Genomic DNA, 56478 nt, shown 5'->3' with positions numbered 1-56478 from the left:
GGTAAGCCCGAGAAAGAAATGCAGTCGGCAAACCTTTCGGGGCCCCTTAAGGGGCTTCGTCCGTATCAGGCCCTTTTAGGGCCTACTCAAGCCTCCGGCTTAGCCGGAGGTTTTGACTGCTTTGAGGGGTCTTAGCCTTCGATGGGGGTGGACAGGTTGGTCTTGAGGGCGGAGATCTGGTCGGCAGTGAGGCCGATGCCGGTCAGGTAATCCTCAGCGGCCTTCTGCAGGTCCACCTTGGACAGGTCGGCGCCCTTTTCCAGGCCCGCCAGGTCACGGAGCATACCCACAGCCACCTCGGAGATCAGCTTATACTGCTCGGAGTTCTTCTCCACATGGTAGTAGTTCTCATAGGACACCATGTAGTCGGCCACGATCTCCTCCTGGGAAGCGCCCATCAGGGCCTCCAGCAGGATGGCGGTAAAGCCGGCCCGGTCCTTGCCCTCGGTGCAGTGGAAGGCATAGGGGCCCTCGTGGGAAATCATGAACTCCAGACCGGTCTTGAGCTTGGCCTGGAAGTCGGCGGCCTTGTAGTCCACGCCCATGTTGAGGGCGACCACATTGCCTCCCTCATAGAGACCCTTGTAGTAGGGAGAATCAAAGCCCTCGGCGGCAAAATAGCCCTGGATGACCTCGTCATCGTCAGCCAGATTGACCACAGTCTTGACGCCGGCCTTTTCAATCAGGTCGTCGGCATAGGCGGCCCGGCCGATCTCAGGATTCACAGGGCTGCTGGTGCGGTAAAGCACGCCCTTGGCAATATCGCCCACGGTGATGGCACGGAAGTTGGCAAAGACCTCGTCGGAGGCGTAGTCGCTCCGCTCGTTGGTGCGCTCAAGCTGATGGGCCTGATACTGACCCAGGTAACCGGCCTTCTCGGCCAGCGTAAAGGTGACAATGTCGCCCTCCTCCACGCCGTAGGTACCGGCAAAGTTGCCCATGTTGATGGCAACCACAAGGATGTCGCTCTCCTTGTTGTCACGCACCACGCACTCGCCGGTGTTTACATCGCTGTAGGCGGTGCAGAAGGGGATCTCCAGGCTCTGACCGTTTACAGTCACGTCCAGCACGTCACCCAGCTCCAGGCCCGCGGTATAGAGCACCTCAGGCTTGATATCCAGGTCCAGGTTGCCGTATTTCTCGATGGCGGCCACGCTGCCTACCACAGGCGCCCGGCTCACATCATAGGTGTTGGCGAAGATCGCGCCGTTGACCACCCACACGTCGGAGAAGTCGGGCTTGCCGTCCTTGTTGGGGCAGACCAGGTAATCGCCGTAGCCGTGCTCGGAGACGGGATCGTTCACATGGAGCACATCGCCCCAGGCGGTGTTGACGGTGAGGCGCACGTCCTTGGGAACAAAGCAGGCAAAGTTGGTGTCGGGCTCAGCCTTGGTCTTCAGGTCGATAAAGGTATCCTTGGAGTTGGTGAAGTCCTCCGCCTTGAGGGCGGTGCCGTCAGCCTTGGTGTAGGTCTCCAGTACCTTGCTCAGCTTGGTGACCCACTGCTCGCCCACGGTGCCCTTGAGGACCACGCTCTCCCCGTCATCGGTGGCGGTGTAGTCCACATTCTCCAGGTCGTTGTGGAAGGTGGTATCCTTGGAGACCATCATGCCCTGGATGGTATACTCCGCCTTGCCGGTGAGGAAGAAGTCCTCGGCATGGGCCTTGATATAGTCCTCAGCGGGAGTCTCAAAGGTGAGCTGGCCAAAGTTCATCAGGATCTGGGCCAGCTCGGAGCGCTGGGCAGTCCCGGTGGGATTGAGTTTGTTCTGGCTGCCGGAGAGGATACCCAGCGCCACAGCCCGCTCCATACCGTCCTTGGCCCAGTCGGCCACGGAGGCGGCATCCGCATAAGTGCTCAGGTCGGCATTGTCGGCCTGAGCGCCCTGGGCGTCGGCGTAATCGGCAAAGACCTTGCCCAGCTCCTGCCGGGTCATGGCCCGTTCGCCGCCGAAGGCGCCCTGGCCCACGCCGGTGGTCAGGCCCTCATCTTCAGCCCAGGCGGCAGCGTCGGCGTACCACTGATCGGAGACATCGTTGAAGGAAGCGGCCTCGGCCACGGCAGGACGACCTGCCATGTTGTACAGGGTCTGATACACCATACCCCGGGTCACGGTGAGAGAGGGTCCAAAGGCGTTGTTACCGGTGCCGTTCATGATCCCCTTTTCAGAGACATAGGAGACGGCAGGGGCATACCAGGCGTCAGAAGCCACGTCAGTAAAGACGGGGGCAGTTCCTTCCGCGGCCATGGCAGGGGCAGAGACGCCCAGCGTCAACGCGGCAGCCAGAGTCAGGGAGAGGAGTTTTTTGCGTTCCTTCATTTCAAACATTCCACCTTTCCACATTTGTATCCCACCACTGTCGGGATACTTCTTCCATGTGCCATAGTAGCAAAACCGGTTTAACAATACAAGCACATTCTTGCGGTATCTTCCCTCTTCATTGATAAATACGTTCCATCAGCGTCTTTGGAGAAGCTAACTGAAAAAATGACGACAAATATGAAGAACGTACAGTTGCGATGTCAGACTATCTATTTTACTCTAAAAGTGTAAGATAGAGAAAGAAAACTTGGCCAATTTGCACGAACAAACAGGAGTGGATATCGGTGGTGAAAAAAGAGATGGATGATTACAAACAAAAAGGAACCGTTTGGCTCAGAGAGTATAAAAATGAGATTGCAATCACAGTTCTAATCATTGTGATTCTGATCCTATCCCCTATGCTCTCACCGTTTTTTCTCTCCGGCAGCAACTTGCTGAACCTGCTGCGGCAGACCGCCTATACCGCAATTGCCGCCATTGGAATGTACTTCGTGATCCTCATCGGCGGGATCGATCTCTCCATTGGCGCCACCATTCAGATCATCGGTATGGTCTCCATCACTATGCTGATCAACGGTGTGCCGGTATGGCTGACCATTCTGACTGTACTGGGCATCGGTGTGGCAGTTGGGCTCGTGAACGGACTCTTCGTTACCTACGGCAGACTACAGCCCTTCGTGGTAACACTGGTGACCAAGCAGATTATGCAGGGCATCGTGCTATGCGTCACCGGTGGTGCCAGTGTATCCGGAACAGTGCCCGAGTCTTTTATGCGAATCGGAACAGGCTACATCTGGATCTTCCCGGTCCCCGTGGTGGTGCTCTTTCTCATCAGCGTGGCCTCAATTTTTGCAATGAGCCGCACCACCTATGGCCGGCGTCTGCGGGTGACCGGCTCCAACCAGGTTGCCGCCTATAATTCCGGCGTAAACGTGCGGATGGTGAAGCTTTCAGCTTATGTACTGTGTGCTGTGTTTGCCACCATTTCGGGGCTGCTTTCTGTGGCCCGCACCGGAGCCTTCCAGCCCACTACCACCCATGGCGGCGCCACCGGAATGGAACTGGATGCCATTGCTGCCGTTGTGGTAGGCGGCGCCGCCCTCACCGGCAGTAAGGGTACCGTAGCCGGTACCCTGCTGGGTGCTCTGCTATACGGCATTTTGTCCAACTTGTTCCCGCTGATCGGCATCAGTTCGTATATGCAGCAGCTGATCCAGGGTCTAATCATCCTGGTGGCGGTGCTCATTTCAGTAAAGGGAAGCATTGGTGTCAAGCCCAAACTGCGGCGGAACAGGAGTAGCTATGAGTACCATACTTGAATTGAAAGGCATTACCAAACGATTTGCCAATTCTACGGTTCTGGATCACATTGACCTGGCATTTGAGCAGGGTGAACTCCATGCTCTAGTGGGAGAAAACGGCGCGGGCAAGTCCACCATGATCAAAATCATTTCCGGGGTCTATCAGGCCGACGACGGAGAACTCTGGCTCAACGGCAAGCGAGTCTCCTATTCCATGCCCAGCGAGGCCCAGCGGGCGGGAATCAGCACCCTCTTCCAGGAGATTCAGGAGATTCCGGAGATGACCGTGGCCGAGAACATCTTTCTGGGCCGCGAACACCGATACGGTGGCATTCCCATAGTCAACCGCAAGCAGATGGTGCGGGCGGCAAAGGAACTGATCGACCGGCTGGGGCTCCACCTCAGCGCCACCGCCAAAATGCGGGATTTGCCGGTATCCTCTCGAAAAATGGTGGAGATTGCCCGGGCGGTCAACCAGAACGCATCTGTGGTTATCATGGACGAGCCCACAGCAAACCTGAACGTGGAAGAGATGGACGCGCTCTTCCGGATGATCGACGAGTTAAAAAAGCAGCACACCACCATTATCTACATCTCTCACCGCATGAACGAGGTATTCTCCCTCTCCGACCGCATCTCGGTCCTGCGGGACGGCAAGCTGATCGCCACTCTGGACAGCGCCGACTGCAACGAGAAAAACCTCATTCCTCTAATGATCGGGCGGGAGCTGACCGACCTCTATCCCCAGCGGGAACATCGCATCGGGGAGGTGGTGCTGGACGTCAAGGACTTCAGCCTGGGCAATCACTTCCAAAACGTATCCTTCCAGCTCCACGCCGGCGAGGTGCTGGGATTCGCCGGTCTGGATTCCTCCGGCGCAAATGCGGTCACCAAAACCCTCTTCGGACTGTGCGGGACACCCAGCGGCAGCGTACAGTGCGGCGGCGTGAAGTTGGAAAGTTTCAAGCCGGCCAAGAGCATCAAAAACAACATCGCCTTCCTGCCGGAAGACCGGAAAACTCAGGGGCTGTTTCTCAATCAGAATCTGGTCAGCAACATCACCATCAGCTCCCTGGGCCACCTGTTCAGCAGGCATTCCGTCCTGAAGCGGGGGGATGAAGTGGCTGCCAGCCGGAATGTTGTGGACCGTCTGCACGTCAAGGCAGCGGGACTGCATACCCGGCCGGAAGAGCTCAGCGGCGGCAATCAACAGAAGGTACTGCTGGGCCGGTGGATGATCGACGCCTATAAAGTGCTCATCATGGAGGAGCCCACCCGCGGCGTGGACGTGGGCGCCAAGTCCGAGATCTACGCCCAGATCAACCAGCTGGCGGAGAAAGGTCTGGCCGTGATCATGTACTCCACGGAGATGCCGGAGCTGTTGGGTATGTGCGACCGTATCCTGGTGTTTTCCGCCGGAGAGCTGACGGCCTGCCTCTCCCAGGAGGAGGCCACCCAGGAGCGTATCCTGGAGTATGCGTTAGTGAGGCGATGAGCATGAAAAAAATTGAAGTGTCCAAGCTGCTGCCCGTTATCATGCTGATCGTACTGATCGTCATCGGGTCACAGCTGTCTGAAAGCTTCTTTACCCTGAGCAACCTATCCAACATTGTACAGTACGCGGTGGAATCGGCCTTCATCGGAATTGGCATGACCTTTGTATTGCTGATCGGCGGCATCGATCTGTCGGTGGGTTCCGTGCTGGCTTTTGCCAGCGTGGTCAGCGCCAAGATTGCGCTGGAGAGCATGAGCATTCCCCTGATCCTGATCGTGGTGATCCTGATCGGTCTGGGCTGCGGTGCGGTCAACGGTCTGCTGGTAACCCGCTTCCGGATCGAGCCCTTCATGGCCACACTTGCCATGATGATGATTATGCGGGCCTGTACCTTCCTCTTCACCGGCGGCGGTCCGCTCACCGGCTCGGTACAGGATTCCTTCAAACAGATTATTAAAGGCGACTTTTTAGGGGTGCAAAACGGCATCTGGTATGTGCTGATCGCATTTGTGGCCGCTTTTCTCATTCTGGACCGGACGCGGTTTGGCCGGCATATCTACGCGGTGGGCGGCGGAGAGGAAACCGCCAAGCTCTTCGGTGTACAGACCGACCGGGTCAAGCTGTGCGCATACATGATCAGCGGCCTGCTGGCCGCTCTGTCCGGCCTGTTTATCGCCGCCCGCATCGGCATCGGCGAGCCCAGATCCGGCCAGTCCTACGAGATGACCGCCATTACCATCTGCGTGGTGGGCGGCATCAGTATGCTGGGCGGCAAGGGTAACATTCTGGGTACCTTTGTAGGCACCATGGTGGTGTGCATGATCAGCAATCTGATGAATCTGATGAACATCGACACCAACGCCCAACCTATTGTCACCGGCATCATCATTCTTGTCACCACCCTGATCGTCTCCAGAGAGGTGGGCAAATCCAGAAAGCACCTGGTCAAAGAGATTTAGACCGGAGTATCCGGTTTAAATAAATGCTCAATGCACATATGGAAAGGAGAAGTTATGAAAAAGATTGCTGCTCTCATTCTGGCACTGTCCCTGGCACTTGGTCTCGCCGCCTGCTCCAGCCCCGCCGGCAGCGGCGGTGAATCCAGTTCCCCCTCCGCCAACGACGGAGAAAAGACCACCTACAAGATTGGCTTTTCCCAGTGCGTCATGAACCATCCCTTCCGCATTGCCATGGTACCCCGCCATGGTCTTTGTCCCCCTGATCGGCGATCCCATCCTGTTTGCCGAAGGCAGTCTGGTTGGTTACGCCTCCGACAAGACCTGGTTCGACGATACCCGGGGCATCCGTCAGGAGCTGGGCAGCGTCGTACGGGATTTTGCCTCCAAGCATCCCGGCGCCAAGTTGGGCCTGAGCGGTGCAAAATACTGCGCCCTGGAATTCTATGAGCAGATCATGGACAACATTGGCACCGCCAAGCCGGAAAAGACCATGCTTATCGAAAGCCTGAAGTCCATCAAAAGTGAACGTGAGATCCGCAATATGAAGGTGGCCGGCGAACTGGCCGACCGGGGTATTTGGAAGATCAAGGAACTGCTGGAGTCTGAAAGCGGCCTGACGGAGCGGGAAGTGGTGCGCCAGGCCATGGCTGAGATGTTCCGTCTGGGCGCTGATACCAAGTCCTTTGACATCATGGTGCAGTCCGGTGTCAACGCGGAGAAGTGGTTCCTGGCCTATCCCACCGATAAGGTCATCCAGAAGGGAGAAACCATCCTGATCGACATCGGGTGCCGCTTCAACGACTACTCTTCCGACATGGCGCGCGGCGTGGGCTACGGCGACATGAGCCCCGCCCAGGAGAAGCTGCTCAACACCTGCCTGAAGGCCTGGGAAGAGGGCATGGCCGCCCTGCGTCCCGGCATGACCGGCAAGGAGGCCGACGTGGCCGCCAACCGGGTTATGGCGGAGGCCGGATATGTCCACTTCGCCGGTGAAGGCCGGGGCTGCGCCCACTCTACCGGTATGGACCCCGAGGAAGAGATCCCCACCATCGGCCCCAACAGCGACGATGTGCTCCAGGAGAATCAGACCTTCTGCTTCGAGATTACTCTGATGGAGCCCGGCGTGGGCGGTACTCGAGTGGAGGACACGGTGGTCCTGCGCAAGGATGGTCCTGAGAGTCTGACCAATTTCCCCAGAATGAATCGCTGGTAAATCACACACAGGAAAAGCAAAGCCAATCGTCCCAGGCGTCCCCGCGCCTGGGCCTTGGCTTTCTTTTCCATGTGCAAGGGCATGGCCCATATGCTATAATGCGAAAAAGGGCCTGCAGTGCCTGTTCTACAGAAAAAGGGGGAGTTGGATGAGGCGCGAAGTTCTCAGCGGAAGAAATCTTACCTTCCATAACCGCGCTGGATGTATCATCTCCAACGTATCCCTGCATCTCTATCAGGGTGAGATCTTGGGGATCGTCGGCATCAACGGCCCCGGAAAAACCATTTTGGCACAGCTTTTAGCCGGTATTCTTCAACCGGACAGCGGTAAAATCGTCCTGGGTGAGGTGGGGCAGGGAGAACAGGCCTCTTCGGAACTGCTGCGGGCCCGGGTCGGCTATGTAGGGGAAGAGCCGGAACTGCTGGAAAACCTAACCGTGGCCGAAAACCTAATGATCGGCATTCAGGCTGAGCCCTGGCTCTACGCCAGCCGGAAGCGACTTTATCAAAAAGCCAAGGTTCTGTTGGAAAAACACGGCTTTGAAGCAGACCCCAAGGCTCGGGTCTCCGCACTTACTTACACCCAGTGCAAAGAAGTACAGCTGGCCCGGCAGTTGGTTACCCGTCCCAATATTCTGGTATTGGATGACCTGGCCGAGTCCTTTTCCAGCACAGGACAGCGGCGATTGGCTGATATTCTGCGTACCCTCGCCCAGGCAGGCAGCGCTATCATCTACACCTCCCATCGCTATGAAGATCTCCTTCCTGTTGTGGACCGCCTTCTTGTCCTCCGTGCCGGCATGGTGGTGGCAGAATCGCAGCGGGAACAATTTTGTCCCGACCGGATACGACGGCTGCTGTACGGCGGCGATCCCCTCGCCACATCTCTTCCGGTTGCCGACCGAGCCATTTCTCACCAGACAGGTGAGGAGGTGCTGCGGCTGTCTGAAGTCAGGGCGGCCTCATTAAAACCGGTATCGTTCTCTGTCCGCCGCGGAGAGATCGTAGGTATTGCGGGGCTGGTGGGCAGCGGAAAATCCATTTTAGTCCAATGTATTGGCGGGCATCGTCCTATTGAGGGCGGGAGGCTATACATTCAGGGGCGCCGTTGTGTGCTGAACTCCCCCCGGGATGCCGTTAAGCACGGCATTGGACTGTGCCTGGAGCGGCACAGCGATATGCTGCAGGAAAATGCATCCATTATGTCCAATATATCTTTGAGCGTAATCAATCGAGTGGGTACTTTCGGCATACTCAGCCGAAAAAAAGAGCGTCTGCTGGCCGCAGAGTACTGTACACTGCTGGAGATCCCCCATAAGCCGGATGAACGCCTTGCTGTGCTGAGTGATTCAGACGCGGCGAAGGTGGCCCTTGCACGCTGCATGGCAGCTTCTCCCCTGGTTCTTGTCCTGGATGAGCCCAACCGGGAACTAGACCCCGGCGGTGTGCAGCGGTTGTGTGCCCTATTGCATCGTCTGCGAAACACCTGCGGAATTGTGGTTAGTTTTTCAAAAATGGACGATCTTGCTGCCTGCTGTGACCGAATCCTGATCCTGCACGAAGGAACCGTGATCGGTGAAACACGACGAAATGATCTGTCCTATGCTGATATGCTGCGTATGATCGAGAAGGGAGGTGAGCAGCCGGAATGATTGATGTAGTCATTATTGATGATGAGGTTTGGGTCGCAAAGATGATAACGCAGATTATTGACTGGGGCGCATACGGTTTTCGCATCGCCGGAATCTTTCACGATGGTGAAGAAGGTTTGGATGGCATTCGTCGCCTCCACCCCCGGCTGGTGCTGACAGATATTCGTATGCCCGGCTTAACTGGACTGGACCTGATTCAAACCCTGTCAGAAGAAAGTCCAGACATTATGTTTGTCATTATCAGTGGCTACAATGATTTTGAATACGCAAAAGCAGCCCTTACCTATGGTGCAATTGGTTATCTGCTGAAGCCTATCGATGAGACGGAATTGAAAAAAGTCGTGATCAAGGCGAAAAAGCAGATTGTTTCAGAGGAACTGAAGCAGCGCTCTGAATTACAGATGCGGGATACCATGGGCCATACGGTGGAAAAACTTCGGGAGCAGTTCTTTATCAATTTCATTTTGGGACTGGGTGATAGATCCATTGCGCTCAACCGTGTTAACGAGGATCTGAAACTTAATTTTCGTACAGGCAGTTTTCAAGTCGTCAACCTCCTGCTGGAGCAAAAAAATTGTGCCAAAATCTGCATAGACCTGATTACCAAAGCCATCTGGGAGGTTGACCTACCGACAGAATGCTGTGAGATGGTCACTCTGAACCCTCGTGGCGACTCCATTCTGATCTTAAACTATATGCCAGAACAGAAAAATGCCATTCAGCAGATACTAGACCGTTTCTTTGCGGTCCTGTTGGAAAAAAGGCCCCCTTGTGGGATTACAATGGGTGTGGGCAGTATATCTGGAAATTTTTCAGATATATGTGTATCGTATCAGTCTGCCCATGAGATTGCTATGTACCGGCTGCTCCGCGGCACCAATCGGGTATACAGTGCGCTCAAACTCCCCCATACTGTTCCTGAAAACACTTACACGCTTGATCTCAATCATGATATCAGCTTAAAGCAGGCCTTTCAGAGCGGCGATCTGGAAGCGGTGCAGAAATTAACAGCGCAATGGATCCAGTGGTACTTTACCAAAGCCCAGCAAGCCCCCCAGATCCTGATCGGCGGTTTGAATCATTTGCTTTCGCTATATCAGGAAAACGCTCCTGCCGGTACCCGGGACTGGAAGGCCTACTTTCTGGAGCGGCGGGATGAGATCGGAGCGGCCTCCAGTTTGCAGGAAGTCAATCTTCTCCTTGCCAACGCCGCCAAAACCATTTTGGACAGCCGGGAACCTGACAGCGCAGCTTCCGGTCAGACAGCCGTGCAGGAGGTGCTGCGCTATATTGATCACCACTATATGCAGGACCTGAGCCTGAGCGAGGTGGCCGACATGGTGCGATTGAATCCCAACTATTTTTGCGAAATATTTAAGCGGGAAGCTGGTATCAATTTCAAGGAATATCTGGTGACCAAGCGGATCGAACAGGCGAAGCTGCTTTTAAAAAGCCCCAGTTACAAGCTCAACGAGGTGGCGGAAATGGTCGGTTATCGTGACGGCAAACACTTTGGCAAAGCCTTTAAAAAGCTGGTTGGCATTACCCCCGGCGCATACCGAAAGCTGATGCTGGGCCATGAGTAAGGAGCGGCGGAAAAGCAGCGCCCGAAAAGGGATGCGGGGCCAGATGTATTTTCATGTACTAAGCATCCTGATTCTGGCCGGTATATGTCTCTATCTCTCCATATGTCTCCATGCGTGGGAAGATCTGCTGCTGTTTGGACGTCTATCCGCGGCTGTGATACTTGCAGCGGCGGCGATTATGATCTGTCTGGTCGATATCTATATGTTCATCAGATCCGTGTTTAAAACCATGGCCGAACTGGAGCATACACTAAACGTGCTGGAGGAGAGCGCCAGAGAAGATGGGACCTGCTATGAGGAGTCCGACGGCCTTATGCGGCAAAAGACACCGACGGAGCTGCTCCAGGTCCTGCTTCAGCGAGAGGCGGCAGCCCAGATTATGACAAAAGAGGCTGAGATCAACGCCCTGCAAAGCCAAATCAATCCTCATTTTCTGTACAACACCTTGGAAACCATCCGCGGCCAGGCCCTGTGCTGCGGGGCCACTTCCATTGCCGATGCTACAAAAGCGCTGGCCGAGATTTTTCGATACAACATCAGTCAAAAAGGGGCCATGATCAGTCTGAAAGAGGAACTGGCCAACATTGACGCCTATATGAGGATACAGAGCATTCGCTTCAATGACCGCTTCACGCTCCACTCCGATGTGGCAGAGGATACCCTCTATATTCAAATTCCCAAACTTCTGGTGCAGCCCGTAATTGAAAATGCCCTGAAGCATGGTCTTGAGGTCAAGCGGGGAAAAGGAAATATCTGGATCTCTGCATTCCGCACAGCAAATCGTCTGGAAATTGCCGTAGAGGATGACGGCGTAGGGATTTCTCCCACCATTTTGAAAGCGCTGAATGAAAAACTGGCTCAAGGCCAAGCAGAACGGCTAGGCAGTTCCACCACCTCGAACATCGGCCTGGCTAATATCAATGAGCGGATCAAATTGATTTATGGCACAGATTACGGCGTCACTGTACTAAGCGCAGAGCAGCAGGGCACTCGGGTAATTCTATCGTTAGGTATTCTGTCCTGACATATATGGCAGGTGCAAGGGTAAACCGGGCCTCTGGCCCATATCTACCAGAATAGCTATCAAATATACTTTACTAAAGAAATGCGATATAAAAACAGCAAAACCGTAAGGGAAAACCTTATACAACAAAGCTCCCCAAAAATGAGAAGTCCGTTTTTCGATGAAATAGTTCGAAAAACGGACTTCATTCATGTTTTACTGTTCCAAAAAACGTTTCAGGATTGCGGCAGCTTCTGCTCTCGTTGTATCACCCCGGGGGTCAAGCAAGTTGTTTTCTTTGCCTGAAAGCAGACCATAATCGACGGCCCACGCTACACTTTCTCTTGCCCAACCGGAAACAGCGTCCGCATCAGCAAACACAGTCAGGTCGCCTTGGCTGGCCGTATGGATCCCCTTGTAGTCTGCATAGCGGCTCATGACTGCCGCTATTTCCTCGCGGGTCATATTTTGATCAGGCGCAAATTTCCCATCGGAGACTCCTGTAATGATGCCGTTTTCCGACGCCCAGCAGACAGCATCCGCATAATACGCATCTTCCGCAACATCATCAAACTTCAGCATATTGTTCGTTTGCGGCCGGCCATCCGCCCTGTAAAGTATGGTAATGAACATTGCCCGCGTCAGGAGTTCATTTGGAGCAAATTCGGTGTCGGATACGCCCAAAAACAATCTGTTCTGTTCGGCATAGCAGACGCTGTCAAAATACCAATCTGTCTTTTTCACATCGGAGAAGCAAGAAATTTCACCCTTGTCAAAAAGGCTTAAATGCTCAAAAAACAGGCTTGGATCAAAGATGCCGTATCCGCTTTCTGCATCATAGCCTTTTTCGCAGATATCCTCACAGCTGGATCGCAAAAAATACCGGATCTGGTGGGGCAAAAGTTCCGGATAAGCTTCAAGGGCAGCTGCGGCATAGGACGTGATCAGCGCGGCTGAATAGGATGTACCCGTCACCAGTTCGTAATCGTCGGCGTTTTTTATGGAGACAGCATTTACCTTTTCGCCGGAAAAGAGCAAATCCAGCCCGCTTCCGTGACAGGAGAAAGCAGAAGGCTCCAGCGTTTCGTTATGGCTTCCGACGCCGATCACCGTAGGATATGCGGCGGGATAATAGACACTTCCCCCGTCGTTTCCGCAGGCCGATACAATCAAAACGCCCTTTTCTTCCGCATAGTCAACCGCCTTTTTTAATGCTTCATTTTCCTTCGGTACACCGCTGCTGATATTGATGATCTTGCAGCCGTAGCTGTCAATGGCGTCGTATATGGCGCTGCAAATGGCTTGGATGCCTCCGTTTATGGCGACGCCTGACGGGTACTGTGAATAATATACCAGCGGTACGATCTGGCTCTCACTGGACGGGGAGATAATTTCATTATCCAGCGTGCCGAGAATTAAGCTTGCAACCCTTGTTCCGTGACCGACCTTATCCTCAGTGCCGTCGTGTTCTGAAACATAGTTCTTTCCCTCCAGAATCCGGCTGCTGTCAAGAATATGCTCTTTTTGTGTGACGCCGGTGTCAATCACACCAACTTTAACAGAGGCGGCAAATGCCGCCTCTGTTAAAATTACGATAAGCAATAAGAGTACCAGTATTTTTTTCATAGGCTTATCTGTTCTGAAGCAGGGTATAAATCAGTCTTGTCAGTATGGTTGCGGCTTCTACACGGGCAGCCAGACCTTGCGGTCTGAAGCTTCCATCCTCGTATCCGATGACGAGTCCCAGATTTCTGGCCGCCACCACAGAATCGTATGCCCAGCTGCTGATCTGCCCATCATCCGTGAATTTACCGGCGGGTTCAGCCTCTATCTGATATCCTTCGTACTTCAAATAGCGGTCTATCATGGTACAAATCTGCTCGCGGGTAATCTTGTCGTTGGGACCGAAATGCTCCGCGTCATATCCCTCAATGATACCGTTATACGCGGCCCAGGAGACATATTCCTCATACCACGAACCGGGTTCAACGTCGGTGAAGCTGTGGGCATCATAGGTACCCAAATTGCCGTGCATTCTGCCAAGCATCGTTACAAACATTGACCTTGTAAGGTCTCCTTCCGGGACAAACAGGTTGCCTCCCACACCAAGCACCACTTCTCTGGCCGATGCGAAATCTACATAATCGTAAGCCCAGTGGGTCTCCGGAACATCATCGAAGTTGATGCCATCCACAACGGTGATCCTGTAAGTCGCACGGACCGGCGCAATAAACCGGAACACTCCGTCTACAACGGCAGACTTGGCAACTGTGATATAGGTTCTTCCGCCGTCTGTGCTGTACTGTGCCACGACATGATTCTCGTTTTCAACCGGTTTTCTCAACGGATATGTAACAAGTTCGCCTTCCTCGGCAGTTACCGTTGCAATAATATCTGTGACCGAAGTGGTCGGGCGTCCGCTGCTTTTCGCTTTGAAATTCGCTTTTGCTTCTACGGACGTGTTCGGCATGGTAAAGCTGATGGTGGTCGCGCTGGGATCAGATACGGTCACACCCGTGAGGACCCAGCCATTGAAGACATATCCGTTGTCGGGGGTCGCGGTGAGCGTTACCAGATCACCAGGGGCGTATCTTCCGCCGCCCGTAACCTTTCCGCCGATGGTAGAGGTGATTGTTACGCTGCCCTCCTCCAGCGGTGCGCCAAAGGTTACGGCATCGGTCAGGTAGGCGCCCTTGGTAACTTCCAGTCCGCCCTCCACAAAGCCCTGGGAATTTCCGCTGATCTCCAGCAGTCCGTCGGCGTCAACATATGCGCTGCCTTCCACCGCGGTACAGTTCCATGTAACGTTGGGACCGGTCAGTCGGAACGTGGTTCCGTCGGATGTCACGCCCGCAAGGGAGAGAACGACGGTCGAATCATCCGCCGCAGCCGGAATGTTTCCATTCTCCACGACATTGCCATTGACCAATACCTTCACGCTCTTCAAATCTGCCAATCCACCGTGGGTGACCGTCGCATACTCCGTCAAGGCGTTCCCTGCGGCGTCGGAAGCAGTGATGCAAATTTCCCTCTGGGAGGCGTCATTGGGGGCGTAAATGTCAACGTCAAAGCTGAACAGGCCGTCCTGATCTATGGTCCCGCCCAATTGCGAAACGGTCTTTCCCGAGCAGATTTCGACTCCGTCCGATGTGATGGTGAATCTTGCGTCGCTGTCCGTCACACCGCTTACGGTAACCGTTCCGTCCTTGTCGTATGTGCTTCCGTTGAGCGGCGCGGAGAGCATGAGCCTGGGCGGGGTCGTATCAACCACAAAGGAATAGCTGTACTGGAATCCGTCGCCCTGGCCGTCTTTCCCCTTGATGGTAAGGGTATGCCCGCCCTCGCTCAGCTCCGTCAGCGGAATGGAGATGCTTGCGGTATCCGTAAAGGTGCCGTACGCTCCGCTTCTGTATCCGTCGCTGTCGGGGGTGAGGGCTCCGTCAATGCCCCATTCGCCTGTTACGCGTTCCGTTACACTGGCTGTAAAGCGGATATCGCTTGCAGTGTACGTTTCCCTGATCACGGATACTTCCTGTGCAGGCGTATCCGGATCGTTATCATGGTCTGCCATTACCAGCTCCGAAATCTCCTGCTTCTGCACGTCCGCCTGAATCGTCACTTCCGGTGTGGTCATCTTCGGCACGGTGATGGAACTTGTCAGCACCTCTTTGCCGTAAACCACCGCGTCGTATACTCCGTTGTTGCCCGAATCCACCAGGCAGTAGGGCGTGACGCCTACCTTGTAGCTCTGTCCGGCGACAAGGCCTTTTTGCTCCTCAACACCGTTTTCTTCGTCCACACCGGTGTAGCTTCCGCCGATGGTAATGACGGTCGCGCCCGTTTCGTTCTTGGTGTATGCAAGTCCGTCAATGTCCGTGGCAGTCCCGTCCGCATGGTACACCGTCGCCATATATCCCATGGTTTTCCCATCGCCGGGCTGGGCCACATCCACTCCGATTTCCAGGTTGCCGGCGGGATAAACTTTCGAAATCTCAACCGGCTCCGGCATATTGGCGTTGGTATAGGTTACCTTGGAGGTGCTGTAAACCGCGCTGTTCACCGCATCCTCTTTGGAATATACCGCCCGGAGGTAATAGGTTCCCGAGGGCAGATCCGCAGGCAGAGCCAGCGACGCCGTTGTGCCGGAAAGGGTAGCCACATCTTCGATGCTGTCAAGGTATCTGACGCCGCTTTCCGCCGCAGGATTCGTATCCTCGGTCAGATAGAAGCTGATCTTGTCCAGCTCCGCCGTCTTCGTTCCGGCCCACGTCACAGTCAGCTGATTATCGCTGATGCTGGCGCTGACTTCCGTCAGTTCGGGGAGGGGATCCACGTTGTAAACCACGGCGTTGGCCTTCGTTGTGCCGGTGGAGATGTACCAGTCCTTGCCGTAGTGCGCCGGATCTGTCACGGTGAAGGCGTAAGATGCCTTGCCCGTCTCGGCGGTATAGGTGACGTTCGCGTTTGCGGCGTCCGTGTTGGTACCGCCATATACAACGATGGGATATGGGGTTCCGGCCATAGACATTTCGGAATTTACTTTGAATTGCTTTGCGATCTCCCGGGCCTGCTCCAGACTCTCGGCATCGTAATCGATCCGCACGATGGCGGCCGCACCGCCCGTATAAGTCCCGAGATTGAATTTGTGCAGCAGCAGGTCGCCGCTGGACTTGAGCTCCACGTCAAACAGCTGCGGCAGCTCCGACGTGTCCACGACCTCCGCCGCTTCCATACCGGAAATGTTGGTGCCGATCCGTGCATAGAGGGTCTGCCCGCGTTCCTCATCATAGTATACAGGGATACCGGGACGTCGTCGTGGCTCTTGAAGGAGAGCTTCGCCTCCAGCGAAAAGTTGGCAAGCTTCATGCTGCCCTTAAATCCGAACGACCAGTCGTTGATGGTGTTGACCTCCAGGGTGCCGGTGACCTTGGGCAGGGCGGAAATATAGTTTTGAATGCCGATATCCACCTTAAAGTGAACGCCGATCAGGCCCTCGCCGCACCCGTAAAGAATATCACGGACCATCACGGAGGCGGAAATCTCCTTATTGTCGTCTCCGCTCTCGTCGATGTTCGACCAATCGTATGTCCGGTACAGCGCGTCGTTGTTGGTGTAGATGTAGCTGTCAACGCTCTGCGCCTCTTTGTAGTTGCGCCAGAAATCCTTGATCTTCTGCCAGTAGGTGGTCTTGAGCGACTGATCCGGATTTTCGGCAAGGCTCTGGCCGGTGGGTTCCGGGCTCTTGGTAAAGCTCAGATCCAGGCTTGCCGAGAAGGAGATAACCCGGCCAAGTTCCGTCCCGTTGTCTTTCATGACGCCCAACTCGCCGTATGCCATCTGGAACACCATACCGGCAATGGTCTGCCCCGGGCTGTAGGTTGTGGGCCACAGGAGCATAATGGTGTTGTCGTTGAAATTTGGATCCCGGACGCCGTTTTTGTCATAGGGGATCAAGGAAAAGCTCTTTCCCTGTTCCAGCCGCGTGAGTCCCGATTTGCCATTCCAGATGGTGGTACGGGCATTGCTGGTCAAAAGCTCGCCGTCAAATTCCACCACCACATCGGTGAGAGGCTGTCCCTCAGGCACATCCTTGTCATAATACACAGACATGGTGCCGTTTTCAAAGTCCATGGCGCCGTTGATGTTGACGCAGTTGTCGACCTCGTACTCTCTGGTCTCCTGATTGACCCGCTTGGTACTGGTTGCGGTGTAATACGTTCTCTTGGATCCGTCCTCCAGCGTGTAGGTGGACTTTGAAAATTCACCCCGGAAGATCAGAAGGATCTCGGAATATCCGCCGGCGTCCTGGAACTTCTGGAAGGCTTCCTCGTCCCGGAAGGAGTCGATTTGATAGGTAAAGTCGCCGCCGCTCTGATATTTGGTCACCGTCAGGATGCCGTAGCTGTCGTTTTTGTACTTCACATCCTCCGACACGGTGAAGCTGAGGCAGGATGCCGTCTGATTCTGATATTCTTCCTGAATCACGCCTTCTGCAACGGCCGCATCGGTCCATTCCAGCTGCAAATACCAGCTTCCGGGTGCCAGCTTGACCGAGTCGTCGATGGCCACATCCATCACGCCGTCCTTGATGCTGATAAACTCGTGGTCGATGGTATGCGACGTTTTTTCATCCACGCTACGGGCAACCAGATTCCAGTTGCCGCGGTTATCCAGAAGCGCCGGGTTTTTGACCGTTACATACAGATGCCTTGTCCCGGAGGAATAGATGACCTTGGGCGTCATCTCGGTAAAGCTCACCTTGGGAATGCTTCCGTCGGCGCCCGGCAGGAGGATGTAGGCCACTTGCTCTCCCAGTTTCTTCTCTTCCACGATGGCGCCCTGGGTCTCCGACGTGTCATAGATGCCGATGGTGATCCGCTCATAGGCCGCCGTATCGGTTACTTGGGCCTGGAAATACAGGGTTTTGGAGTTGATATCCCCCACCTTCACATCGGCGTAGGTAATGATGAATGGATCGGTAGAACCGAACTGGGAATTGTTTTCCGCGCCCATGTCTCCCAGCGAGCGCAGATTCTCGGTGGTTCTGACCACCAGAGAAATGTTCTCATAATTCTGGGCGGTGTCGGAGGCGTAGTTTTCAAAGGTGACGCCGGCTGCAAAATCCGCAACGCCCTGGTCCGTCTGCCGGACATAATCGTCTCCCGCGTCATTCAGCGTAAGGCGCAGCGGAGCGGACACGTCGACGGTCATTTTTTCTGCCGCGGAGACGTCCTTGTGGGAATACACGCCGTAATAGGTCACCATGCTTACGGGCGTGCTGCCTACGCTGCCCAGGTCATAATAGAGAGCGTATGCGCTGTCCGCCGTCAGATAATCGTTCTGGGTCTTGGTGAAGTCCATGGAACTGTCCGGCACAAAATCAAACAGGGACGCGGCCAGATTGTTCCAGTGGCCAAAGGCCGCCTGATAGGGCATGGCCTGGGGACTGTTGACCGAATAGGCGGTAATTGCCGGGTCAAAAACATTGTCGAGACAATAGAAGTTTTGCGGAATCGGGTAGTCCGTACCATCCAAAATCTGCTCGGTGGAGATGGCGTGGGTGACCGACTCCTCGTCTACCGCCTGATAGGTTCCGAAGTCGTAGCCGCCCAAGGCGGTGTCCCAAAGGACACGCGCCTTGATATTGGCGTTGCTACCGCTGCTGTTGGTGGCACTCAGGGAGATCGAAACCATGCCATGCTCGTTGGAGCTTGCATTGGCCAGGGAGATGGTCTGGGTAAAGGTATAGCTTCCCACAGACCAGACGGCAACAATGTCGCTGTTTTCCGTGGCCTGGGTCACGGTGACGCCCTGATGACTGGGATCGCTGCTGTCCCCGTACTTGCCGCCGAAAATATAGTCGGAGACTGTCCCGTCCGCTTCTGTGACACGGAACGAAACAAAGGAGGTGTCATACTCGCCCGTGTGATAGAGCAGATCTTTGTTGTTATCTGACTTCTTCAGTGAGTCACCGTTGACCGTATTGACAACAAATCCGCCGTTTTCCTTGGAGACCTGCACCCGGATATAGCCGTTATCCAGGGAGTAGGCCTCATGTTCTGCTGCCAGCGCGGCGACTCCCTCCAGAGGCACGATCCCCAGAAGCAGAACCACACAAAGCAAACACGATAGGATCCTTTTCATATTTTCGCCCCCTTACGCTTCCACATAGAGAATTGCGCGGAATGTCATTCTGCTCTGCGTAATGACAGATACCGTATAGAACCCCGGGGTAATGGTGAAATTGCCGTCGTCATCGATCTGAACGTCTGCACGCTTGTTCTTGATCTGACCGATGGTCAAAATACCCTTGCTGATTTTCACCGTATACGGTTCCAGGACACCGGGCGCGATGTTCTGGATATTGGAGACCTGGATGTTATGGGTCCCCGCCTTGAGTACGGTCGTGCCTTCCGGCTCGATCAGTGTGCCGTCGAGATAAATTCCGGGGTTGTTCTTGTCGTAGACCGAGACATATCTGATTGCGGTCGCTTCATTCCCCGCCTGGTCCCGTGCCGTGTACGTCACGCTGTAGATGCCGACCTCCGCGAGATTGACGGCGCTTGCGTCGTAAGTCCAGTTTTCCACCATGGCCTGGCTTTCGGGCTCCCAGGCCGTGACGCCTGCGTCGAGGGCGGCCGTAAGCTCTGCCTGAGCGCTGTCCTGGCGGATGCGGATGGTGCTGCCTGCAAAGCTGATGGCCGGAGGCGTGCGGTCGATGTTCCCCACAGGAATATTGGTCACGCTTTCATTGCCGGCCTGATCCGTGGCAATCACAGAATATACGCCGTTTTTGCTAAAGGAAAGTTCATGGGTCCCGCCAGCCTGCAAGGTGTATTTCTGGCCGTCCACCGTCAGGGTGCAGGCTTCGTCCACGGTCACCGTGATCGTCTGGTCCGTATTGGTGACGGGCAGCTTCGCCGGATCGGGGGTAAAGGTCAGCTTGGGCGCCGTCCGGTCAATGTTGCTCACCGTAACCTTTGCCACCGCACGGTTGCCGGCCTCGTCCACAAACAGATACTCGAAGGTGCCGTTCTGGGTGATGGTGACCTCCAGCGGGGTCTCGGCGTCATATACGGTATCCGCCTTGCCGGCAGTGGAGCAGAGGACGCTCTTGTCCGGCGTCATGGTCACGGCCACCGCATAGGGGACGTTATACCCGCTCCGTTTCAGCTCCGTGGTCTTCACGTCCACGGTGGGAACCACCTTGTCAATGGTCTCCTCCGGCAGATACACTTCGGCTTCTGTGCTTTTGCCGTTGGGGGCCGGAACCTGGAACTTGAGGCCGATCCCACCCTGCTCGAAGCACACCGTCAGACCGTTGGAGGTGACCGTATAGCTGGCGTGGCAGTTCTCGACATCCTTGATGTTTCCGGTGGGAAGCTCGGTCCAATCCGATCCGTTGTAGGAATAGTGGGTCAGCTTGACTTTTTCCACGTCAAGGACCTTGTTGGATGTGATATGCGCGTAGACCGAGGTATTGACCGGCGTATCGGTGTACCAGCTGGGGTCCACCTGGCCGTCGTTTGAAATATATGGCGGCGTCCATGTGGTGGTAAGCGTCGGCGGGTCGGAGTCAATTCCGGTGATCTCCACCTTTTCACTGTCGCCCATGTTGCCCACATGGTCCTGGAAGAGCAGTTCCTCCGTGGCGTCCTCCTTGAATACCTTCTTGTACCAGCCCGCGTATTCTCCCGTGGTCTCCCGCTCCAGGCTGCCGTTCATGAGCGTCACAGAAGCCTTCGTGCCGTCGTCAATCACATCGCCATTATCGGCCTTGTCGGTGAATTTTACATAGACGGTCTGCTCATAGAGGCCGCTGTGCACAATCTTCTGCTCCGCCACGGGCTTGGTGGTGTCAAACCAGTGTTTCAGATCCACTGCCCGGATCGTGATGCAGGAGAAGTTGTCGGCTGTGGCCGCGGTTTCCCCGGACGCATTGTCCACCACCGCGATGGTGAAGTCGGTGGCCAGGTCCGCGGAAACGGTGACCGTGTTTCCGGAGATGCTTACCCCGGGCACAGTATCGCTGACCGCCTCGCTGTATGTAAGGGAGGCAGGCGGGCTGTTCAGCACCACGATCTTGTAGCTGGAGTAGTCCGTGGCGCCGACCTTCAGGCTGTATCCCTGTACATAGCCGATGTTCGCAAACTCGTTTTTAAGAGCTTCCGACTCTGTATCCTTGGAGAAGGCGCCCGCAGCGGTGTAGTTGTTGAAGCGCTTGGCATAGATGTCCACCACCACGGTGGGCGCGGTCCCGTCGGCGTAGGGCTCCGGCGGCGCGGCAAAGGTGATGCCGTACTCCGCAAGGTTGACTGAAAGCCTGCCTTCGTTGCCAAAGGCATCCACATACGTAAACTGATGCGAGGTGCCGGTATCCTTGGTAAACCGGATCTTCTCGCCCGTATCGCCGGTGGGAGAAACATAGCGGCTGGTTTTGTAGGATACCTCCACATAGCTTGTGGTCTCGATGCCGTCGGGGAATTCTTCCCGCAGTTCCTCGGCCGTATACTCCTCGCCGAACTGGTCGAAGTAGAACCTGGGCTCTGCCTTCGGCGCACCGTCAACCATGTTGTCAATGTTGATGGTCAGCACATCCGCACAATCATAGAGGCCCCCGTATATTTCATCCCGGGAATAGGCTTCTTCATAAACGTATACCATGATGGTTCCGTTTTCCTGGCGGGTAATGGTCCGTTCCTTGGTGGGCAGGGACTCCCAGTTGGCATCGGAAATGGCCTGGATTCGTCCGCCGCCAAGATCCTTCCAGAACATGAACGCCTTTTCCGTATTCTCCGTACTCATGCGCGCCGTAACGGAAATGACCTCCTTGGTATAGGTCTCCGGCGAGATGGTCAGCTCCACGCCGTAATCGCCGAATACATCTTCCAGCACCAGCTCCTGGGTGTAGAGAGTGCCGAAAATATCATAGAAGGAGATCTCGGTGGTGCCGTCCTGGGTTACCGGGAAGCTGTCGCTCCACTCCGTCTGATATCCGGTAGGCTCGGGCAGAATCCAGGATTTTTCGGGCTGCACCGGCACATTGAAGGGCAGCATCAGCGCATAGTCAAAGCCGATGCCGATCTGCTGATATTCCGGCTCTACGCTGCCGCTGCTTACAACGTGGGGCTTGGTATTGGTGGCGGTGATATCCTCAATCAAGGTTGAGCCGGTATGACCAAATTTGTCGGTGGCCTCCACCGTCACGTCAAACTTGATCTCCGCGCCTTCGCTCTCTTCCAGAAGGTATTTGGCGGCGCCGTAAATCGTGACGTCCAGATAACCGCCAGAACTCCATTTTGGCATGACCGCCTCCACCCGGTAGATGCCCGTGCTGCTGACATCCTCCGCTTCCCAGAGGAACTCCATGTCATTCTCCGGGGTGATCTGGTACCAATAGTCGTCGAATTCGTCGATGGCCAGCTGGAAGGTTGCCTGCAGCCCGCCTCCCTCTCCGGACTGCCCCTCATCCGCCTGGCTGTCTGCGAGCCGCTGGGAATAGGCCTCGTCGAAGATGAGTTTCAGATCAATGGTGCCGTTCATCCGATAATCGGTCAGGGACAGATCATCGATTGTGAATTTGATCTGATACGTTCCGTCGGACTCCGTGCTGCTCTGGGACGTAATCACCGGAGCATCCTCGTCCCGATAGACATCGAGCCTGTCCTTAAAGTAATAGATGCTCCCGTAGGAATTGACCGCATGGAACCAATACTGGTTGAATCCGGGTGCCGCGTCGCAGCGATAGGTGCCGTCGGGCTGGGGGAGCAGCTCCAGCGTCTGCTCTGCGTTGCTGGCGCGGGCAAAGATCCGAACACCCTCCATGGACTGGCCTTCCTCCGGCGTAAAGACGAGGGTGCTGTCGTCCCGGAGGACGCCCTCTTCCTCCGTGGAGATCGTGCCCGACACATCCAGCCAGGAGGGATAGATGGTGTAATACTTGATTTCCGATTTTTTCCCATTGGAGAGCACCGCCCGCACCGCGATCACATTGTTGGTATCCCGGATCAGGCACAGGGGCGCATTGCCCTTGTTGCCCGGGTCGGTTTTGTCGATACCGGCTACATACTCTTTGGCGCCCGCTTCATCGAGGATCTTGAGATCCAAGCCCTCCCACGTGCCCTGTGTATAAATGGCGGCAGTATCTTCCGTCTGCCCCGCTGTGACGTTCCAGATCAGCTGATCTGTGCGCGGGCTTATACCGCCGCTTTCTACAATATAGGATGTCTTCAGATAGATCTTATGCGTATCGTACACAGTGCTATAGATACTGTCCGTCTCATTGGAGACCGGCAGATAGATCACGTCCCCGCCGGGCTCCACCTTCTGCTCCCTGATTCCGGTGGTATAGTTTAAGCCGTAGTAGTTGCTGCTGCACTCCATCGCCAGAGAGGTGATGCCGAACTCCGACGGATCGGGGGCGTTCCGTCCGTCCAAATAACTTGTCTTGCTGGAGTGATAGAAGGTCAAACTGTTTTGCCCGCTGTTTTTTGCCCTAAGCATCACCCGAAGATAGAAGGACCCCGTTGTTGTGTACTCTCCTGCCGGCAGGGTAATGGTCTGTACCGGTTCGGGCTTCAGCGGGATGTTGAACGCCTTAGCACCGTAGGATACCGAAACATAGGACCGATCGAAATCAATGAGATCATAGTTCCAGTCGGTGGTATCCTCGCCCAGGTCGATCTCATAGGTCAGGCCCTCCAGAGTGGAGAGCATCGGCTCCGAGGTATAGTAGTAGTAGGAACTACCGGTGGGATCGGGAATGTTGCTCACGGGAGTGATGCTGATATTTGGGAAGAACTTCTGCCCGTCTTTGAGCGGCGTGATCGCGCGGATGGTGTAGCTTTCCTCGCTGACCTTATAGGCATCGTTTCCTGCCCGGGTCACATATCCGTTTTCATCCAAAGTAAACGCGTTATTTACTCCGGCAATGATGTAGAACTGATAATCGCCGGTGCGGTATCCGAAGGTTTCGGAATACGTTCCGCTGGAGCTGTTGTTGAACAGGTAATCGTTCAGATATTCCTCATCCAGTTTCGTTTTCTCCTGAACTTTAAAGGTTCTCCTGTCCTCTGAGTACACTTTGTACCAGTTGCTGGGAGTACTGGCCTGGCCGCCCTTGGTGCAGGCATAATACTCATTTTCTGTATTCGGCACGGGGTGCAGGCCCAGCAGGAAGCCGTCGGTTTCCGTCGTCGAGTAATATATGTCGAGATCACACGCATACGCGGAACTTGTGGAGACACTGTACTCGATCGTACCCAGATTATATCTCTGCCGGCCCAGACCGTACACAACTTCATTGCCGTTTTTGTCCGAGACCTTGATCCAGAGATATTGGTTGAAATCCTCGCCGGTTTTCACGTTTTCGGTGATGGTAATCGTGGCAGAGGTCTGGTCGAGAATATTCCCCTCCGGCACCTGGTTGATGTCCGCGGCATCCGGCTCTTGGTCGCTGTCCGTCCACAGATAACGGGCCTCATTCAGGGCGGTGGCTTCCTTGAGGTTGACCTTTACGGTCAATTTGCCACCCGTGCCGGTAAGTTCTCTTTTCACCTCTCCCAATTCGGCCGTGGGATAGGTATTATCCCAGAGCGCGTTGATGGCAAAGGTGGCCGCACTCTCGTTGCCGGCATAATCCTGCGCCTGGAAGTCCAGCTCTGTACCCAGTACCTCATAGGTGGTATGGTCCACTTGCTTGATATGCAGGTATTGGGTTCCCTCCACCTGGGTAAATTTGCAGTAGCCGTTATTCATGAGGGCTCTTGTCCACTCTTCCGGCTCATCGGTAGAAGAGGTAACTGCGTACTCGAATACCGTGGAGGAATAGGTGTCCGTTCCCTTGCGCCATCTGAAGTAGCCGTTCAGTCCGTTGGTCCCGGACCCATCGTCCTGGATGGTAAACGGGACGTAGAAACCACTGCCGTCCTCATAGTCATGGGGTATGACTGCGTATACCTTCTCATCCGGCTCATCAGAATCCAATGGTGTCATCGTGGTAGTGATCTCCGGTTTCACCACATCCAGATAAAGGGTTGCGGTATTTTTGCTGTTCACATCGGCGCCGGTAACCGACAGCTGATTCTCGGCCAAATCATAGACCGCTCCTCCATTGAATTGGATGCTCTTGATGCGGATGACGCCGTCCTCATCTGTGCAGGTCATGCCCTCCTCCATGGTGAGCGTACCCAAAGTAATATAGGTCACGTTTCCCTTGGACGGGCCCTGGCCCTCCCCGCCCTGGCCAACGGCGGTCTTGAGCAACTCTGTGCTGGTCAGCGTGACGGTGTCCCCGTCCTGAGTCCGCAGGTTCGTGGTGGCGGTGAGCTCGGTGTAGTCTCCCTCGGCAAGATCCAGAACCTCGCTGAAGCTCAGGCCGAAGTCCACGCTGTCGCCCACGCCCAGGTGGGTGTCGCTGTTATCGGCATCGTTGGAACCGGTCATCGCTTTGATGTTTGCGTTGTTGGCGGTGACGGTGGCGCTGATCTTGGAAAGGGCCGGAGCCTTGGTATCAATGTAGCTTTCCGTCACGTTATAGGTTCTGTCCGACTCCCGCATACCGTTGCCGGCGATGTCGGTAATGTACGACGTGGCCCTGGTATAGCCGATGTCGTTGGAGAGGCTGAGCCCATCGGTGGAGAGGGTGAAGCTCTCGTCCTCGAAAACCACCTTGAGGTCACATTCCTGCATCAGCGGGCTGAAGTCCACGCTGGTGATCGTCTTCTCCGTGGCCTCGCTGTTGGTGGGAACCTTGTAGGAAAAATACAGGGTGTCGTTATCCAGCTTGGTCAGCATGGCCTTGGGATAGTTGTCGGAGCTGAGCCCTTCGATGGCAAGGCCCACATACAGATCGCCATGGGCCGCGCTGTCATCGGCAAAGCGGATGGGCTCGTCAAATTTGACTTCCAGTTCCACCTCATCGCCGGCTTTCAAAATCCGGTTGTCAATGCCGGTTACCGAAAAGATGGACGGCGCATTGCTGTCCATATAGGTGATGACCGGCTTGGTCAACGACGCGTCGCCCGCGCACTTGCAGCTTTTATTGCCGCCGTCGTAATAGGTGCCCTGCAAGCTGACGGCAAAGTATACTTCGTCGCTATTGTAAGCGACCGTGCTGTAGCCAGTGGAAAGGCGTTCCGTGTCTTTTGCCATGTCCCGGCTGTTGATGAAGAGGGAGGGATTGTACCGAGTGCCCCTAACCCAGTATCGATAGGACAGCATGACAGCCGTGGTAACATTGGCCGTATTGTTTTTCAGATTAAAAAGTCCCGACTTCCAGGAATGCTGATGCTTGTAATTGTGAAAGGAAGCCGAGATGGAGGTTTGCAGGTTGCTGCCCTTCATCCGCAGTTGGCCGATGTCCACGTTATCCATATTGATCTGCGCGCTTGCATTGACCAGATTGTTTTCAAAGGATAAGTTGAACAGGCTGCGTTTGGTGGCCGCGTTGAACTTGCTGTCTGCGCTGATTTCCCGGTTATACAGCTTTTCATCGATGCCGGTCTGGGCGTTATAAATGGCCACCTCCGGCTGGAGACGCGTGTATTCCACGTTTTCAACTGCCAGGGCAGGGATCGACACCGTCGGCAGGAGCAGAATCAGCTGCACAACCGCCAGCAGCGCCGCCAGAATCCGCTTGGGCCGTACTCGTCCTCTTTTTCCCATCGTGTTCCTCATCATCACACCCTCCTTTTCATGCTTTTCTGTTCTTCTCATGTCCGCACACGCCGATCAAAGTGTTCGAAAACGGTCTGTAAAAGCGGCAGGAGCCGCAGTCGATCAGTCCCTCGCCCGCGCTCCTCTCTTCGCCGAAGGCGCAGGCATCCTCAAGGGTCAGCATGATGGGGTGCCCCTCCGGCGTATAGATCGGGTGTTCCAGAAAGTCCGGGTATACTTCCATGTATTTTCCGGTTTTTTGATCATACTGAAGCGGAATCGTGAGTGTTGCGCCTTCGACCTGATACGTTTTTGCCTTTTCCACACGCAAACCCTCCTTTTCTGTTTCGTATGGCTTTATCATACCATGAATCCATATTTTTGAAACCACCCGTTTGGGGGTGAAAAATGGGTAGGTACCCAAAAAAGGACCCAGCCAAATGGCCGGGTCCTTTTTCTCATAACAGCATATATTTTTTCAATTCCTGTCTGTTTTTGACGTTGAGCTTCTGCATGGCATTGGTAATATGATACTTTACCGTATTCAAAGAGATGTGCATATGGTCCGCGATCTCCTGATTCGTCCAGCCGCGGGCAGCCAGCATGGACGCAGCAAACTCCGTTGTGGTCAGATTGTCCGCCACATCATGCCCGGTATCAGGATTATGGATCTTGCGCCACCCCGCGGAAAACCGGTAGGTGATGGCGATGATCCGCTTGAAGTCCTCCGGATATTCCGGCTTGATCACCGCTTCCAGCATCCCGCCCAACAAGCCGTGGTGTTCGCCAAAGCCCTGGATAAAATCGTCCGGTTTGGCAAGCTCCCACGCCGCAAGCAGATGCCGCTTTGCCTTGTCCACCTGTTTTAGACTCATATAGTCCATGACTGCGGCCAAATGCAGATAAATGCTGGGGATCGGATATTCTTCCGTCTGCATACTCAGCGTGGCCTCTATAATGCCCAGGCTTCTCTGGTAGTCCTTTTGCAGATAGACACCGTGGGTGATGATATATAACGCAAACATCCGGATGCCCATTGGGAGCCTGGGAAGGAACTCCTGCGTGGGAGGCAGTTCTTTGGGCAAAGGAAGGTGCAGCAGCACTGCCGCAGCAGAAGAAATAAAGGACAGAACCGCCCGCTTTTCCGGGTGCTTTTCCGTATCCGAGGCAAGCGTTTCCTGCACTGCTGTCAGCGCATATCTGGCCCTCTGTATCTCACCCACAGAAAGATTGGCATACAGATAGATCAGGCAGGCGGAAAGCTGTATGTTCCTATCCGACTCGCGGAGAAGCAGTTGGGTTTGTTCGATGGCTTTTTCCGGCTGTCCGCTGAAATAGTAATACTCCGCAAGTGCGACCTGTTTTTCCAGGCCGTCCGCCATGCTGTCAATGAATTCCAGGCATTTTCCCGGCTCAAACGCGGTGTTCATCAGCGGCATAAGCCCCGGATAAGACAGGCTCTGGCCTCTCTTCCCCTGCGTTTCCGGAGCCGACTGCTCCCTGCGTTGGTCTTTTGGCTTTTCGGCTCCCACTGGGATTCTCCAGGATGACCCAAACTTCTCTGCGCCCGCAATGCGCCCTGATGCGCAGTATTTCTGCACCAGGCGCTCAGATATGTTCCATTTCTGCGCCGCATCGTACACAGTCATGTATTCCATAAAGTGCCCCCGCCCCAGACCGTTTGATACCGCCGCAAATAAGTTGCAATGCAGTATCATCTTTCAAAAATTGAGACTAAACAACTTCTTCAGTTTTACTATATGTTAATTATTATATAATGCTGTCAAAGGAATTTCAACCGGCCATTTGGGATGGTCCAAATAGCATTTTGCAGAAGGTCCGTCGTTCGGGCAAGCTATCCCAATCGGTTTCCCATTACACTCAAACCCAGCCACGCAGAGAGAACACGAAGCCACAGCAACTTCCACCAGAAAGAAAAATGAGATAGACTTTTGGGCTTGATCTTTCCCAAATTATTAAGAAAAAGCACAAATCCGAACCCTGCACCAATTGGTGCAGGGTTCGGATTTGCTACTTGTGGTGGAGCGTCCGCAACCAACGATGAACACCCTTCGCAGTTGGTCAGGTCACCCTCAAGCCCCTCCTCGATCTCGTCCAGCAGGATGTCATCAATTGTGATTGGTGTGTCGCTGCCGTTCAAAATCAAGGTGAACCGGTCATCATACAAATATATCGCCCGGAGGAAAATATTGATGATCCCACGCTTGATGTTCTCGTCATTCTTGTCTCCTTGCCTGAGCGAGTAGAGATAGGCTCTAACCTGTGGTGCTGTCAAAGTCACCTGCTTTGCCATCTCGACAGCCAACTGTGCTTGCAGTTCCTCTTTTTCGTGCTGGCGTTTTTCAATCCGCTCAGTGATCATGTCGGCGGCCTGTCCCCGCTCCAGTGCCTTCCAGAGATTTTCAATGGCAGTGTCTGCTTCCTGGGTGGCAGCTTTGATGCGTTTGATGGATGCTGTGTCCTGGTTGGATTCACAGACCTCGGATACCGAAGCTGCGATCCGCTCAATGTTGCTGTCTGTCAGCAACTTGCGGCACTCCAGCACAACACGATCCTCGATTTTCTCTTTACTGATGACCTTCTTTTTGCATTTACGCCGTTTGAAATTATTGCAGGCATAGTAGTGATAGGTCTTGCCGGATTTTCCTGTACCACCGTAACCGGTCATCATCTCCCGGCAGTAGCCACAGAACAGCTTTGTGGTGAGCAGATACTCTTCCCGCCCTCTGGCTCGGGCAGGTGCTTTTTTGTTGCGATCAAGGATATAGTGGACACGCTCAAACAGCTCATCTTCGATGATACGAGGCATACCGCCCGGCGTTTCCTGGCCTTTGTAGAGGTAATACCCGATGTAACGCCGGTTGTTCAAAATGCGGTGGACGCTGTTTTTATTAAAGGGTTTGCCAAGGGAAGTCGTGAGCTTTCTACGGTTCAAATCACGAATAATGTCTGCAACTGTTTCTCCACTGGCATACCGTTCAAAAATCTCCCGGACAATCTTTGCTTCTTCCTCATCCACATAGTACCGACGTTCGGAATCCACCTTATAGCCCAAACCAGGATTGCTGCCATTGGCCAAACACTTTTGCGCATTAATCTCCATGCCCCGGCGAATCTTTTGGGAAAGCTCCGCTGAGTAGTATTCAGCCATACTTTCCAGAACACCTTCCACCAAAATGCCGCTGGCATCATCGCTGATGTTTCCCCGCGCGGAGATCACTCGCACACCGTTCTTTTTCAGTTTTGCCTTGTTGATGGCACTGTCATATCGGTTGCGGGCAAAACGGTCAAGCTGGTAGCCACACACAAATCCGGCAAGCAATGCAAGTGTTAATACACACTCACATTTCCTGCCGTCTGCTTGTTGCGGGCAGCGCCCCCAAACCCCTTTGAACGCAGAATTTCATTCTGCGGCTGCGCGTTCTTCGAACGCTTTTCTGAAGCCCTCGTTCTTCATTTCATGGACAGGATCATAGGGGTAATCACACAATGAGATTTTGTCCGGCATACTTTTGGCGGAACGAAAACTGTTACTCCTGTTTCTTTCTCCCTTTTGCGCACATGGGGCAGCCGCAGCCGTAATTTCTACTTTTGACTTGTGCTTCCCATTCATGCCCGTTTTTACATATCCACCATACTTTTTTATGACTATTGGGACTTATCTGGTTTGGAGTAAGATTTTGATTTCTTTCATAGTCCCATTCTTGTGCAAGGCTGGGATTCAAAGTAGCCAAGTCATTTACGCCATCAATTATTTTCTTGCCTGCACAAACTGGGCATTTCCTGCCACTAACACGATTCGCTATTGTAGACTGATAAGTATGTCCTTTGGGGCAAGTCCACCATACTTTTCGACTTGCCCCCTTTGTTACATCATCTGGCCGCAAATCTCCATTCAATTCATAATTCCACTCAGCCGCTAAATCAGGATGGGTCTGAGCAAGAGATCCTTGGCGAAGAATTCTATTCCGGTTTCGGGCCGCAGAGCGTTTTTCCGGCGAACAAATCGGACAACCTCTCCCAAATACACGGTTCGAAACTGTGGCGGAATATTCATGTCCCTTAGGGCATATCCACCACACTTTTTTATGAGAGCCTTTTGTGATTTCTTGGGGAGTTAGATCTCCGTTTTTCGTCGGATGCCATTCTTGGCACAATTGGGGGTGTGTTGTAGCCAGGTCATTATATCCTGTTAACAGCTGATGTCCAGAACAAATGGGACAGCCATTGCCACGGCGACGGTTATCTACGCTAGCTCGCCACTCGTGACCACATTTGCCCAACCACCACACAACTTTTGCGCTAGAAAAGCTAATTTTGTCAGGCGTCAAATATCCGTTTTTCTCTGGATGCCACTCTTTTGCCAATACAGGATTTCGTGCCGCTAAACTATTTTCTTTTTCACTTTCTATGTACTGAGCATAGATAGCAGCGGAATCCCTTGCAATATTAAAATCTACTGGCAATCGCTGACCCGTTAGACAATAAATTTTATCAGACAGGGCAATCAACACTTCTTCCAAATAGCTATAGCTTGCAGTGTACTTGCAAAAGATCACATTCTCGGCTTCTATTGGTGGTAAATGATCTTTATATTCTTTTACGCGCAGCAAAGTAATTCCTGTATCATGAATTATTTCATCCTTTTTCAGCTCTTTCTTCCGACTTTCCGCGTTATTATGAAAGAAATAGCCGTCGTATTCTATACCTACCCTCAGTTCGGGAAGATATATATCAATCTCGGTTTTTCCATCCAACAGATAACGACTAACAGCGGGAGTATGTTTCCCAAGATAGAAGAAAATAGCTTGCTCAGGAAAACTAGTTTTTTGTTCTTTATCACAAATAGGGCAACCTGTTCCGTTGTTTCTGTTTGCCACCGTAGCCTGGTATTCATGCCCCTTAGGGCATAGCCACCATACTTTGAGCTTTGAGCTTCCCGTTGTCACTTGACTAGGCAGAAGATTTCCGTTTTTGGTCGGATGCCATTCTTTGGCAAGATTAGGATTCTTAGTTAATAAGTCATTATAACCTTCCAAGACTCTCTGGCCACAGCAAATCGGACATTGACCACCATTTGCAATAGATGTGACTGGGGCCATCCACTCATGGCCGAGAGCGCATTTCCACCATACTTTTTTATTGGAACCTGGTGTCACATCGGCTGGAGTAATATCTATATTTTTTTCATAGTCCCAGTAGTTCAATAGATCAGGGCGCACAGATTTTACACTATTGATGTTTGTTGCTACTTTGTTTTTGCAAGCAGGGCAACCGCTTCTTCGTATTGTTCTATGAGATACGGATGTACGCCATGTGTAACCACATACAGAGCACTTCCACCATACCTTTGTGGATGAATTGGGCGTTATCGTGCTGGGAGACATCACATTTTTATCGTAATCCCATTCTGCTAACAATTCAGGGTATTTGTCAGCAAAGGAACCCGAAACTTTAATAAGGTTGGAAACTTTAGTTTGCCCTTGCCGTTTTAGAGAACACACAGGGCATCCTTTTCCTGCACTACGATTTGACACAGATGTTTTCCACTCATGACCGCATTGAGCGCACTTCCACCAAATATTTTTATGAGAATGCGCAGTCACAGCTTGTGGTGTTAGTGGACTATTTTTTGTCGGATGCCATTCCGCTGCAATGTTGGGATTGCAAGTCAGCAAATCATTATATCCAGCTAAAACCTGCCTTCCAGCGCAGATGGGACAACCTTGCCCTTTGCTTCTATTATTAGGCGATGCTTACCACACATGGCCCTTTTCGCATTTCCAGAAGACCTTCTTCGTGGAACCCTTGGTGATGGCCTCAGGTGAATATCCTGCTGCTGAATTTGCTTCCCAATCCCATTGGCACATTAATTTTTCGTCATCAGAAACATAATTTTTCTTTTCCATCTTGTGTATTCCCGCCCATGAGACTGTTTTTCTCCTAAAATATGCTTTATTTTTTTGATTTTTCGCTTGCTAAGTTAGACCTATAATTTTTATACAACCTTTTTGGTAGCTTTCGTAGATAAGCGTTCAGTACGCCAATCGCATTTTCCGTGTGGACCTGTGAAATCAGATCATATTCCACTGAACAATAGCCGCACGCATCCAGCACCTTCTGAGCTTCTTCCATCTTTTTCTCGCTTTCTTTTCGTATTTGTGCAGAGATGCTATCCTGGGACAGCTGGTACATATAATATGAGAAAAGGCTTTGCTTGATTTTCTCCATTACACGCTTAAATTCTTCGCTGATCAGAAAATCATTAAGAATGGTCGTATCTTGAGAAACATACAGTTGTTGCACTTCTTCGCTGCTGGAGTTTTCTTTACATTGGACGAGTTCATCAATCGCCCTGTCACACAAGCCAAGCTGCTCAGAAATCTCATGATATTCCCGTTTACGTGAGTTGGACAGCCCTAGCAAATAATCCACCGACACATCATAAAAATCCGAAAAGGCCACTAAATATTCTATGCTCATGCTGCGAGTACGGCCATACAGAGGATGAAGAGGATCATTGATTTCATAATTTTTGAGATTTGTATGGCTGATGTTGACGCCACGCTCTGCAAGTTGCTTGGAAAGCTGTTCAAAGGACAGCTTTTTTTCTTTGCGTAGATCTTCCAGCCTCTCTTTGGTTAGAGCTACCCTCGCTTCGTCATACAGCATGAGTTGATTCCTCCATCTATTTATAAACTATAATTTATAAGTTGCGCTTTCTAGAAACTAAAATAATTTGTGGTTGATATACCGCATGTCACCTGTCTCTGCGATATAATTCAATTATAGTTTATGATTTGAATATATTATAAACTATAAATCTTACAAAATCAATTCTCTTACCGAAATGGAGAAAATCGCATGGAAAAATACCTGTACAAGCTGCAACCGCAAAGCTGGGAGGAAAAACAAGAGGAAAAACAATTTGTTGATTCAAATGACACCCAAGCAAAGGAGAAAAGCCAATGCGCTAATTCGAAAATCTTGCTGCAATTATGACCGCGGCAACTGTATCGCACTGGACGATGGCGAACCTTGTGTCTGTGTACAAAGTATCTCTTATTCTCTGTGCTGCACTTGGTTCCAGGATTGGGTTCTGCCGGGCGCTCCGGCTTTATATGCCGAGATCACAAAACCAAAGGGGTTGAAGCGATGCGCAGAATGCGGCTCGCCGTTCCTGGCAAAGTCCAACCGCGCTAAGTATTGTTCTGATTGTGCCCGCAAGGTGCACCGTCGTCAGAAAACAGCAAGTAACAGGAAACGGAGGTCGAATACGGACAAATAGAGCTTCCAAAAGCCGGATATATGCTCGGTTTCCAGCCTGGCAATCATGGAGGTAAATAGCAATACCCCTTATCGCTCAGAAATCACGTTCTAATTGTCCGCATGGAGGTACCTGTCATATGGCTACAAAACTCTTTTACATTCATCAGAAGCCACCGGCCCAAAGTTTTATACGACTGCCAAATTTTCTGTTTGAGGCACCAAGTTTTTGCTCCTTGTCAAGCGAAGCCAAACTGTTGTATGCGATGATCCTGCGTCGAACGGATTTGTCCCGCAAAAACGGATGGGCCGACGATTATGGCAAAATTTATCTGTATTACCCCATCAACGAGGTGTGCGAACTGCTGCACTGTGGACGCCAAAAAGCAGTGGACACCCTGCGAGAGCTGCAATATGCCGATTTAATCTCCATCAAGAAACAAGGGTGTGGAAAACCCAACCGTATCTACCCAAAATACTATGAAGCGGTTTCAAATGCCGACTTCAAGAAATCCGGTTGCGGAACGCCAGAAGGTTGAAAAACGAGCCCTACAAGTACGGTAATCCGCTTTCTTGAAGTGTGAAAACCAGACGGTAGATATAAAGAAAAAGATAGATATACCCAGTTTAATTCGATTCATTCCCTTCCTATACGAGCTATTTTGTGCGGGCTTTTCTGGTGAAAACCCCGGAAGGGATGGGAAAGGAGCTCTATGAGAAAATTTGCAGGTTTTGAAATAACCCTCATCCGTTCTAAATACGGGCAAAATCTCTGTCAGCTGTATAACGCAGGGAAGGAGTGTGAGATAGACTGAGTTGAACTGAGAAGGTCTTGCCACAGGAGTCATTCACCATGGCTAGCCGCGCTCTTTGGCATATACGCGCAGCCGTTCCTTCTGCACCTCTAACAAGGTATCCTCTTGATCCGCGCGGGCGAGACGGCAATAGACCGCCACCCGCATTGTTTTCCTTGCTTCCTCCTTCATTATGCTGCCCTCCATAATTCTGCCGTGATTTCGACCTGCCGCCCGTCGCGGAAGGTGAACACCAGCCTTTTATCTTCGTAAACCGTCACATAGTCCACCGTGGAATACCAAAGCTCCTCGTCAAAGGATTGCACCAGTTCCTGATGGCTGTTCATGTTTGCCATGAACAGCCGGATTTTTGTCTTTTTGGCATTGCGTTCCTGCCAAAGCTCTGCGATTTCCGCCAGTCGTTTCCGGGCGGCTTCAAACCGCTCAGAGTAAGCGTCATACCGGCGGTTGTATTCTTCCTGATCCATGGCGGTCTGCGCATTTTCAGAAATGATTTTCTGGATCAGTCCCAGTACAACCTCGCTTTCATTTTCCAAGGTTTCCTGTTCTGCATCCAAGTCTGCCGTATCGGTCAGCGCCGCGATCACTTCCTCGTATGCCTCTATCCGCGAGGAGCTGGACAGCGCCGAGCACTACGCAAAGAAGGCCACCCAGTACAAGGGTATGGACGACCGCCTGTCCTCTATGTACGCCACCATGAGCGCTCAGGAGCTGGCCCACGTTGATACTCTGCATGAGCAGGCCGTCCGCCTGATCCAGGCGCAGAAAGCAGAGGGCAAAGAAGTCCCTTCCGGAATGCAGGCCGTGTGGGACTGGGAGCACTCGCACATGATGGACCGCGTGGCCCGCATCAAGGTACTGTTGGAGACCGCCCGCCGGTAAATCCGTGTGTAACGCCGTGTGCAATTTCTGCACTTGAACCCGGTTTTTAGTTCCCGAAACCGGAAACGCGAACCGCAATACGGAATCGCCAAATCGACTGCGGGAGTAAAGACAAACCCTGTATCCGTTGCGGATACAGGGTTTGTCTTTTGGTGGAGGCGGGGGGAGTCGAACCCCCGTCCGAAAACGCTTCAACGGGAACTTCTCCGGGCGCAGACGGTCATTTACATTCCCGCACCCTGACGTAGGCCGTCAAACTTCAGGGCTTGGTAGCTTCATTGTTCATGGTGCGCTCAAAGCTTTGCGCACACACGTGCACCACTAAACGACGCCCCGTTCCGGCTCGTGGTCCTTCCGGACGGGACGGTCACGGCTTAAGCCGCGACAAGCTCAACGTTATCGTTGTTCTTTAATTTATAAGTTGCCCGTTTTAAGGATGTCAGGCACATCCGCCCGCTATTCCCGCCTCTACGTCCCCGTCGAAACCAGTACGCCCCCATGGAGCGGCGCGGTCAAGCCGCGCCGCGACAGGTAACACTTTACTGAAAGCCGGTCAGACTCAGCACTTCTCCGGCGCGGGATAGTCCACACCGAAGGTTTCCACGGTGACGGACTTCATCCGCTGATCCTCGTAGGGGCGGTCCATCCGGTCCCGCTTCACATTGACAATGGCGTCGGCCACGTCCATGCCTTCGATCACCTTGCCGAAGGCGGCGTATTCACCGTCCAGGTGAGGAGCCTTCTCCACCATGATGAAGAACTGGCTGCCGGCGGAATTGGGATGCATGGCACGGGCCATGGACAGCACGCCCCGGTCATGCTTCAGGTCGTTCTTCACACCGTTGTGGGCAAACTCGCCCTTGATGGAGTAGCCGGGGCCGCCCATACCGGTGCCCTGGGGGCAGCCGCCCTGGATCATGAAGCCGGGGATCACACGGTGGAAGATCAGGCCGTTATAGAAGCCGGACTTCACCAGGCTGATAAAGTTGTTGACGGAGTTGGGAGCCACATCGGGGTAGAGCTCGGCCACCATCTTGCCGCCGTTTTCCATTTCAAAGGTCACAATGGGATTCTGAGCCATTTGATTTTCCTTCCTTTCTTCGGGGGCTGTGCCCCCCTTGTCAATAACCGCCGCGGCGGTGTGATTTCATGGTGCGGTCCATCTCCCGCTTGGCGTCCCTGGCAGCGGCGGAATCCCGCTTGTCATAGAGCTTTTTGCCCTTGGCCAGGCCCACTTCCAGCTTGACCCGGGGGCCCCGGAAATAGATGGACAGGGGAACCAGCGCGTATCCGTCCTGCTTGACCTTAGCAAAGAGCCGCAGGATCTCCCGCTTGTGCATCAGCAGGCGGCGGGGCCGCAGGGGGTCCTTGTTGAAGATGTTGCCCTTCTCATAGGGACTGATGTGCATCCCGTGGACGTGCATCTCCCCATCCTTGACGATACAGAAGGAGTCCTTCAGGTTGACGTGGCCCTGGCGGATGGACTTGACTTCGGTGCCCGCCAGCTCAATACCTGCCTCGTACTTATCCTCAATAAAATAGTCGTGGTAGGCCTTGCTGTTCTTGGCCACGATTTTGACGCCCTTGCCCTCCATTCCGCCACCTCCCAACCGGGACAGATCTCTTGAGCGTATATTATACCATGGCCACAAGCCATTCGGGCTTGTACGCCGCAGAGCGGCGGAAAACCGGCGCAGCCGGTTTTGGCCATGGTGTAACATCAACAGCAGGCGTTTTGCCCGCAAAACGCCTGGATACGATGGTATCCTGCCGCGCACTGTGCGGCAACTGTTGATATTATACCACAGCTGTCAATAGCTCAGACGGGAAAGTAGGTCAGCACCCCGGCCAGAGCATCGGCAGGAAAGACCATACGGCCATGCTCTGCCAGACTGGCTTCCAGATGGGGCCGCGCGGCCTCGCTGCGGCCGAACTCAGAAAGCCGTACGGCAGTCTGCTCCGCCCCGGCGGGCAGAGAAAGCCACCACCGCCCCTCCCACCACAGCAGGGCGGCATCCGGCCTGGGCTGATCCAGGACCCGGGCGGCGGCAGCCAAGTCCTCCAGGCAGGCAAAGGAGAACCACCGCTGTTCCGGCGGACGCACGTGGGCAAACACCAGCACGCCACAGGACTCCGGGTAGGCCTCGATCTCAATGGAGCCCTCCAGATCCATACCCGCCTGCCGGAAGGCGGTACGGGTCAGCTCCAGGGCCTGCTCCAGAGTGAGCCCCGCCGGTGTCAGGCCGTGTTCCTTCAGGTCGGCGGGGGTGATGTACAGGGCAACGCTGGCGCTGCCGATGGGCTGGATGGTCATAGTCTGCCTCCTCTCAAATGCAGGAACGATTATACCCGTTCCGGCCCCTTCCGTACAGCTGTAATGATTGCCGGGATTGGAAAAGCTGAGGGTGGCACGGAACCTGGAAGTATGATATAATGCACCTAACCGATGTAAGAAAAGGGGATATGCCGGATGGAACTGTGGGAAAAGACTGTAGAGAGCGAAACGCTCTTTGAAGGTAAAATTGTCACCCTGAAGCTGGACAAGGCCCAGCTGGTCAACGGCCGGATCGCCCGGCGGGAAGTAGTGGAGCACCCCGGCGGGGTGGCTGTACTGCCCCTGTTTGACGATGGTACCGTCAGCATTGTACGGCAGTTCCGCTATCCCTTCCAGGCAGTGGTCACCGAGCTGCCCGCCGGCAAATTGGAGAAAGGGGAGGACCATCGCCCCGCCGCTCTGCGTGAGCTGGAAGAAGAAGTGGGCGTCACCTGCGGCAAGCTGACCTATCTGGGCTGCCTGTACCTCTCCCCCGGCTTCTCCTCCGAGGTACTCCATATGTATCTGGCTCAGGATCTGAAGCAGGGCGCCTGCCACCCGGATGACGACGAATTTCTGGAGGCGGAGCGGGTGCCCTTCGCCCAGCTGGCCCAGCAGGTCATGGACGGGGAGATCGTGGACGCCAAGACGGTGGCCCTGGTGCTGAAGGTCAAGCAGCTGCTGGGTCTGTAAAGACAGGAGGTTGGCATGAGCAAGCGCATTCTGATTGTGGAGGATGAGAAGAACATTGTGGACATCCTCAGCTTCAACCTGACCAAGGAAGGCTATGAGACGCTGGAGGCCTACGATGGTCAGGCGGGACTCCAGCTGGCGCTGGAGCAGAATCCCGACCTGATCCTGCTGGACCTGATGCTGCCCAAAATGGACGGCTTCGATGTGTGCCGCAATCTCCGCAAGGAGAACCGCTCCACCCCGGTCATCATGCTTACCGCCCGGGAGGAGGAGACCGATAAGGTACTGGGCCTGGAGCTGGGCGCCGATGACTATATCACCAAACCCTTCTCCATGCGGGAACTGCTGGCCCGGGTAAAGGCCAACATCCGCCGCAACGAGATGGTGTCCGGAGCTCCCGCAGCCGCACCCTCCGGCAGCCGGATGGAGCTGGGCCGCATTTCCATCGATCCCGATCAGATGGTGGTCTGCAAGGATGGGCGGCCCCTGGATCTGACCCAGCGGGAGTACGAGCTGATCAAATTCCTGGCCTCCCAGCCAGGCAAGGTGTTCTCCCGGGAGGCCCTCATGGAGCACGTCTGGAACTACGAGGGCTATGTGGGTGACGTGCGGGCTGTGGACGTGGCCGTCCGCCGCCTCCGTGAAAAAGTGGAGGACGACCCGGCCTCTCCCCAGTTCGTAGTGACCCGGAGAGGCTTGGGATACTATTTTAACGCGTAACCCTGCGCCAACTGTCCGGATCGTCCTCCACGGGCCCCCGCACAGCGGGGCGGCGCCTGCGCCGTACAAGCGATTTGCCCAGCGGGCAAATCCTTGATGGCCGGGGAAATTCACTTTTCCCGGCCAGATGCAGTGATTTCCAGGGCTCCCGGCGGCTCTGCCGCCGGGAATCGGACGATCCGGCTTCTCCCCAGTTTGTAGTGACCCGGAGAGGCCTGGGATATTATTTCAACGCCTGATAGAAGCAATCTTGGCGGGCCGGGGCGGCCGTCCCTGCCCGCCCTGTCTTTATTTTTTGCAAGAGAGGAGTGGTCCACAGTATGTTCCGCAGCCTGCACATGAAGCTCATGCTCATCATGACGCTGCTCATCATTCTGCTGATGACCGTTGTGGGCGCGTTCCTCATCAACTCTGTGGCCAATTACTACACCCAGGACTTCTACACCCAGATGTCGGAGGCCTTTGCCGACGAGGTGTTCTGGGCCGACCTAAACACCCCAACCCCCGGCGAGCAGGACGGCGCTGCCAGCATTGCCGAGATCCTCAACGCCTACAACGGCACCCTGGGCGTGGACAACCGCAGCCGGAAATACTATGTGCTGGACGGTAAGGACGGCCACTGGCTGGCGGGCTCTGACGAGCAGGACGCCGACCAGCCTCTGGACATGGACTCCCGCAATCTGATGCGGGCGCTGGCCGGAGAGGAAAAGAGCGACGACAGCACCCCCTCCGCATCTTACATGGATGTGGCGGTGGCCGTTCAGCGCGGGGACCAGCGCTATATCATCTATGTCCGGGACGACGGCACCAACGCCGCCGCCCTGAACAGCGAACTGATCACCCTCATCGTGGAGGCCCTGGTCTTTGGTCTGGTGATCTCAGTGCTCCTCTCCTTCCTGCTGTCCAAGACCCTTATCACCCCCATTGAGCGGCTTACCGAGGGTGCGGAGCGGGTGGCCAACGGCGACTTTTCTCAGAAGCTGGAGGTAGCCTCCCGGGATGAGATCGGCATCCTCACCGGCACCTTCAACGACATGGCCCGTCAGCTCCACCACACCCTGGAGGAGGTGGAGAACGAGCGCAACAAGCTGGGCACCCTGTTCCTCCACATGACCGACGGCGTGGTGGCCTTTGCCCGGGACGGCGCTGTGATCCAGTCCAACCCTGCCGCCGAGGAACTGCTGGGGACGGCCATTCCCATTGGCGGCAGCGTCAACTATGATACCCTGTTCTCCGACATTGCACCCCTCCAGGGGGTGCTGGCGGTCCAATCCCCCGGCTACCTGGACGGGACCCGTACCGTGGGCGGCAAGAGCCTGGAGCTGCTGCTCACCCCCTTTGACCAGGAGCGGCTGGGCGGCGTGCTGGTGATGATCCATGACGTCACGGAGCAGCATAAGACCGAGGAGATGCGCCGGGAGTTTGTGGCCAACGTGTCCCACGAGCTGCGCACCCCCCTGACCAACATCCGCTCCTACGCAGAAACTCTGGTAGACAACGCCGGAGAGCTGCCCCCTGACACAGAAAAGAATTTCCTGGGGGTCATTCTCAATGAGTCCGACCGGATGACCCACATCGTGCAGGACCTTCTCACCCTCTCCCGGTTCGACTCCGGCCGGTCGGAGCTGAAGCTGGCCCCCTTCCCCTTCGGACAGGCGGTGCAGGATGTATACAACGCCATTCTGATGGAGGCCCAGCGCCACGGCCATCAGGTGGAACTGAAGCTCCCCCCTACCCTGCCCGAAATCGTGGGCGACCGGGAACGTATTTTGCAGGTGATGATGAACGTCGTCTCCAACTCCATCAAGTACACCCCCGATGGCGGCCACATCCGTATCTCCGCCGGCCAGTGGCCGGGCAAGGTGTGGATGGAGGTGGCCGATAACGGCATCGGCATTCCCGAAGCCGACCGGGGCCGCATCTTTGAGCGATTTTACCGGGTGGACAAGGCCCGCTCCCGGGAGTCCGGCGGCACCGGACTTGGCCTCTCCATCGCCAAGGAGATCATCGACCGGCACGAGGGCACCATCGAACTGCTGGACCGGCCCGGTCCCGGCCTGACGGTGCGCATCACCCTGCTGACGGAGGGGCCTCGCCATGGAAAGGAGTAAACCGAGACGCCGCCGAAACCGGGGAGTGGAGCGGCTCAAGACCCTGCTCATCGTGCTGCTCTCCCTGTCCGCCATCTATCTGACCGGCCTTGCCCTGGTACAAAACCGGGTCTCCGGCTCCCAGGGACTGCTGAGCGGGCTGATCTCCCTCTTCCGCCCTCAGAGCACTGTGGAGACCTCCGACCCCGGCAACACCGTGCAGCTCACCGCCGCCGCCCGCCCGGTCCGTATCGCGGTATGCGACGGGGTGAACCGCTACGCCGTCCAGTACAACACCACCCAGACCGACAAACTGTATGACAGCGTGGGCATTCTGTTGGGCGAAGCCCTGTCCAGCGCGGACTCCCCCACGGTGGTCACCGAATCGGTATGGCAGGCCGCTTTGAGTGCCCCCGGTGTCTGGTTTGATTTTCTGGGCAAGATCCCTCTGGAGACCCTCAGCGCCTGGACCGGCGAGGGGGGCATCAACACCGCCCTCACCGGCTCCGCCCGGCGGATCGCCGTGGCTCTGGCGGACGACGGGGTGCGGCTGTACTATCATAATGAGAGTGACGGCCTGTATTATACCTGTAAAACGGCAGTGACCTATCAGGGGCACATGGACGAGCTGATCGCCGGTTACGGCGGCAACGGCGTTCCCTTTGCCTTTGAGCTGGGCACGGACAGCGGCTATGACGGGCTGGACCCCTATGTGCTCATCTCCGCTTCCGCCCCCACCCCCAACATTTACCGCGCCTCCAATCCCCTGGCCAACCTGGACGACACGCTGATCAGCAGTTTGCAGCAGGCCCTCTCCTTCCAGACCTCCTACTATGCCATTCCCAACGGTATCCGTATCCGGGAGGGCCAGGAGACCCTGGAGATCAGCAATACCGGCACCGTCTCCTATACCACGGCGGAGGGCACCAGTTCCCGCTACCCCGTGGGGAGTGAGTATGGCTACGACATCACCGAGGTGGTGGAGACCACCCGGCGGATGGCCGCCGATACGGTGGGCCGCTACTGCGGCGCCGCCCGCATCTATCTGATGGATGTAACCGAAACCGACACCGGTCTGTCCGTCCGCTATGGTTATAGCCTGAATGGCGCGGAGGTCAGCCTCTCCGGCGGCGACAGCGCCGCCCTTTTCACCATCCAGGATGGACAGATCACCGCCTTTACCCTCCGGTTCCGGCGGTACGAGGATGCTGGCCAAACCAGTCTGGTGCTAAACGAGCGGATGGCCGCCGCAGCTCTGGAGGCCCTGGACCCGGAGGGCCGGGAGCTTGTCCTGTGCTACAGCGACAGCGGCGGCGACACCGTCCAGGCCGGATGGGTGGCCAAATGACGAGATCGCGAGGTTCCTATGGAATGGTCTAAACTGAAAAATGTGATCCTGCTGATGCTGCTGTGCGTCAACATCATCCTGCTCCTGCTTGTGGGCAGTCAGGCCAGCCAGGACAAGCGCTACCAGGCGGAAACCAGGCAGGCCGCCCAGGCCGTGCTGGAACAGGGCGGCATCGACTTTACCCTGGATGAATTCCCCGACGATCTGGCGCTGCCGGTGACCACCGTCACCCGTGACCGGACCGGCGAGGCCGGCATCGCCGCCGCCCTGCTGGGAGAGGTCACCCTGGAGGGAGAGAGCGAGGTGCGTCCCCGCTACTCCGGCCCCGGCGGCGTGGCGGAGTTTTCCATGAATGGCAGCTTTACCATTACCCTTACCCCCGGGACCTGGAGTCTTGAAAACGGCCAGGACTATGAGTCCTCCAGCCAGGCCTGTCTGGAGGCCATGGGCTTTACCGGCACCCTGTCCGACACGGAGCAGACCGGCGCAGAAACTGTGCTGACCTACTGCCAAAGCTGGGAGGGCTCCCCCCTCTTCTCCTGCACCATCCGTCTCCACTGGCAGGAAAACGACCTGGTCCAGGTGGAGGGACAGCGACTGGACGGCAGCATTTCCGCCTCGGTCACCAAGTCGCTCCTCTCCACCCCCACCATTCTGGTCCGATTTCTGGCCGGGATCAACGAGGGCGGCTATGTGTGCAGCCGCATCGATACCATGGACGGGGGCTACCTGCTCTCCAGCAACACCACCCGACAGGTCCAGCTGACGCCGGTATGGCGGTTTGTCACCGACACCGGCACCTACTACGTCAACGCGGTCACCGGTGAGTTTTCACCTCTGGAATAATCAAAAAAGGGAGCGGCTTACGCCGCTCCCTTTTTTACGTCTGAATGATCAGTCCTCGTCCACGATGAGGCCGTAGCCGCCGTCATTGCGCTTATAGACCACGGCAAAGCGCCCGTCCTGATCCACATCCTTGAAGGCGAAGAAAGTGTGGTCCACCAGATTCATCTGGAGCACCGCCTCGTCCACCGTCATGGGCTTGATGGGGAAGCGCTTGGTACGGACGATCTTGAACTCCTCCTCGTCCACCTCGGGGGCAAAGGAGGAAATCTCCTCGGCGTCCACACTGCGGGAGAAGGCATCCTGACGCAGGCGCTTCTCCAGGCGGCTCTTATTCTTACGCAGCTGGCGCTCCACGGAGGAGACCGCCGCGTCGATGGTGGCAAACATATCGGAGGTACTCTCCGCCACGCGGATGATGGTACCGCCGGAGCGGATGGTCAGCTCTACGTTGTTGCGGTCCTTTTCCACGCTGAAGACGATGGCGGCCTCCGCATCCGCCTTAAAATAACGGTCTAACTTGCCCACCTTTTTCTCAGCGTAGGCGTGGACCTTGTTGGGCAGGTTGATCTTCTTGTCTGTGAACACGAACTTCATCGTTTTCAACTCCTTCCGCCCTCCGAAGAGGGATTGGTTCGCCGGCCGGGGCCGGTTCCCTGATTTGATTATACCACGTCGTACGCAGATTGTCACAACTTATTTCAAAAGTTTTTGTGAATTTTGCCCATCACACTCCGGACCCTCCGGGTGGGAACACACCCCGCAGCCGCAGCGGCCTCCGCCGCAGTCCCGCCGCGCACAGTTCCGGCCCGGACATACTTCCCCCTGTGGACACAGGGCATAGTCGCCGCCGGTGATGGTCAGTCGCCGTCCCTCCACCAGGGCCAGCGCCAGCTTCCTGCGGGCGGTATCGTACACTTGCTGCACCGTGGAGCGGGCCACCCCCATCTGGGCGGCGCACTCCTCCTGGGTACAGCCCAGCAGATCCATCAGGCGGATGGCCTCGTATTCCTCCACCGCCATCTCCACCGTCCCGTCCCCGCCCCCGGTCAGCGGTCCAAAGGTGTTGTGCCGGGGCAGGGCACAGATGCGGCGGCATTTCTTCGGTCTTGCCATGGGCGCTCCCTCCTGTTCCTGCTCTCAGTGTAGCAGATTTCCGGTATATGTCAAGAACACGCAAAAACAAAGCCGCTGCCTTTGGCAGCGGCTTTGTAATTACAGTCCGGCGAATACCGCTTCCGCGGCGGCCAGAGTGGCCTGAAGCTCCTCCTCCCCATGGGCAGCGGAGACAAACATGGCCTCGAACTGGGCGGGGGCCAGAGCCACGCCCCGCTCCAGCATCCCCTGGAAGTACTGGGCGTACTTGCCCACGTCGCTGCCCTTGGCGTCCACGAAGGTGGACACGGCGGTGGGGGTGAAGAAGGGGGCCAGCAAAGAGCCGATCTGATTGACCACCACCGGCGCGCCGGTCTTGGCAATGGTTGCCCGCAGACCTGCCGCCAGCTTCTCGCCCTTGGAGGCGATGTGGGTATAGACCTCCGGATGGTCCTTCAGGTAGTTCAGCTGGGCCAGACCGGCGGCCATGGCCACCGGATTGCCGCTGAGGGTACCCGCCTGGTACACCGGGCCGCAGGGGGCCACCTGCTCCATGAGGGCACGGCTGCCGCAGTAGGCGCCCACCGGCATACCGCCGCCGATGATCTTGCCGAAGGTCACCAGGTCGGCCTTCACGCCGAAGTATTCCTGCGCACCCCCCAGAGCCAGCCGGAAGCCGGTGATAACCTCATCAAAGATCAAGAGGGCTCCGCTCTTGTCGCACAGGGCCCGCAGCCCCTCCAGGAATCCGGGAGCAGGATTGACCACGCCCATGTTGGCGGCCACCGGCTCCACAATGATGCAGGCGATCTGGCCGGGGTAAGCGTCCAGCAGGGCCTCCACGGAGGCCAGATCGTTGAACTGGGCGGTAAGGGTGTGCTTCACGATGTCCTCAGGCACGCCGGCGGAGGAGGGATGTCCTCCCGCCAGGGCGGAGGAGCCGGCATTCACCAGCAGGCAGTCGGAGTGACCGTGGTAGCAGCCCTCAAACTTGATGATCTTGTCCCGGCCGGTGGCCCCACGGGCCAGACGGACGGCGGACATCACCGCCTCGGTACCCGAGTTGACCATGCGCACCATCTCGATGCCCGGCACCAGCTCCACCATGAGCTGGGCAATCTCCACCTCCCGGCGGGTGGGGGCGCCGAAGGACAGGCCGTCCTTGACGGCCTTCTCCACCGCCTCCCGGATCACCGGGTGGTTGTGACCCAGGATCATGGGACCCCAGGAGCACACATAGTCGATATACTTCCGGCCGTCCTCGTCCCAGATGAAGGGGCCGTCGGCCCGGGTGATGAAGCGGGGAGCCATACCCACCGCCCGGTAGGCCCGCACTGGGGAGTTGACCCCGCCGGGCAGGACCTTCACGGCCTGCTCAAACAGTTCTTCCGAGCGTCCCATCAGCCGATATCCCCTTTCTGGATGGCCTGAGCCAGTTCTTTCGCGTAATAGGTAATGAGCATATTGGCCCCCGCCCGGAACACGGACAGGGCGGACTCGCACATGATGCGGTACTCGTCAATGAGACCTGCGGCGGCGGTAGCCTTGATCATGGCGTACTCACCGGACACGGAGTAGGCGCACATGGGCAAATCATAGGCGTCGGAGCACTCCCGGATCACGTCCAGGTAGCTGAGGGCGGGCTTGACCATGATGATGTCGGCGCCCTCCTCAATGTCCAGAGCGCACTCCTTCAGGGCCTCCTTCCGGTTGTGGGGGTCCATCTGGTAGCCCTTCCGGTCCCCAAAGGAGGGGGCGGAGCCTGCCGCCGAGCGGAAGGGTCCGTAGAAGGCGGAGGCATACTTGGCGGAGTAGGCCATGATGGGGGTAGTCTGATAGCCGTGCTCATCCAGAATAGCCCGGATGGCGGCCACCCGGCCGTCCATCATGTCGGAGGGAGCCACCATGTCGGCCCCGGCCTGGACGTGGGACAGGGCGGTTTTGGCCAGCACCTCCAGGGTCTTGTCGTTGTCCACCTCATGGCCGCACAGGATGCCGCAGTGGCCGTGGTCGGTGTACTCGCACATACATACGTCGGTGATGATATAAAAGTCGGGGTACTTGGCCTTGATGGCCCGAATGGCCTCCTGGACCACGCCGTGCTCGTCCCAGGCGGAGGAGCCGATGGCGTCCTTGTGGGCGGGCAGGCCGAAGAGGATGCAGTGATTTACCCCGGTAGACAGGCACTCCTCCACCGCCTGGCACACGCTGTCGATGCCATAGTGATTCTGGCCGGGCAGGGCCTCAATGGGCCGTACCCCCTGGAGGGTCTCGTCCACAAAGATGGGGTAGATCAGGCTGTCGGGGGACATCCGGGTCTCCCGGCACAGGCGGCGCACCGCGTCATTGCCCCGCAGGCGGCGGGGCCGTTGGATCAGTTCCATATCAAACACCTTCCAAAATGGTTTCCACCAGCGCGTCCATGGTGGCCTCACGGGCCACCCGCACAGGAATTCCGAATTTCTTTGCCTCCGCGGCAGTCTGCTGCCCGATGCACATCCCCACCATGCGCGAGAAATTGACATCCTCACCCACGGAGGAGACGAAGCCCTTCACGGTGGAAGCGGAGGTGAAGGTCACCAGCAGACCATCTGTCCCCTCCACCGCCGCCCGCAGCTCCTGAGAGCGGGGATTTTCATACACCGTGCGGTAGCTGGCCACGTCGTCACAGGCAATGTTACGCCTTGCCAGCTCCTCTGTCAAGGCGGGGGAGCCCTCCTCCGCCCGAAGGGCCAGCACCTTGCCCGTAGCGGGCAGACCCTCTCCCAGATGGGCGGCGTCGTACACCTCCGGCACATAGTCGGCCTTCAAACCATGTTTTTTCAGCTCGCGGTCGGTGCCGGGGCCAATGGCGGCCAGCTTCACGGCACCCAGGGCGCGGGCGTCTTTGCCGTGGCCCTCCAGCCAGTTCCACAGGGCCTCCACCCCGGCGGGGCTGGTAAGGGCCAGCCACTCATAGTCACAAAGCCGCTCCATAGCCTCATCCACCGCGGGACAGGGGTCAAGGGGGAGGGTGGCGATACAGGGGTACTCCCACACATCGGCCCCCAGGGCACGCAGCCGGGCAGACAGGGTACCCGCCCGCTCCCGAGGCCGGGTGACCACCACCCGTCTGCCCTTCAGGGGCAGCTTGTCAAACCAGTCAAAGTCCTCCGCCAGAGCACACACCTTGCCCACCACGATGACGGCGGGGCTCTCCACCTTGGCCTCCTCCGCCGCCTGGGGCAGGGTGCCCAGGGTGGCGGAAATGCGCCGCTGGGAGGGGGTGGTACCCCGCTCCACCACGGCGGCGGGCATATCGGGCTCCATGCCCGCGTCCAGCAGTCCCTTGCAGATCTGGGGCAGGGCGGACACGCCCATCAAAAAGACCAGGGTGCCCTTTGTGCGCACCAGAGCCTCAAAATCAATGTCCAGCTCCTTCCCCGCCCGCTGATGGCCGGTGACGATGTGGAGGGAGGAGCAGCAGTCCCGGTGGGTCACCGGAATACCCCCGTAGGCGGGGGCGGAGATGGCGGAGGTGATGCCGGGCACCTCCTCAAAGGAAACGCCGTGCTGGGCCAGCAGCTCCAGCTCCTCGCCGCCCCGACCGAAGAGGAAGGGGTCGCCACCCTTCAGGCGCACCACGTTCTTGCCCTCCAGGGCCTTGTCCAGCAGGATCTGGTTGATCTGATCCTGGGGTACCGGATGGCGGGCTGCCTGCTTGCCCACGTCGATGTGCTCGGCTTTCTCGGGCATCATGGCCAGGATGGCGGGGCTGACCAGCCGGTCATACACCACCACCTCCGCCCTCTGGAGGGCCTCCAGCCCCTTCCGGGTCAGCAGGCCGGGATCGCCCGGGCCTGCCCCCACCAATGTTACTTTACCAGGCATGGATTTCCCTCCTTCATGGAATTGGCCAGCTGCTCCGCCAGCGCGGTTCCCTGTTCCTTGGGTCCGGAGATCTTGTCCCGGAACACCTGCCCGGCCTCGTCCACATAGAGGCCGGTGAGGGTGATGGTCTCCCCCTCGATCACGGCGTGGGCGGCAATGGGAGAGGAACAGCCTCCGTCCAGCTTGCGGACAAAGGCCCGCTCGGCCTGGGCGCACAGGGTGCCCGCTTCATCCACCACGCCGCTGAGATAGCTCAGGTCCTCTCCGGCCCGGGTCTGGAGAGCCATAATGCCCTGGCCCGCCGCCGGGATCATCTCCTCCACGGTAAAATACCGGGTGATGCGTCCCTCCAGCCCCAGCCGTTTCAGACCGGCGGCAGCCAGCACCAGGGCGGAATACTGGCCCTCGTCCAGCTTGCGCAGGCGAGTCAGCACATTGCCCCGCACCGGAGCCACCTCCATGTGGGGGAACAGGGCCTTGAGTTGCACCGCCCGCCGGGCGGAGGCGCAGCCGATGGGCTTGGCGGGGTCCAGCTCGGTCACGCCCTCAGGGAGTACCAGCACATCCCGGGGGTCCTCCCGCTTGGAGAAGCCCGCCAGAGGAATGGCCGGGTCCTCCTCCATGGGCAGATCCTTGCAGCTGTGTACCGTCAGATCCACCCGGCCGTCCAGCAGGGCAGCGTCCAGCTCCTTCACAAAGAGGCCCTTGCCGCCGATCTTGTCCAGGGTGCGGTCCAGGATCTTGTCGCCGGTGGTCTTCATGGTCACCAGCTCCAGGGTGATCTCCGAATGATGGGCGCGGATGGCCTCCATCACCAGCTCAGACTGAATGACAGCCAGCTTGCTCTCCCGGCTGCCCAAGCGTATGGTCTTCATTCCAATCCCTCCAGTACGGCCCGGATGGCCTTGGCGGCCCGAGCGGTGCGGGCGTGGTCGTCTCCCCGCCCCGCCACTCCGGCCACGATGTTGTCCCCGGTGCAGATGGCGGGGAAAAAGAAGGTGCATTCCTCCGGGGCGTCGGCCACGCTCACCGGGATACCCAGGGCGCGGGCCTCCTCCCCCACAGCGCGGTTGACGGAGCGATCGTCGGTGGCGGCCACCGCAATAGCGGCGCCCGCCAGATCGCCGGGGGCATAGGGCCGTCCTTCCCACTGTATGCGCCCGTCCAGGGGTTTACACCTGGGGGCGATAACGGTGACCTCCGCCCCGAAGCGGGCCAATACCTCTGCACGGCGGCAGGCCACCACGCCGCCGCCAATGACCACGGCAGTTTTCCCCACCAGGTCAATAAAAACTGGAAAACGGAAGTGCTTTTCCGGCGGCAGGCTCCACCGGAGCCGGGCGGCAGTATGCACTTCAATCTTGGCGGCGCACCGCTCCAGATCCTCCGGGGTCAGGTTGTCCTTCAGCCCACCGGACAGCAGGTCCACCGCACGACTCACCGCCAGCTCCACCAGCTCCCGGGCCTCCGGGCCCTCCAGGTCGGTGGACAGCACACGGGCGGCCACCGCCTGCTTCACCCGCTCCAGGCCGGGCAGGCAATTCTTATAGTTTTCCCACTGGCTCAGCCGGTCCAGATACTTTTCCACAATGGCCGCCGCCTCCGGTGGAAGTTCCCGGCTGGCATCCACCCCCAGATCGTCCACGTTGTACAGGGTGAAGCCAGGCAGGGTGGCTACCTGGGGCTCAATATCCCGAGGGATGGCCAGGTCGGCCAGCACCCTGGGCGGGTGGGACAGCTCCGCCAGCTCCCAGGCCGTCACAGTGTAGTGGGGGCTGGTGGTGGCGGAGATGACCAGGTCCATGCCCTCCATAGCCTGATACCGCTCCTCATAGGGGGTGACGGCGCACCCGGCGGGCACCACGGTCTCCCCGTGGTGATAACTGCGCAGGGTCACGGTGACGGCGCATCCCGCCTCGTAAAGGAGGGAAGCCGACAGCCGGCCCATCTCCCCGTTGCCAATGACCAGGGCCTTCCGGCCCTTCAGGCCTTCCAGATGGGCGGATAGCCGGTCCACGGCGGACCGGGCCGCCGACCGGGGCACCCCGATGAAGCGGACCTTGGTTTTGATCTCCTTGCCGGCGGCGGCGGCATTGCGGAACAGGGTCTCCAGCACCCCGTCCGCCGTGCCCGCCTCCCGGGCGGCCTGAACAGCGCCCTTCACCTGGGTGACGATCTGATCCTCCCCCCAGATCTGGGAGCGCAGGCCACCGGCCACCTCCATCAGGTGGCGGGCCGCCTCCTCCCCCGTCCGGGTGACAAAGGCAGCCTCAAAGGGGGCGTACTCCACCCCCGCCTCGGCGCACAGCAGCCGCCCCGGATCGGGGAGAGGCCCCTCTCCGCAGGAGATGTAGAGTTCGGTGCGGTTGCAGGTGGACAGCAGCACGCAGCCCTCCACCCCTTCCCGGCGGGACAGGCGGCGATCCAGCTCCAGCACCTGATTGCGGGTGAAGGACAGCTGTTCCCGCAGGTCGATGGGGGCTTTATGCCAGTCCAGGCCGGTCATGATGAGCTTCACACCTGTTCCCCCTTTTTCACCAGTACCACCGAGAAGTAGCCGCTGCCCTCCTCCAGGTCGGCAAAGTGGGGGCATACCAGCTCCCCCTCCATGCCGCAGTTGGCTACCAGGGAGGCCCGGCCCAGCAGGCCGTGCTCCTCCAGGGTGTTTTTCAGGGCGCCGATCTCCTTGCCCGCCTTCATGAACACCAGGTTGGCGTCCAGGTCCAGGCAGTCGGACACATCCTTGTGGGAGGCGGGGACGATGAGCAGCCGCTCGCTCTTCTCACACAGGGCCATGTTCAGCTTGGCGGCCACAGCACAGAAGGAGGGAACACCGGGGATGATCTGGGCGTCATACCCACGGGCCACCACTTTTTTGTGGAGGTAGAGGTAGGTAGAGTACACCGTGGGGTCCCCCAGGGTGATGAAGGCCACGTCCTTACCGGCGTCCAGGGCGGCGCACACCAAGTCGGCGTTGCGCTCATAGGCCCCGTCCAGGGCGGCATGGTCCCGCACCATAGGGGCCTCGCAGGTCAGCAGTTCCTTGCCGTCGGCCAGTTCTCCCACGATATTGAGGGCGGTCTTTTCTCCCCGGCCCGCATCGGGCACGGCCAGCACCGCCGCCTGGCGGATAATGCGCTCTGCCTTCTTGGTCATCAGTTCGGGATCGCCGGGGCCAACCCCCACGCCGTACAACATTCCTCTCATTGGTTTTCCTCCTTGAGCATTCGCAGGATCTCCCGCCGGGCCGCCCCGATGGTGGCGGCGGACCGGTCGGCGTCCAGGCCGTCCACCTCCCGCAGCACCTCCATCAGGTGGGCGATGCGGGGCAGACGGAGATGATTGGCACGCAGGGCCGCCGGGTCGGCAAAGAGCTGCTCCGGCGTGCCCTCCAGCAGCACCTTGCCCCCGCCCAGCAGGTAGGCGTAGTCGCAGTACAGGGGCACGATGTCCATGTCATGGGTGGCGATGAGCACCGTCATACCCAGCTCGTCCCGCAGGCGAGTGAGCAGCTTCATGATGTCGCTCACCCCCTGGGGGTCCAGTCCGGCGGTGGGCTCATCCAGAATGAGCACCTCCGGCTCCATCACCAGCACTCCGGCGATAGCCACCCGCTTCTTCTGGCCATAGGACAGGGCGTGAGTGGGTTTGTCCCGCAGATGGGACACGCCGGTGCGCTCCAGGGCGGCTTCCACCCGGCGGCGGACCTCCTCCGCCGGCAGGCCCAGGTTCACCCCGCCGAAGGACACGTCCCGGTACACGTCGGCGGAGAAGAGCTGATCGTCCGGGTCCTGGAACACGATACCCACCCGGCGGCGCAGCTCCAGCAGGCCCTTTTTATCATAGCGCACCGGCTGGCCGCCCAGCAGCACCTTGCCGCTCTTGGGGGTGAGCACCCCGTTGAGGCTGAGAAACAGGGTGGATTTGCCCGCCCCGTTGGCCCCCAGAATACCGGTGACCTTGCCCTTTTCCGCGGCAAAGGTAATATGGTCCAGCGCTACGGTGCCGTCCTCATAGGTATAGCACAGATCTTCTGCCTGGATGGCCTTCACGGCAGCAGCCTCCCTTCCACAAACCAAATGGCGATCTGTCCCGCCGCCGCAAATACGGTGAGGGGGAGCAGCCCCCACCCCGGACGGTAGGCGTCGTTCAGGGTGGTGAGACTGCCGGTATAGCCCCGGGACTCCAGGGCGGTATAGATACGGTCGGCCTTTCGCCATGCCCGCAGGAACACCATGGAGGCCAGCATCCCCAGGGAGGACACCGACCGGCGGAAGCCCTGGTAGCCCAGCCGGGAATCCTGGGCGGTGCGGATGTTGGAGGCCGTCTCCGCCAACACGAAGATGAAGCGGTAGATCAGCTCCATCAGCTCCACCAGCAGCTTGGGCACATGGAGCCGCCCCAGGGCCATGGTCAGGTCGGTAACGGGGGTATTGAGGGAGAGAAAATACATACATCCCACCGCCCCCAGGGCCTTGCAGAAAATCCGACCGCCCATCCACAGGCCATCCATGGTAAAGCCCCACAAACTGTCACCTACCGGAATGGCGGCCACCATCTCCGTCCCGGCGGGGTAGGCCCCCGCCACGATGGTAAGACAGCCAATGACCAGGAAGATCATCGGCACCTTGAGAAAATGGAGGTACACCCTGGGGGAGAGTCCCCCCAGGGCAGTAATCAGCACCCCCATCAGAAGCAGGGTAAACAGGCCCACCGCCACGCTGTCGCAGCACAGGCAGATCACCAGAGCGACTACCGTCAGCAGCAGCTTGGGCATGGGAGACACCCGCCGCAGGCGGGACTGATAGGCGTAGCGGTCGGTGCCCATGGTCAGTTCGTTCCTTTCTCTTTCCCGTCCGGCTTCTTGGTGATGCGGCCCAGAATGAAGCCCACCACACCGGCGCCGATGGCGGCCTGGAGGGCGAAGAGCATGGACTCCACCTCGCCGCTGGCGGGCTCCAGAATGGGCTCAAACCAGGGCTCATAGTCGGGGTTAAGCTCCGTAATGGCCTCCTCAGCCTGGCCGTCCGCCCCGCCGAACTCGGCGTCGGGCAGCAGCCACAGGGGTACAGCGGCAATGACCGCCACCAACAGGATCAAAATCAAATTTTTCTGCCAAACTTTCATATCCGTCCCCTCCTTACAGCACCTGCAGCTCATGGAGCTCGGTCTTGCTGTACTTCTCCAGCACGTTGAAGATCACCACGGTAAGCAGGCCCTCGGCAATGGCCAGAGGGATCTGGGTCACGGCAAAGATGGTGAGGAACTTCACCATGCCGCCGTTGATGACCCCCAGCTGGACCGAAGTGACCACATAGGTGAAGAGGTCACCCAGGGCGGCGGCGGCAAACACCGCCACAGCGGCAGGAGCCTTGGCCTTCCGCAGCAGCTTATAGACCAGCCAGGACACGATGGGCCCGGCAATGGCCATGGAGAATACGTTGGCGCCCAGGGTGGTGAGGCCGCCGTGGGCCAGCAGCAGGGCCTGGAAGAGCAGCACGATCAGCCCCAGCACCGTCATGACCAGGGGCCCGAACAGGATGGCGCCCAGGCCCACACCGGTGGGGTGGGAGCAGGAGCCGGACACCGAGGGGATCTTCAGGGCGGACAGCACGAAGGCGAAGGCGCCGCACATGGCCAGCAGGATCTTGGCCCGGGGGGCCTGATCGATCTTCTTCTTGATGGAGAAGAAGCCGGCCACCACGAAGGGCACGCACACCGCGCCCCAGCCAATGGCCCAGTTCACCGGCAGCATACCCTCGGCGATGTGCATGGCGGAGGCGCTCATGGTCATCAGACCCAGCAGCCCCACCAGCACCGCCGCGGCGCGGACGGTTTTGTTGGCAGTCAGAGTTTTCATGGTTGTCTCATCCTTTCCTATCACTCGTAGGTGGGTGGTTTCCGGGCCGGGCAAGGTTTTCCGGCTTGAGTCTCTCTGCCGCCGCGCGTCTTCCCAGGTTTCCCCAGTGACATGGTGCCCGGCGGCTCTTCTCTTACGGCAGCGGGACTGCGCGGGATTTCCACCCGGCTTCCCTTTTCCCAGCCCTCTATGCAAAACAGGCTTACGCCTGGAGTTGTTTTGCCTCTCCGGCGTGCTTGACAAAGAGGGCCTGGATGCTGGGGAACTCTCCCAGGCCCTGGAGCACGCAGTTGACGGCGTAGCCCTCCTGCTCCAGCAGGGACTTCCAGGAGTCCTCCTCATCGCCTGCCAGGTCGTTTTTGGCGTGGTCGCCCGCCACGATCATCAGGGGACGCAGCTCTACTTTGGTAGCGCCCAGCTCCTGGATGCGGCGCACTGCCTCTCCAAAGCCGGGGTAGCCCTCTACCGTGCCGATGACGACGTCCTTCCGGCCCAGGTCGTGGAAGACATACTCCAGCAGGGCGTAGCAGGAGTTGGCGAAATGCTCGGTGCCGTGGCCCATGTAGAGGATGGCCTTGCCCTCCTCCGCCTCCGGCAGGTCGTGGAGCAAAGCCTCCACCGCGTCCAGATAGTCCCCGGTCTCGGTGAGCAGGGGGCGGCCGAAGGTCAGCTTCTCAAACTTCCCCGCAAAGGGGGCGGCCAGGTCCATCATCTTGTCATACTCGTCGCCGTTCATGATATGGGTGGGCTGGACCAGCACGTCGGTGTATCCCTCCGCCGCCAGCTTCTCCAGGGCGGCGGGTACATCGTCGATGTGGGTGCCCTCTTTTTCCAGCTTCCGCAGGATCATACCGCTGGTGAAGGCACGGCGCAGGGTGCGCTCCGGAAAGGCGGCGGCCAGAGCCTTCTCGATGGCGGCGATGGTCTTTTCCAGGGTGTCCCGGTGGCTGGTACCGAAGGACACCGCCAGAAGGGCTTGTGTATTCATATCCTTCACTCCCGTACGTTGTTGCTGGCCTGATAGAGCAGGGCGTTGCAGATGGCGGCAGCCACGTTGCTGCCACCCTTGCGGCCCCGGGCCACGATGTGGGGGGTATCCATGGTGAGGAGCAGCTCCTTGCTCTCCACCACATTGACGAAGCCCACCGGCACGCCGATCACCAGAGCAGGGGCCATCTTCCCCTCTTCAATCAGCTCGCAGATCCGCACCAGGGCGGTGGGGGCGTTACCGATGGCCAGCACCAGGGGGCCCTCCAGCTGGGCGGCCCGCTCCATGGACACGGTGGCCCGGGTCTCCCCCCGGGCCTTGGCCTCAGCGGCCACGTCCGGGTCGGACATAAAGCATACGGCCTTGCCGCCAAACTTCTCCAGCACCTTCTTGTTGATGCCGGAAAAGGCCATCTGGGTATCGGTGACGATGGTGCAGCCCCCCTTGATGGCGGCGATGCCCGCCGCCACCGCGTCAGGAGAGAACACCAGGTTGTCGGCGTAGTCAAAGTCGGCGCTGGTGTGAATAGCCCGTTTGATGATGGGCAGCTGGTCAGCGGGAAACTCCCGGTCCCCCAGCTCCTGACCGATGATCTCCATACTTCTGGCCTCAATGTCAGCGGGGGCCACCCGCTGCAACTCTATCTTTTTCATGGGTCATTCCTCCCCGTTCAGGATGCGGTAGATCCGCTCCATGTCCAGACTGGCCCGCAGGCCGTCCGCCAGCTTGTCATACTGCCGCTGGGCGTACTCCTGCCAGTCCACGCTGGCGGCCTGGCCCTCCAGACCCTTGGCTTTCAGCAGGCAGTTCACCAGAGCAGAGGCCACGCCGGCCTTGTCAAAAATACCATGGACGTAGCAGCCCCACACGTTGCGGTTGCTCAGGCCGTCGGTGTGTGCCTCCCCGGTCTGGGTGGTAAAGCTCACCAGCGGCGGGGCGTCGCTCTCCGTCTTGCCCATATGGATCTCATAGCCCTCAAAGGCCA

47 protein-coding genes, 1 other RNA gene and 1 riboswitch (1 of these 49 cut by a window edge) are annotated in these 56478 nt (G+C 57.0%); of the genes, 16 read left to right on the top strand and 32 right to left on the bottom strand.

The genetic code is table 11. The annotated features are described in order from the left end of the window. Positions 1–131: 131 nt before the first annotated feature. Positions 132–2321, bottom strand: a complete 2190-nt coding sequence (locus B5G06_RS03280) for an S-layer homology domain-containing protein (RefSeq protein WP_158094661.1) — start codon at positions 2319–2321, stop codon at positions 132–134. Positions 2322–2722: 401 nt separating this feature from the next. Between B5G06_RS03280 and B5G06_RS03275 the strand changes: the two genes are divergently transcribed. The 7 genes from B5G06_RS03275 to B5G06_RS03240 all read left to right on the top strand — a co-directional run bounded on the left by B5G06_RS03275 (position 2723) and on the right by B5G06_RS03240 (position 11553). Beyond that, positions 2723–3643 (top strand): ABC transporter permease, encoded by a 921-nt coding sequence (locus B5G06_RS03275; RefSeq protein ID WP_158094660.1) that lies wholly within the window; start codon positions 2723–2725, stop codon positions 3641–3643. Beyond that, positions 3627–5120, top strand: a complete 1494-nt coding sequence (locus tag B5G06_RS03270; RefSeq protein ID WP_087187663.1) for a sugar ABC transporter ATP-binding protein — start codon at positions 3627–3629, stop codon at positions 5118–5120. The genes B5G06_RS03275 and B5G06_RS03270 overlap by 17 nt, the downstream gene beginning before the upstream one ends. A gap of 2 nt (positions 5121–5122) precedes the next feature. Continuing rightward, on the top strand, positions 5123–6079 hold the full coding sequence (locus B5G06_RS03265; RefSeq protein WP_158094659.1) for an ABC transporter permease: 957 nt from the start codon (positions 5123–5125) through the stop codon (positions 6077–6079). Positions 6080–6323: 244 nt separating this feature from the next. Further along, a complete protein-coding gene (locus tag B5G06_RS03255) occupies positions 6324–7292 on the top strand; it encodes a M24 family metallopeptidase (protein WP_087187660.1) in 969 nt (322 codons plus the stop codon). A 148-nt stretch (positions 7293–7440) separates the two neighbouring features. After that, complete coding sequence (locus B5G06_RS03250; RefSeq protein ID WP_087187659.1) at positions 7441–8943, top strand: ATP-binding cassette domain-containing protein; 1503 nt, start codon at positions 7441–7443, stop codon at positions 8941–8943. Beyond that, on the top strand, positions 8940–10529 hold the full coding sequence (locus B5G06_RS03245) for a response regulator (RefSeq protein WP_087187658.1): 1590 nt from the start codon (positions 8940–8942) through the stop codon (positions 10527–10529). The genes B5G06_RS03250 and B5G06_RS03245 overlap by 4 nt, the downstream gene beginning before the upstream one ends. A gap of 43 nt (positions 10530–10572) precedes the next feature. Then, positions 10573–11553, top strand: coding sequence for a sensor histidine kinase (locus tag B5G06_RS03240; RefSeq protein ID WP_158094658.1), 981 nt, complete (start codon positions 10573–10575; stop codon positions 11551–11553). Positions 11554–11748: 195 nt separating this feature from the next. On the opposite strand, the gene B5G06_RS03235 is transcribed toward B5G06_RS03240, so the two are convergent. The 10 genes from B5G06_RS03235 to B5G06_RS03195 form a co-directional block, all read right to left on the bottom strand. Continuing rightward, on the bottom strand, positions 11749–13158 hold the full coding sequence (locus B5G06_RS03235) for a S8 family peptidase (RefSeq protein WP_087187656.1): 1410 nt from the start codon (positions 13156–13158) through the stop codon (positions 11749–11751). Between the two features lie 4 nt (positions 13159–13162). Beyond that, positions 13163–14776, bottom strand: a complete 1614-nt coding sequence (locus B5G06_RS14325; RefSeq protein WP_242955332.1) for an S-layer homology domain-containing protein — start codon at positions 14774–14776, stop codon at positions 13163–13165. 1292 nt (positions 14777–16068) lie between these two features. Further along, positions 16069–19155, bottom strand: coding sequence for a hypothetical protein (locus B5G06_RS14320; protein ID WP_242955328.1), 3087 nt, complete (start codon positions 19153–19155; stop codon positions 16069–16071). 33 nt (positions 19156–19188) lie between these two features. Continuing rightward, positions 19189–26709 (bottom strand): DUF5011 domain-containing protein, encoded by a 7521-nt coding sequence (locus tag B5G06_RS03225; protein WP_143382702.1) that lies wholly within the window; start codon positions 26707–26709, stop codon positions 19189–19191. Between the two features lie 16 nt (positions 26710–26725). Next, the gene (locus B5G06_RS03220; RefSeq protein WP_087187653.1) at positions 26726–27013 is read right to left on the bottom strand and encodes a hypothetical protein; all 288 of its coding nucleotides are present in this window, start codon (positions 27011–27013) and stop codon (positions 26726–26728) included. 133 nt (positions 27014–27146) lie between these two features. After that, positions 27147–28346 carry a LuxR C-terminal-related transcriptional regulator gene (locus tag B5G06_RS14600; protein ID WP_143382701.1) on the bottom strand — a complete coding sequence of 400 codons (1200 nt, stop codon included), beginning with the start codon at positions 28344–28346 and terminating at the stop codon, positions 27147–27149. A gap of 197 nt (positions 28347–28543) precedes the next feature. Then, positions 28544–30016 (bottom strand): recombinase family protein, encoded by a 1473-nt coding sequence (locus B5G06_RS03210; RefSeq protein ID WP_242955327.1) that lies wholly within the window; start codon positions 30014–30016, stop codon positions 28544–28546. 223 nt (positions 30017–30239) lie between these two features. After that, entirely contained in the window at positions 30240–32387 is a 2148-nt protein-coding gene (locus B5G06_RS03205) for a zinc-ribbon domain-containing protein (protein WP_087187650.1), read from the bottom strand. A gap of 78 nt (positions 32388–32465) precedes the next feature. Further along, on the bottom strand, positions 32466–32618 hold the full coding sequence (locus B5G06_RS03200; protein ID WP_087187649.1) for a zinc-ribbon domain-containing protein: 153 nt from the start codon (positions 32616–32618) through the stop codon (positions 32466–32468). Positions 32619–32664: 46 nt separating this feature from the next. After that, positions 32665–33381 (bottom strand): helix-turn-helix domain-containing protein, encoded by a 717-nt coding sequence (locus tag B5G06_RS03195; RefSeq protein WP_087187648.1) that lies wholly within the window; start codon positions 33379–33381, stop codon positions 32665–32667. A 192-nt stretch (positions 33382–33573) separates the two neighbouring features. On the opposite strand from B5G06_RS03195, the gene B5G06_RS14305 reads away from it, so the two are divergent. The 3 genes from B5G06_RS14305 (at position 33574) to B5G06_RS03185 (ending at position 34514) form a co-directional block, all read left to right on the top strand. Continuing rightward, on the top strand, positions 33574–33711 hold the full coding sequence (locus B5G06_RS14305; protein WP_242955333.1) for a hypothetical protein: 138 nt from the start codon (positions 33574–33576) through the stop codon (positions 33709–33711). Beyond that, the gene (locus tag B5G06_RS03190; protein ID WP_242955330.1) at positions 33650–33997 is read left to right on the top strand and encodes a cysteine-rich VLP domain-containing protein; all 348 of its coding nucleotides are present in this window, start codon (positions 33650–33652) and stop codon (positions 33995–33997) included. The genes B5G06_RS14305 and B5G06_RS03190 overlap by 62 nt, the downstream gene beginning before the upstream one ends. 118 nt (positions 33998–34115) lie before the next feature. Continuing rightward, positions 34116–34514, top strand: coding sequence for a replication initiator protein A (locus B5G06_RS03185; RefSeq protein WP_087187646.1), 399 nt, complete (start codon positions 34116–34118; stop codon positions 34512–34514). Positions 34515–34832: 318 nt separating this feature from the next. Here the strand turns inward: B5G06_RS03185 and B5G06_RS14515 are convergent, their stop codons facing one another. Next, positions 34833–34961: a hypothetical protein gene (locus tag B5G06_RS14515; RefSeq protein WP_255396437.1), complete on the bottom strand. Its 129-nt coding sequence runs from the start codon at positions 34959–34961 to the stop codon at positions 34833–34835. Further along, entirely contained in the window at positions 34961–35377 is a 417-nt protein-coding gene (locus B5G06_RS03180; RefSeq protein WP_204220731.1) for a hypothetical protein, read from the bottom strand. The genes B5G06_RS14515 and B5G06_RS03180 overlap by 1 nt, the downstream gene beginning before the upstream one ends. Positions 35378–35453: 76 nt before the next feature. Between B5G06_RS03180 and B5G06_RS03175 the strand changes: the two genes are divergently transcribed. After that, the gene (locus tag B5G06_RS03175) at positions 35454–35672 is read left to right on the top strand and encodes a hypothetical protein (protein WP_087187645.1); all 219 of its coding nucleotides are present in this window, start codon (positions 35454–35456) and stop codon (positions 35670–35672) included. 150 nt (positions 35673–35822) lie between these two features. Here the strand turns inward: B5G06_RS03175 and ssrA are convergent. The 4 genes from ssrA to B5G06_RS03155 all read right to left on the bottom strand — a co-directional run bounded on the left by ssrA (position 35823) and on the right by B5G06_RS03155 (position 37986). Continuing rightward, positions 35823–36170, bottom strand: a transfer-messenger RNA (tmRNA) gene (gene ssrA, locus B5G06_RS03170). A 61-nt stretch (positions 36171–36231) separates the two neighbouring features. Continuing rightward, on the bottom strand, positions 36232–36753 hold the full coding sequence (locus B5G06_RS03165; protein WP_087187644.1) for a peptidylprolyl isomerase: 522 nt from the start codon (positions 36751–36753) through the stop codon (positions 36232–36234). Between the two features lie 40 nt (positions 36754–36793). Continuing rightward, the gene (smpB, locus tag B5G06_RS03160; protein WP_087187643.1) at positions 36794–37267 is read right to left on the bottom strand and encodes an SsrA-binding protein SmpB; all 474 of its coding nucleotides are present in this window, start codon (positions 37265–37267) and stop codon (positions 36794–36796) included. A 224-nt stretch (positions 37268–37491) separates the two neighbouring features. Further along, a complete protein-coding gene (locus B5G06_RS03155; protein ID WP_087187642.1) occupies positions 37492–37986 on the bottom strand; it encodes a hypothetical protein in 495 nt (164 codons plus the stop codon). Positions 37987–38142: 156 nt separating this feature from the next. On the opposite strand from B5G06_RS03155, the gene B5G06_RS03150 reads away from it, so the two are divergent. The 5 genes from B5G06_RS03150 to B5G06_RS03130 all read left to right on the top strand — a co-directional run bounded on the left by B5G06_RS03150 (position 38143) and on the right by B5G06_RS03130 (position 43683). After that, the gene (locus B5G06_RS03150; protein WP_087187641.1) at positions 38143–38679 is read left to right on the top strand and encodes an NUDIX hydrolase; all 537 of its coding nucleotides are present in this window, start codon (positions 38143–38145) and stop codon (positions 38677–38679) included. Between the two features lie 15 nt (positions 38680–38694). Next, on the top strand, positions 38695–39399 hold the full coding sequence (locus tag B5G06_RS03145) for a response regulator (RefSeq protein WP_087187640.1): 705 nt from the start codon (positions 38695–38697) through the stop codon (positions 39397–39399). Positions 39400–39719: 320 nt separating this feature from the next. Further along, positions 39720–41510: an ATP-binding protein gene (locus B5G06_RS03140; protein WP_087187639.1), complete on the top strand. Its 1791-nt coding sequence runs from the start codon at positions 39720–39722 to the stop codon at positions 41508–41510. Continuing rightward, positions 41497–42837, top strand: a complete 1341-nt coding sequence (locus B5G06_RS03135; protein WP_087187638.1) for a hypothetical protein — start codon at positions 41497–41499, stop codon at positions 42835–42837. The genes B5G06_RS03140 and B5G06_RS03135 overlap by 14 nt, the downstream gene beginning before the upstream one ends. 18 nt (positions 42838–42855) lie before the next feature. Beyond that, positions 42856–43683 carry a hypothetical protein gene (locus tag B5G06_RS03130; RefSeq protein ID WP_087187637.1) on the top strand — a complete coding sequence of 276 codons (828 nt, stop codon included), beginning with the start codon at positions 42856–42858 and terminating at the stop codon, positions 43681–43683. 48 nt (positions 43684–43731) lie between these two features. Here B5G06_RS03130 and raiA read toward each other — a convergent pair whose 3' ends face one another. From raiA to B5G06_RS03055, 15 genes are all read right to left on the bottom strand, one after another. Further along, positions 43732–44277, bottom strand: coding sequence for a ribosome hibernation-promoting factor, HPF/YfiA family (gene raiA / locus B5G06_RS03125; protein ID WP_087187636.1), 546 nt, complete (start codon positions 44275–44277; stop codon positions 43732–43734). Between the two features lie 99 nt (positions 44278–44376). Continuing rightward, entirely contained in the window at positions 44377–44796 is a 420-nt protein-coding gene (locus tag B5G06_RS03120; protein WP_087187635.1) for a DUF134 domain-containing protein, read from the bottom strand. A 99-nt stretch (positions 44797–44895) separates the two neighbouring features. Continuing rightward, a complete protein-coding gene (gene hemL / locus B5G06_RS03115; RefSeq protein ID WP_087187634.1) occupies positions 44896–46176 on the bottom strand; it encodes a glutamate-1-semialdehyde 2,1-aminomutase in 1281 nt (426 codons plus the stop codon). Next, on the bottom strand, positions 46176–47159 hold the full coding sequence (gene hemB, locus B5G06_RS03110) for a porphobilinogen synthase (protein ID WP_087187633.1): 984 nt from the start codon (positions 47157–47159) through the stop codon (positions 46176–46178). Before hemB ends, hemL begins: the two co-directional genes overlap by 1 nt. Position 47160: 1 nt before the next feature. Further along, entirely contained in the window at positions 47161–48645 is a 1485-nt protein-coding gene (gene cobA / locus B5G06_RS03105; protein ID WP_087187632.1) for a uroporphyrinogen-III C-methyltransferase, read from the bottom strand. Continuing rightward, positions 48630–49520 carry a hydroxymethylbilane synthase gene (gene hemC / locus B5G06_RS03100; protein WP_087187631.1) on the bottom strand — a complete coding sequence of 297 codons (891 nt, stop codon included), beginning with the start codon at positions 49518–49520 and terminating at the stop codon, positions 48630–48632. Before hemC ends, cobA begins: the two co-directional genes overlap by 16 nt. After that, a complete protein-coding gene (locus B5G06_RS03095) occupies positions 49517–51163 on the bottom strand; it encodes an NAD(P)-dependent oxidoreductase (protein WP_242955326.1) in 1647 nt (548 codons plus the stop codon). The genes hemC and B5G06_RS03095 overlap by 4 nt, the downstream gene beginning before the upstream one ends. Beyond that, positions 51160–51852 carry a precorrin-2 C(20)-methyltransferase gene (gene cobI / locus B5G06_RS03090; RefSeq protein WP_087187630.1) on the bottom strand — a complete coding sequence of 231 codons (693 nt, stop codon included), beginning with the start codon at positions 51850–51852 and terminating at the stop codon, positions 51160–51162. Before cobI ends, B5G06_RS03095 begins: the two co-directional genes overlap by 4 nt. Next, on the bottom strand, positions 51849–52697 hold the full coding sequence (locus B5G06_RS03085) for an ATP-binding cassette domain-containing protein (RefSeq protein WP_087187629.1): 849 nt from the start codon (positions 52695–52697) through the stop codon (positions 51849–51851). Before B5G06_RS03085 ends, cobI begins: the two co-directional genes overlap by 4 nt. Next, positions 52694–53473 carry a cobalt ECF transporter T component CbiQ gene (gene cbiQ / locus B5G06_RS03080; protein ID WP_087187628.1) on the bottom strand — a complete coding sequence of 260 codons (780 nt, stop codon included), beginning with the start codon at positions 53471–53473 and terminating at the stop codon, positions 52694–52696. The genes B5G06_RS03085 and cbiQ overlap by 4 nt, the downstream gene beginning before the upstream one ends. A gap of 2 nt (positions 53474–53475) precedes the next feature. Beyond that, on the bottom strand, positions 53476–53772 hold the full coding sequence (locus B5G06_RS03075; protein ID WP_087187627.1) for an energy-coupling factor ABC transporter substrate-binding protein: 297 nt from the start codon (positions 53770–53772) through the stop codon (positions 53476–53478). A 13-nt stretch (positions 53773–53785) separates the two neighbouring features. Continuing rightward, complete coding sequence (locus tag B5G06_RS03070) at positions 53786–54439, bottom strand: energy-coupling factor ABC transporter permease (RefSeq protein ID WP_242955329.1); 654 nt, start codon at positions 54437–54439, stop codon at positions 53786–53788. A 97-nt stretch (positions 54440–54536) separates the two neighbouring features. Continuing rightward, positions 54537–54732: riboswitch (cobalamin riboswitch) on the bottom strand. Next, positions 54708–55493: a sirohydrochlorin cobaltochelatase gene (locus B5G06_RS03065; RefSeq protein ID WP_158094657.1), complete on the bottom strand. Its 786-nt coding sequence runs from the start codon at positions 55491–55493 to the stop codon at positions 54708–54710. (Overlaps the previous riboswitch by 25 nt.) A gap of 5 nt (positions 55494–55498) precedes the next feature. Further along, the gene (locus B5G06_RS03060; RefSeq protein ID WP_087187625.1) at positions 55499–56146 is read right to left on the bottom strand and encodes a precorrin-8X methylmutase; all 648 of its coding nucleotides are present in this window, start codon (positions 56144–56146) and stop codon (positions 55499–55501) included. Between the two features lie 3 nt (positions 56147–56149). Next, positions 56150–56478 carry the end of a cobyric acid synthase gene (locus B5G06_RS03055; RefSeq protein WP_087187624.1) on the bottom strand. The gene runs 1168 nt beyond the window's last position, so the window shows 329 of its 1497 coding nt (coding positions 1169–1497); its start codon lies off the right edge, out of view; its stop codon occupies positions 56150–56152.

This window comes from Flavonifractor sp. An52 (genome assembly GCF_002159385.1).
Taxonomy (GTDB): Bacteria; Bacillota; Clostridia; order Oscillospirales; family Oscillospiraceae; genus Flavonifractor; species Flavonifractor avicola.
Note: the sequence above shows the minus strand (reverse complement) of the source record. Positions and strands in the feature narration are given on the sequence as shown.

Bases quoted from the DNA above. Each gene is read 5' to 3' on its own strand.
- B5G06_RS14515 (WP_255396437.1), bottom strand. From the start codon at position 34,961: ATGAAGGAGGAAGCAAGGAAAACAATGCGGGTGGCGGTCTATTGCCGT.
- B5G06_RS14600 (WP_143382701.1), bottom strand. From the start codon at position 28,346: ATGGAATACATGACTGTGTACGATGCGGCGCAGAAATGGAACATATCT.
- B5G06_RS03070 (WP_242955329.1), bottom strand. From the start codon at position 54,439: ATGACCATGAGCGCCTCCGCCATGCACATCGCCGAGGGTATGCTGCCG.
- B5G06_RS03250 (WP_087187659.1), top strand. From the start codon at position 7,441: ATGAGGCGCGAAGTTCTCAGCGGAAGAAATCTTACCTTCCATAACCGC.
- B5G06_RS03275 (WP_158094660.1), top strand. From the start codon at position 2,723: ATGCTCTCACCGTTTTTTCTCTCCGGCAGCAACTTGCTGAACCTGCTG.
- B5G06_RS03165 (WP_087187644.1), bottom strand. From the start codon at position 36,753: ATGGCTCAGAATCCCATTGTGACCTTTGAAATGGAAAACGGCGGCAAG.
- hemB (WP_087187633.1), bottom strand. From the start codon at position 47,159: ATGGAACTGATCCAACGGCCCCGCCGCCTGCGGGGCAATGACGCGGTG.
- B5G06_RS03190 (WP_242955330.1), top strand. From the start codon at position 33,650: ATGACACCCAAGCAAAGGAGAAAAGCCAATGCGCTAATTCGAAAATCT.
- B5G06_RS03270 (WP_087187663.1), top strand. From the start codon at position 3,627: ATGAGTACCATACTTGAATTGAAAGGCATTACCAAACGATTTGCCAAT.
- B5G06_RS03145 (WP_087187640.1), top strand. From the start codon at position 38,695: ATGAGCAAGCGCATTCTGATTGTGGAGGATGAGAAGAACATTGTGGAC.
- B5G06_RS03175 (WP_087187645.1), top strand. From the start codon at position 35,454: ATGGACGACCGCCTGTCCTCTATGTACGCCACCATGAGCGCTCAGGAG.
- B5G06_RS03065 (WP_158094657.1), bottom strand. From the start codon at position 55,493: ATGAATACACAAGCCCTTCTGGCGGTGTCCTTCGGTACCAGCCACCGG.
- B5G06_RS03185 (WP_087187646.1), top strand. From the start codon at position 34,116: ATGGCTACAAAACTCTTTTACATTCATCAGAAGCCACCGGCCCAAAGT.
- B5G06_RS03225 (WP_143382702.1), bottom strand. From the start codon at position 26,709: ATGAGGAACACGATGGGAAAAAGAGGACGAGTACGGCCCAAGCGGATT.
- B5G06_RS03135 (WP_087187638.1), top strand. From the start codon at position 41,497: ATGGAAAGGAGTAAACCGAGACGCCGCCGAAACCGGGGAGTGGAGCGG.
- B5G06_RS03060 (WP_087187625.1), bottom strand. From the start codon at position 56,146: ATGAAAAAGATAGAGTTGCAGCGGGTGGCCCCCGCTGACATTGAGGCC.
- B5G06_RS03150 (WP_087187641.1), top strand. From the start codon at position 38,143: ATGGAACTGTGGGAAAAGACTGTAGAGAGCGAAACGCTCTTTGAAGGT.
- B5G06_RS03240 (WP_158094658.1), top strand. From the start codon at position 10,573: ATGTATTTTCATGTACTAAGCATCCTGATTCTGGCCGGTATATGTCTC.
- B5G06_RS03200 (WP_087187649.1), bottom strand. From the start codon at position 32,618: ATGGAAAAGAAAAATTATGTTTCTGATGACGAAAAATTAATGTGCCAA.
- raiA (WP_087187636.1), bottom strand. From the start codon at position 44,277: ATGAAGTTCGTGTTCACAGACAAGAAGATCAACCTGCCCAACAAGGTC.
- B5G06_RS03245 (WP_087187658.1), top strand. From the start codon at position 8,940: ATGATTGATGTAGTCATTATTGATGATGAGGTTTGGGTCGCAAAGATG.
- B5G06_RS03255 (WP_087187660.1), top strand. From the start codon at position 6,324: ATGGTCTTTGTCCCCCTGATCGGCGATCCCATCCTGTTTGCCGAAGGC.
- B5G06_RS14305 (WP_242955333.1), top strand. From the start codon at position 33,574: ATGGAAAAATACCTGTACAAGCTGCAACCGCAAAGCTGGGAGGAAAAA.
- hemL (WP_087187634.1), bottom strand. From the start codon at position 46,176: ATGGGACGCTCGGAAGAACTGTTTGAGCAGGCCGTGAAGGTCCTGCCC.
- smpB (WP_087187643.1), bottom strand. From the start codon at position 37,267: ATGGAGGGCAAGGGCGTCAAAATCGTGGCCAAGAACAGCAAGGCCTAC.
- cobA (WP_087187632.1), bottom strand. From the start codon at position 48,645: ATGCCTGGTAAAGTAACATTGGTGGGGGCAGGCCCGGGCGATCCCGGC.
- B5G06_RS03235 (WP_087187656.1), bottom strand. From the start codon at position 13,158: ATGAAAAAAATACTGGTACTCTTATTGCTTATCGTAATTTTAACAGAG.
- hemC (WP_087187631.1), bottom strand. From the start codon at position 49,520: ATGAAGACCATACGCTTGGGCAGCCGGGAGAGCAAGCTGGCTGTCATT.
- B5G06_RS14325 (WP_242955332.1), bottom strand. From the start codon at position 14,776: ATGCTCTCCGCGCCGCTCAACGGAAGCACATACGACAAGGACGGAACG.
- B5G06_RS03265 (WP_158094659.1), top strand. From the start codon at position 5,123: ATGAAAAAAATTGAAGTGTCCAAGCTGCTGCCCGTTATCATGCTGATC.
- B5G06_RS03140 (WP_087187639.1), top strand. From the start codon at position 39,720: ATGTTCCGCAGCCTGCACATGAAGCTCATGCTCATCATGACGCTGCTC.
- B5G06_RS03195 (WP_087187648.1), bottom strand. From the start codon at position 33,381: ATGCTGTATGACGAAGCGAGGGTAGCTCTAACCAAAGAGAGGCTGGAA.
- B5G06_RS03155 (WP_087187642.1), bottom strand. From the start codon at position 37,986: ATGACCATCCAGCCCATCGGCAGCGCCAGCGTTGCCCTGTACATCACC.
- B5G06_RS03120 (WP_087187635.1), bottom strand. From the start codon at position 44,796: ATGGCAAGACCGAAGAAATGCCGCCGCATCTGTGCCCTGCCCCGGCAC.
- B5G06_RS03280 (WP_158094661.1), bottom strand. From the start codon at position 2,321: ATGAAGGAACGCAAAAAACTCCTCTCCCTGACTCTGGCTGCCGCGTTG.
- B5G06_RS03130 (WP_087187637.1), top strand. From the start codon at position 42,856: ATGGAATGGTCTAAACTGAAAAATGTGATCCTGCTGATGCTGCTGTGC.
- cbiQ (WP_087187628.1), bottom strand. From the start codon at position 53,473: ATGGGCACCGACCGCTACGCCTATCAGTCCCGCCTGCGGCGGGTGTCT.
- cobI (WP_087187630.1), bottom strand. From the start codon at position 51,852: ATGAGAGGAATGTTGTACGGCGTGGGGGTTGGCCCCGGCGATCCCGAA.
- B5G06_RS03075 (WP_087187627.1), bottom strand. From the start codon at position 53,772: ATGAAAGTTTGGCAGAAAAATTTGATTTTGATCCTGTTGGTGGCGGTC.